This window comes from Allobosea sp. TND4EK4, assembly GCF_900156025.1.
Taxonomy (GTDB): Bacteria; Pseudomonadota; Alphaproteobacteria; order Rhizobiales; family Beijerinckiaceae; genus Allobosea.
Map to the genome: position 1 here is coordinate 1 of NZ_FTMO01000024.1, position 42,426 is coordinate 42,426.

31 protein-coding genes and 2 tRNA genes are annotated in these 42,426 nt (G+C 64.8%); 22 read left to right on the plus strand and 11 right to left on the minus strand.

Features of this window, described 5'->3' with window-relative positions:
* The 3 genes from BW981_RS20110 to BW981_RS22765 form a co-directional block, all read right to left on the minus strand.
* Positions 1-1,982, minus strand: a 1,982-nt coding sequence (locus BW981_RS20110) for an autotransporter-associated beta strand repeat-containing protein (RefSeq protein WP_244560401.1), incomplete at its 3' end; no start/stop codon positions are given.
* 384 nt (positions 1,983-2,366) lie between these two features.
* A complete protein-coding gene (locus tag BW981_RS20115; RefSeq protein ID WP_076442461.1) occupies positions 2,367-5,576 on the minus strand; it encodes a Zn-binding domain-containing protein in 3,210 nt (1,069 codons plus the stop codon).
* The gene (locus BW981_RS22765; protein ID WP_139333867.1) at positions 5,530-7,059 is read right to left on the minus strand and encodes an STY4851/ECs_5259 family protein; all 1,530 of its coding nucleotides are present in this window, start codon (positions 7,057-7,059) and stop codon (positions 5,530-5,532) included. The genes BW981_RS20115 and BW981_RS22765 overlap by 47 nt, the downstream gene beginning before the upstream one ends.
* A gap of 150 nt (positions 7,060-7,209) precedes the next feature.
* On the opposite strand from BW981_RS22765, the gene BW981_RS20120 reads away from it, so the two are divergent.
* From BW981_RS20120 to BW981_RS20150, 7 genes are all read left to right on the plus strand, one after another.
* Positions 7,210-8,034, plus strand: coding sequence for an IS5 family transposase (locus BW981_RS20120; protein ID WP_083712524.1), 825 nt, complete (start codon positions 7,210-7,212; stop codon positions 8,032-8,034).
* 199 nt (positions 8,035-8,233) lie between these two features.
* On the plus strand, positions 8,234-10,972 hold the full coding sequence (locus BW981_RS20125; protein WP_076442465.1) for a type I restriction endonuclease subunit R: 2,739 nt from the start codon (positions 8,234-8,236) through the stop codon (positions 10,970-10,972).
* 236 nt (positions 10,973-11,208) lie between these two features.
* Entirely contained in the window at positions 11,209-11,472 is a 264-nt protein-coding gene (locus tag BW981_RS20130) for an antitoxin (protein ID WP_076442467.1), read from the plus strand.
* Positions 11,469-11,876 carry a type II toxin-antitoxin system VapC family toxin gene (locus BW981_RS20135; protein WP_076442469.1) on the plus strand — a complete coding sequence of 136 codons (408 nt, stop codon included), beginning with the start codon at positions 11,469-11,471 and terminating at the stop codon, positions 11,874-11,876. The genes BW981_RS20130 and BW981_RS20135 overlap by 4 nt, the downstream gene beginning before the upstream one ends.
* A complete protein-coding gene (locus BW981_RS20140) occupies positions 11,873-13,393 on the plus strand; it encodes a restriction endonuclease subunit S (RefSeq protein ID WP_076442471.1) in 1,521 nt (506 codons plus the stop codon). The genes BW981_RS20135 and BW981_RS20140 overlap by 4 nt, the downstream gene beginning before the upstream one ends.
* Positions 13,394-13,407: 14 nt before the next feature.
* Positions 13,408-15,108 (plus strand): DUF262 domain-containing protein, encoded by a 1,701-nt coding sequence (locus BW981_RS20145; protein WP_083712525.1) that lies wholly within the window; start codon positions 13,408-13,410, stop codon positions 15,106-15,108.
* Complete coding sequence (locus BW981_RS20150; protein ID WP_076442473.1) at positions 15,105-16,550, plus strand: class I SAM-dependent DNA methyltransferase; 1,446 nt, start codon at positions 15,105-15,107, stop codon at positions 16,548-16,550. The genes BW981_RS20145 and BW981_RS20150 overlap by 4 nt, the downstream gene beginning before the upstream one ends.
* 37 nt (positions 16,551-16,587) lie before the next feature.
* Here BW981_RS20150 and BW981_RS20155 read toward each other — a convergent pair whose 3' ends face one another.
* The 4 genes from BW981_RS20155 to BW981_RS20170 form a co-directional block, all read right to left on the minus strand.
* The gene (locus BW981_RS20155; protein ID WP_076442475.1) at positions 16,588-16,884 is read right to left on the minus strand and encodes a hypothetical protein; all 297 of its coding nucleotides are present in this window, start codon (positions 16,882-16,884) and stop codon (positions 16,588-16,590) included.
* 12 nt (positions 16,885-16,896) lie between these two features.
* Complete coding sequence (locus BW981_RS20160; protein WP_139333868.1) at positions 16,897-18,303, minus strand: hypothetical protein; 1,407 nt, start codon at positions 18,301-18,303, stop codon at positions 16,897-16,899.
* A 630-nt stretch (positions 18,304-18,933) separates the two neighbouring features.
* Entirely contained in the window at positions 18,934-20,463 is a 1,530-nt protein-coding gene (locus BW981_RS20165; protein ID WP_076442479.1) for a UvrD-helicase domain-containing protein, read from the minus strand.
* Positions 20,456-22,135, minus strand: coding sequence for an ATP-dependent nuclease (locus tag BW981_RS20170; protein WP_083712526.1), 1,680 nt, complete (start codon positions 22,133-22,135; stop codon positions 20,456-20,458). Before BW981_RS20170 ends, BW981_RS20165 begins: the two co-directional genes overlap by 8 nt.
* Positions 22,136-22,459: 324 nt before the next feature.
* On the opposite strand from BW981_RS20170, the gene qatA reads away from it, so the two are divergent.
* The 11 genes from qatA to BW981_RS20225 all read left to right on the plus strand — a co-directional run bounded on the left by qatA (position 22,460) and on the right by BW981_RS20225 (position 35,110).
* Positions 22,460-24,418, plus strand: coding sequence for a Qat anti-phage system ATPase QatA (gene qatA, locus BW981_RS20175; protein WP_076442483.1), 1,959 nt, complete (start codon positions 22,460-22,462; stop codon positions 24,416-24,418).
* 271 nt (positions 24,419-24,689) lie between these two features.
* Positions 24,690-25,289, plus strand: coding sequence for a Qat anti-phage system associated protein QatB (qatB, locus tag BW981_RS20180; RefSeq protein WP_210188711.1), 600 nt, complete (start codon positions 24,690-24,692; stop codon positions 25,287-25,289).
* A complete protein-coding gene (qatC, locus tag BW981_RS20185; RefSeq protein ID WP_076442487.1) occupies positions 25,286-26,659 on the plus strand; it encodes a Qat anti-phage system QueC-like protein QatC in 1,374 nt (457 codons plus the stop codon). Before qatB ends, qatC begins: the two co-directional genes overlap by 4 nt.
* The gene (qatD, locus tag BW981_RS20190; protein WP_076442489.1) at positions 26,656-27,426 is read left to right on the plus strand and encodes a Qat anti-phage system TatD family nuclease QatD; all 771 of its coding nucleotides are present in this window, start codon (positions 26,656-26,658) and stop codon (positions 27,424-27,426) included. The genes qatC and qatD overlap by 4 nt, the downstream gene beginning before the upstream one ends.
* A 225-nt stretch (positions 27,427-27,651) precedes the next feature.
* A complete protein-coding gene (locus tag BW981_RS20195; protein WP_076442491.1) occupies positions 27,652-28,110 on the plus strand; it encodes a hypothetical protein in 459 nt (152 codons plus the stop codon).
* Between the two features lie 11 nt (positions 28,111-28,121).
* Positions 28,122-29,528 (plus strand): hypothetical protein, encoded by a 1,407-nt coding sequence (locus BW981_RS20200; protein WP_076442493.1) that lies wholly within the window; start codon positions 28,122-28,124, stop codon positions 29,526-29,528.
* Between the two features lie 120 nt (positions 29,529-29,648).
* A complete protein-coding gene (locus tag BW981_RS20205) occupies positions 29,649-30,650 on the plus strand; it encodes a hypothetical protein (RefSeq protein ID WP_076442495.1) in 1,002 nt (333 codons plus the stop codon).
* A gap of 119 nt (positions 30,651-30,769) precedes the next feature.
* The gene (locus BW981_RS20210; RefSeq protein ID WP_076442497.1) at positions 30,770-31,768 is read left to right on the plus strand and encodes a hypothetical protein; all 999 of its coding nucleotides are present in this window, start codon (positions 30,770-30,772) and stop codon (positions 31,766-31,768) included.
* Between the two features lie 129 nt (positions 31,769-31,897).
* Complete coding sequence (locus BW981_RS20215; RefSeq protein WP_076442499.1) at positions 31,898-32,842, plus strand: hypothetical protein; 945 nt, start codon at positions 31,898-31,900, stop codon at positions 32,840-32,842.
* A 119-nt stretch (positions 32,843-32,961) separates the two neighbouring features.
* Positions 32,962-34,206 carry an AAA family ATPase gene (locus tag BW981_RS22380; RefSeq protein ID WP_175624183.1) on the plus strand — a complete coding sequence of 415 codons (1,245 nt, stop codon included), beginning with the start codon at positions 32,962-32,964 and terminating at the stop codon, positions 34,204-34,206.
* A 190-nt stretch (positions 34,207-34,396) separates the two neighbouring features.
* On the plus strand, positions 34,397-35,110 hold the full coding sequence (locus tag BW981_RS20225; protein ID WP_139333869.1) for a hypothetical protein: 714 nt from the start codon (positions 34,397-34,399) through the stop codon (positions 35,108-35,110).
* A gap of 52 nt (positions 35,111-35,162) precedes the next feature.
* On the opposite strand, the gene BW981_RS20230 is transcribed toward BW981_RS20225, so the two are convergent.
* Both BW981_RS20230 and BW981_RS20235 read right to left on the minus strand, forming a co-directional pair.
* Positions 35,163-37,178: a DUF6538 domain-containing protein gene (locus tag BW981_RS20230; RefSeq protein WP_139333870.1), complete on the minus strand. Its 2,016-nt coding sequence runs from the start codon at positions 37,176-37,178 to the stop codon at positions 35,163-35,165.
* Positions 37,179-37,287: 109 nt separating this feature from the next.
* Positions 37,288-37,362: transfer RNA gene (locus tag BW981_RS20235), tRNA-Gln, on the minus strand.
* Between the two features lie 198 nt (positions 37,363-37,560).
* Between BW981_RS20235 and BW981_RS20240 the strand changes: the two genes are divergently transcribed.
* Both BW981_RS20240 and BW981_RS23650 read left to right on the plus strand, forming a co-directional pair.
* Positions 37,561-37,637: transfer RNA gene (locus BW981_RS20240), tRNA-Pro, on the plus strand.
* Between the two features lie 437 nt (positions 37,638-38,074).
* Complete coding sequence (locus BW981_RS23650; protein WP_280174210.1) at positions 38,075-38,206, plus strand: hypothetical protein; 132 nt, start codon at positions 38,075-38,077, stop codon at positions 38,204-38,206.
* 94 nt (positions 38,207-38,300) lie between these two features.
* On the opposite strand, the gene BW981_RS20245 is transcribed toward BW981_RS23650, so the two are convergent.
* A complete protein-coding gene (locus tag BW981_RS20245) occupies positions 38,301-38,924 on the minus strand; it encodes a biotin transporter BioY (protein ID WP_244560402.1) in 624 nt (207 codons plus the stop codon).
* Between the two features lie 112 nt (positions 38,925-39,036).
* Between BW981_RS20245 and BW981_RS20250 the strand changes: the two genes are divergently transcribed.
* Positions 39,037-39,951, plus strand: coding sequence for an MBL fold metallo-hydrolase (locus BW981_RS20250; RefSeq protein ID WP_076442507.1), 915 nt, complete (start codon positions 39,037-39,039; stop codon positions 39,949-39,951).
* A 62-nt stretch (positions 39,952-40,013) separates the two neighbouring features.
* On the opposite strand, the gene BW981_RS20255 is transcribed toward BW981_RS20250, so the two are convergent.
* Positions 40,014-40,790: a DUF1499 domain-containing protein gene (locus tag BW981_RS20255; RefSeq protein WP_076442509.1), complete on the minus strand. Its 777-nt coding sequence runs from the start codon at positions 40,788-40,790 to the stop codon at positions 40,014-40,016.
* Between the two features lie 176 nt (positions 40,791-40,966).
* Here BW981_RS20255 and BW981_RS20260 point away from each other — a divergent pair.
* A partial coding sequence (locus BW981_RS20260; protein WP_076442511.1) for a HAMP domain-containing protein occupies positions 40,967-42,426 on the plus strand: 1,460 nt, incomplete at its 3' end.

Sequence of the window (42,426 nt, forward strand, 5' to 3'; positions counted from 1 at the left end):
TCCAGCGCCAGGGTGAGATAGGCGTTGTTGGCGTCGTAACCGAGGCTGGACTTGAAGCCCGCAGGCAGGTTCGTGTCGGCCTTGGTGCCGAAGGTACCGTTCACCCCGCCCGTGGCGTTGAGGATGGTGTACTGCTTGGCGACATAGGTTCCCGCGGCGAAGGACGCCGCCACCGTGGCGCCGCCGAGCGTCGCCGTGCCGGTGACGTTGACGCGGTCTGAGGCCGAAGGCGAGACTTCGACCGCATAGGTAGAGCCGGCGCTGAAGGAAAGGTTGCCAGCCACCGCGAGCGTGCCGATCGAATTGCCCGGCGCCAGCGTGCCGCCGGCAATCGTCGTCGTGCCGACCGTGCCCGTGCCGCCGAGCGTGCCGCCGGTCGAGACCGTCACGCTCGAAGAAGCGATCGAGCCGTTTACAGAGAGCGTGCCGCCGTCGATCGTCGTGGCGCCAGTATAGGTGCTTGTGCCGGTCAAAGTCAGCGTACCGACGCCACCCTTGCCCACAGCACCCGTGCCGGAAATCGTACCGGCGAAGCTGGTCGCGTCGGATCGGACGAAGGCAAGCGTGCTGTTGTTCACCACATTGCCTGTGATGGAGCCGGTCGTACCACCATTGCCGATGCGGAGCACACCGCCGTTGATCGTCGTCCCGCCCGAATAGCTGTTCGTACCGGTCAGGGTCAGCGTGCCCGCGCCGTTCTTGGCGACGGCCCCGGTGCCGGAGATCCCGCCCGCGAAACTGGTGGCGTCGGAGCGGTCGAATGCGAGAGTGGCGTTGTTCACGACATCGCCTGTGATCGAGCCGCTCGTGCTGCCGCCCCCTACTCGGAGTGTGCCCGCGTTTATCGCCGTTCCGCCTGTATAAATGCTGGTTCCAAGCAGGGTCAGCGTGCCCGCGCCATTCTTGACAACGGACCCGGTGCCGGAGATCGCGCCGTCGAAGGTGATGTCGTTGGAGCGGCCGAATCCGAGAATGCTGTTGTTCACGACATTGCCGGTGATGGAGCCACTCGTGCCTTGATCGCCGATCCAGAGCGAGCCGCCATCGATCACGGTCCCGCCCGTATAGCTGTTCGCCCCGGTCAGGATCAGGCTGCCTGGGCCCGCGATGCGGACTGAGCCGGCACCGGCGATCACATTGGGCAGCGTGTAGTTGTTCGCCTGGTCGAACTGGAGCGTCGTCGTGTTGGTGTTCAGCGAGATGCCGCCTGTCAGGATCGCGCCGGTCTGCAGCGACAGGATATTGCTTCCGCCTGTGAAGACCAAGGCGCTAGCGCGATTGGTGCTGCTGGCGGTAAGGCCGCCGGCGACGTTCGCATTCGCGCCGAGCCTCAATGTCAGGCCGCCGCCGATGATGCCCGCGCCGCCCAGGCCGCTTACGATGCCGAGGCCGCCTCCGCCGCCCCTGACCGCCGCATCGATCGTTGCCGTCCCGCCATCGGCAAAGACCAGGCCCGCGCCGCCCGCGCCGCCAATGCCGAAGTAATCATCAAAGACAACGGTGCCGCTCGCCCCGCCCGCGCCGCCCGAGACGGCTGCATTGATCGCCGCCGTCCCTCCCAGGGTCACTTCCAGCCCCGCACCACCTTTGCCGCCCGTAGTACCTGGCTGGCTCATAGAATAGCCGCCCGTGCCGCCCGCGCCGCCCGTGATGGTCTGATTGACAGTTACCGTGCCGGTCTGGCCGTATTGGTAGCCTGTGGAGCCGGCGCCGCCAGGACCGCCCTGGCCGTTCGTATTGTCCGCCCCGTCCCCGCCCCTCGCGCCGGTCGTAGTCGTGCTGATGGTCACGTCCGCTGCACGCGCAGCGCCCGGCGATGAAGGATCGCCCAGCAGCAGCACTGGGAGGCAGGCGACCAGAAGAGCATGCCGGCCCGCGCTGCCCAGCATCGCGGCGCGCGAACGCGAGCATGCCTTGGGATCGCGGTGCGGCTCCGCCCGGCGGGCGTTGCCCATCTTCTCGAACCCAGCGATTGCCATCATGCCCCCCGGCACCGGAGGGCGCATCGTCAGGCCCGCCGAATCACCGGGAAGCGGTCCCGGCTCTCCCTGCGATTTGCCATCCGGTATGGTTAGCGGAGCGTAAAGAAACGCGGGGTCGTGACTTGCGGCCGCGCTACGGTCAGAGGCTCCCGCTAACGATTTTCGGGACTGGACCGGACTGGCTGGGGCGGGAGGATACTCAGCTAGTACCGCCGGGCCTGCAAGTGTCTGAAATTGCTTGACGATTGGCACATCTCGTCGTCGTCCGTGCTACACTAACTGGTCACATGGTGCAACACGCTTCAAGGCGTCAAGCGAGCCGGATGAGCTCCGGCGAACGGGCCGCCACATCTTATGCGTGCCGGAACGCACTCCGGGATATGGTCAACGACTAGAACTGCTCCCGACGACGACGATGTAGGTCGAGCCCTCCGACACGCACGAAAAGTCAAGCGCGGCAAGACGCTTGGCCTGGCTCGCGGCTTTCTCCTGAAATTCGAACCGCGGCGGTCCGACGACCTTAAGGAAGCCAAAACCCTGATCCAGGACAATCGCAGCCTGCGAGCCATCTCCATATGTCAACGTTAAGCGCCGGGAATGGCCGCATGCGCCGACTGCCAGGTCGAGGTCCAGCCCGTCACCGCAGAGCTGATGTAGCACAGCGTCCCGATCAGCTTCGCTGCGCCAATCATGCTGCAGCCGGTTCGGAAACCCGTCCTGTTGGCGCAAAGAGGCGGTCGTTAGGCGGAACTTCGGCTTGCCCCTCGCGCCTGCCAACAAACCGGCCAGCCTTCTCACAACCCGCACGACCAGAAGCGCAACTAGCGGAGAATGCACATAGCGATCAGTATAGGTGAATTCCGTCAGTTCTCCGGGCCGCCACCGGCCGATCACCTCGAGATGAGGCCGGATCAGACTCGCGAAGCGGTCGGCGAGGTTTCGGCTCGGCCCGTCTAGCAGGGAATTGACCTCGATGAAGGCCGTCTCGCTTCTGGGCAAAAGCTGATCACGGTCATACCCCTGAACAGAAGGAATCGTGGCTGAAAACGAGACAACTGGCGCATTGATGCCAACGCCCCAAGCCTCGCCCACTTGCGCGGCTGCGTCGTCTCGAGATGCCCACAGCGTGCCGCTTGAAAGCCCCGCGATCGCCCGCGCGGCATTTCTGAAACGCGGAGCAGCACCAGTGGCCAGCCGCAAGTCGTATTGGATTGCGGCATCTCTAAGGCCCAAGCGCTGCGCATCGTCCAGAACATTCAAATCGTTGCTCTCGATGCAAAGAGTCGACGTATGCCCGCCGTCGCGCATCCGATTTAGCAAGGCTTTCATGCGCGGTTGCAACAGAGCCGCTGGATCAAATGGTGCAGCCGGCCAGAGAAAGATGTCGCGCGCCCCACGATCTGTCCGCTCGACGAGCTCGTCAGCCACATCACGAGCGAGCCGAGCGCCTACTTCGGCCCTATCCGCGTCTTCGGGCTCCGAGATCGCCGCCAGTTCCGTATCGACGAACGCCAGGGCCTGGACGCGGTCGAGAACGTCGGCCTGCGCATGTAGATCCCTAGACAGAACGCAAGCGGAGCAGGCTGCAACGCATTTGGCTGGGCAATCGAGGATGTCGCGAGCGCGCCTCAGCAGATCCTCGAACATCTCGGTGAGGCGTGGGCTAAAACCGGCTCCTCCGGAGGCCCTATCGTAGAAATTGAGTGAATGCGTCGCACCGCCCACAGCCGTTGGGCGTTTCACGACGGACAACCCAATCTCGCCGCTATCGATACCCAGCCGCTGGACAAGGGCTTCGCGCAACGCCGAAGCGAGGGCCCAAGCAGCCCCTTGGGACGTCAAGGCAGCGGGCTGAATCTCAGTAACATCGGTGATGATGTCGTGACCAAGAGCGAGGTCCGTCTGAACCGCGAAACTACGACCGTTGCCAGGACACAGCCCGTCCGCGTCCGCCTTCGTATAACGAAGCGGCCTGTGCTCGTGGAGCGGGCGTTTCGCGTTCGGGTCGATAGAACCTGTCTGCGCTTCTGCGCGCCCGCATTCGAGGCACACCGAATAGCCCGCTCCGGTCTCGCCGGCAGACGCGTAAAACACCAATCCGTCGTGACTCGTTCGCAAGCGTCCCCGTGTTGGACTTAGGAAGGGTTTCCAGGAGGCGTTCCGAGCGACCACGCGCTCCGGCTCGGGCTCGACATAGGCGATCTGATCAATATCCGCGTGAGGCTGCTCGCGGCTATCGACGGTAAAACCACTTGGCTGCAGGAAGCGGCGCGTATCCCCCGGCTCCAGGTTGCTCCCACAACTAACGCAGGATGCAGGCCGCAGATGCGTCGTATCTGCCGTCCCACAACTCCGGCATGCCCAGAACCATTTCAGGCTCTGGACCTCCCCAACGGCATCGGCAGCAGCCGGTCGCTTCCAGTTTAATGTGACACCTGCCGATCGGTATACGAGTCCGTCCACGACCACCTCGGCGCCCGGAGCATAGTCTCGGATTGCAAGGTCTAGATTTCGTGTTGGATAACCGCGCCGGTGCGAACGGCTTCCATCATCGGAGACGGCGGCATGAGCATCGGGTTCGTCGGCATGGATGAACGGCACAACGCTCGTTGGGAACCCGTGCCCCGGCAACACGCCTCGGTCAGCGAGCTCGCCAAGCAGGTACTCGCCGCACATTCGCTTCAGCTGCATCCCGAGCGCCTTGCGTGCCGCATCGCGATCAAGCCCCGTGGTCTGTGCCTGGATAGCCTCCCACTCGGTGACAAATGCCGTCTCTGCCTCCTGGATTAAGTTGCCCGCCTCGATACAAGCGTCGCTCTGCCCCTCTAGCGACGAACCGCGAACTAGCGTTGCGATCGCGATCGATTGCGCCTGAGCGGTGCTGGGTCTCACGACCCAGTCGCGGAAGCGGGCAACCGGCGGGTCCTCGGCTCGGGATCCCGGAATGGCGGGCGGACAGCCAAAAAAATCTCCGGCAGTCGTCTTGAGTGCCTGACCTTGCACCTCCCTAAACCAGGCGGCGAGCAGCAAGGCATTGATATGGCGTTGGACGATACGACGTGAATCAAGCGTCACTTTAGGGGCTTCGATCCCGCGGACGAGATACTTGGCGGGATTGCGGAATGCCTCTCGGTCGAGCGCAGTGTCGCGGCAATAGGTTAAGGCGGTCGACAGGCCTTGACCCCGTCGCCCCGCGCGTCCAACGCGCTGACGATAATTGGCGATCGACGGCGGCACATTGGTCATCATCACAGTTGAGACGGAGCCGATATCGACGCCCATCTCCATTGTTGTCGAGCAGTTCAAAATATTGATCCGCCCGTCCTTGAAGGCCTCCTCATAGCGGCGCAGACGCGCCGGCGGCTGCTGCGCGGAGTGTTCCGCGGTGCGGACATAAGGGGAGCCAAGAGCGATACGGTCATGTAGGTCACCCCAATGGCGACGAGCGCGCAGGGCCGCGATCATCTCGTCACCTTCGAGCCAGGCCTCGACGACTTCCGCCCCGCCGCGCTCCGGAAGTAGGAAAGGATTGGGGTGGCGCGGCAAGTCAAAGCGTTCGCAGGGTTGGCCCGCCAGGCGGCTGGTGCCATCCATCCCATAGGGCGACATGCTCAGGAAAACGGTACCGAGCAGACGCCGGGTAGGCTCCCGACATCGTGCCAATCAGGACCAGCGTTCGACCACCTGGATCATCCTCCGGCTTGAAAACCAACACCTCCCCGCGCACCGCTTCCCCTTCGGGCCAAGGTGCTTCGGCGACCTTGGTTCCTTCGAAACGCAATTCGACGGTTATGGGAACCGAGAACGGAACAGCATTTACGCGCGTTTCGCGACGCGAGGGCAGAATGCGCCAACCCTCGTCCCCTTCGGCCGGCGGCTCGAATATCGCGAGTTCCCCCGATACATATCGTGCAAATTCACGGTTCGGATATGCGCGCAGGCGCTGTTGACGCCGCCCTAGTGCGGAAACGATGTCCCCTTTCGCTATTCCGTCTAGGCCTAGGCGCAAGGCGGCGCGCCAGACGCCCGCATCGTCGCGGCGCAGAATGCGCTGGCTGGTGACATCGCCTCCGCCGATGAGACGGACGATCTCAGCTCGCATGAGACCGTCGACGAGCTGATCTGCAGCGGCGGTCCCGGTACGAACGGGCAACTCGTGCCGCCATCCGGGTCTGGTGGCGTCAAGCCAAGCGCTGACGGGCACGCCACTCGCGCGGTCTTCGCATGCCACATCTCGCCGTAGCCTGACGATTGCCATGGAGAGGTCGGCTGCCAGAGCAAAGAAGATGTCCTGACGATACGCCCTTGGCGCATGGTGGGCCTGAGCTTCGGCTGCGGCAATTCCGGCACCGTCCTCAACGTTGTCCGAGGCCAGGAGCGTGCCGACAACGCGGCTTAGATAGATTGCCGGCCATGTATCTGCCCTATTAAGGACGCCTGCTGGGAAGCCCCCCTCGACCGCAAGCGTCCTAAGCCAGAGCTTGGCCGTGTCGCCCTCCGCTTTCACCGGAGGCCGCCGCCAAGCCTCGAGGCCTTCGCGCACAAGCTGGCGCCCTGCATGGCCATCAAAGGGTACGCCGATCGCAGCGCTGAGGTCCTCCCAGCGCCGTGTTCCGCCGACGTAGTCACGTTGAAACCAGTGTGCCGCCCAGAGCACAAAGGAGGCGGCGGCATCTCTTGCCGTCGGCCCATTCGCCCAGCCGGGGCGCGCCCGCAGGGTGCGGCGCAGATCGTCGTGCTCGTCGTCCGAGAGTCGATAGCGATGAAGCGGCCTTCCATCGGGGCGAGGGATGCCGTTTCGGCGAAGCACAAGATCCCATATGCCGCTACCTGCCGCCGAAGGCGACAACGGCTCAATGCAAGCAGTTGGCGCCGAGCGTCTAATAGGGACCGATGGACTGCTGGCGGGTGCCAGCTTTATCGCACGCTGCAACCCGGCGATCTTGATGCGGAGGCTTCGAGCTCTCGGTTCCGATCTCGCCGCAAGCTCAGCGTCAATCAAGGCAAGAGCGTCGGCGTCACGCGCGCATGCATCGATTCGCTCTGCCGTTTTGCGCAGCAGCTCTTCAGCAGACATCCCCACCCCAGCCCTATATCCCTAGTCTTGTTATTTCCATCATCAGAAGCCGGCGCTCGGCGCGCGTCAAGGTTGCAGGACCGGAATGAGCCCTGAGAGACCGTTTGAGAATGGGTTGAGGCGATTGCGGCGGCATGATTCAAGCTTGGGATGTGGACTCGAGCGAACCGTGGCCGGATGGCTGGATTTGAGAAACGCGCGAAGCGCTACCCGACTGATCTGACGGATGAGGAGTGGCTCTTCATCCGTCCGTTCCTGCCGTCGATCCCGAAGCGCGGACGCAAGCCGACGACGGACCTTCGCGAGGTGCTCGACGCGCTGCGCTATCTTGCCCGAACCGGTGGCGGCTGGCGGATGCTGCCGAACGATTTTCCACCTTGGCAGACGGTCTACTGGTGGTTCCGGCGCTTCGTTCGTCGTCTGCTGTTCAAGACGATCCATGACGTTACGCTGATGCTCGATCGCGAGCGCGAAAGTCGGGAGCCGTCACCGACCGCAGCCGTCATCGACAGCCAGTCGATCAAGGCGCCGGCAGCAGAAAAACGCGGGTTCGACGCCGGTAAGAGGGTGGTCGGCCGCAAGCGCCATATTGCCGTCGATACCGATGGCAGGCTGCTCATGGTCAACCTCACCACCGCCGATATCTCCGACAGCGCCGGCGCCCAGCACATCGTCGCCGTTATCCGCAAGCGCTGGCCCTGGCTCAAGCATCTGTTCGCCGACGGCGCCTATGATCGCACCCGCCTCCTGGACGCCGCCGCCTATCGCGACTTCGTCATCGAGATCGTCCGTCGCACCGACAAGCAGCCCGGCTTCAAGGTGCTGCCGAGGCGATGGGTCGTCGAGCGCACCTTCGGCTGGATGACCCGTTGGAAGCGCCTCGTCCGAGACTATGAACAGCGCCTCGACGTCTCCGAAGCCATGATCCACGTCGCCCTGGGAAGCCTTATGCTGCGGCGCATCGTCCATCCTTGAGCATTCTCAAACGGACTCTGAGAGGCTCCGACCTCATTCTATCCAAGCTCTTATGAGTTCCAGTTCAACGGCGCCGACCCGATGGCCTAATTGGGCACCGCCAGGGAGCCGACCACGCTCGACCTGCAACTAACATCCAGCATTGTTCATTGGCCGGGCGCTCTTCTCAAACGAGCGTTTACACGCGTAGATTGACAAGATGAACGAGTCCGCGTTTCACCCTGAGGATGTGGCGCGGTCGGCGATTGACCGGCGGCTCGTCCTGTGCGGCTGGGTGGTCCAATCCCGTGTCGACATGAACCTCGGCGCCGGTCTGGGAGTCGCAGTCCGAGAATTCCAGACGGCGTCCGGCCCCGTAGATTACGCGCTCTTCGTCGGCCGGCGCCTTTGCGGCGTGATCGAGGCGAAATCGGCAGGAGTGACCCTCTCAGGCTTCTCGGACCAAGCCGCGCGATACATCGCCGACCTCCCTCGGAACCTTGTGCTCGAGGAAGGCCAGGTCCGGTTTGAATATGTGGCGTCGGGCAGCGAAACCCTCTTCCGCGACCATGCCGATCCAAACCCGACCTCTCGCACGGTCTTCGCCTTCCACCGGCCCGAGACGCTGGAGCGCTGGCTCGGCGAGCCCGTCACCCTTCGCGGTCGCCTGGGTCAGATGCCGCCCGTCATCACCGATGGACTACGCGAATGCCAGGTCGACGCGGTTTCGGCCCTCGAGGTCTCGATGGCACAGAACCGTCCGCGCGCTCTCGTCCAACTCGCCACCGGTGCGGGAAAGACCTTCACGGCTTGCACGCTGAGCTATCGTCTCCTCGCGCATGCCGGCTTTAAGCGCATTCTCTTTCTGGCCGACCGGGCCAATCTGGTCCGTCAGACGCGTGACGAGTACCTTGCCTATCGGCCACCCGGCACGGGCCGCTCCTTCTCGGAGATCTACAACGTCCAGAAGCTCGGCTCAGCCGGCATCGACAAGGACGCGCAGATCGTCGTCGCGACGATCCAGCGGGTCTATTCGGTGCTCACGGGTAAACATCTGGACGAGGACGAGGAGGAGCAATCATCCTTCGAAATGTCGCGCGCCGAGACCGCGCGGCTCGTCTCCTACAACCCGGCGATCCCGATCGAGAGCTTTGACCTGGTGGTCACCGACGAATGCCACCGCTCGATCTATGGGACCTGGCGTCAAGTCCTCGACTATTTCGACGCCTTCGTGGTGGGGCTGACGGCGACGCCGTCGCTGCACACGCTGGGCTTCTTCGGCAAGAACCTCGTCGCCCAGTACCCCTACGAGCGATCGGTCGTTGATGGCGTCAATGTTGGGTTTGAGGTCTTCCGGATTCGCACCGAGATCGGCGAGCGGGGGTCGACCGTCATTGCGGGCTACGATCTGCCGGTGCGCGACAAGCGCACACGCGTCCAGCGCTACGAGAACCTGACCGAGGATTTCAGCTACACACCCGACCAGATCGATCGCTCGGTCCTCGTGCCCAACCAGATCAGGACGGTGCTGGAGACCTATCGGGACACGCTCTTCACCGAGCTTTTCCCAGGCCGCCGCGAGGTCCCCAAGACCCTGATCTTCGCCAAGGACGATCACCACGCTGAGGAGATCGTCGGCATGGTCCGCGAGGTGTTCGGCAAGGGCAACGACTTCGCCCGCAAGATCACCTATCGCATCGACGGGGCTGATCCCGAGGTCCTGATCCGGGCCTTCAGGAACGACTATAACCCGCGCATCGCCGTCACCGTCGACATGATCGCGACGGGGACGGACATCAAGCCGCTCGAGGTACTAATCTTCCTGCGCGACGTGAAGTCCGAGCTCTATTTCGAGCAAATGAAGGGCCGTGGCGCGCGCACGATCGCTCCCCAGAAGCTGCAGGAAGTGACGCCCGATGCAGAGGCCAAGACGCGCTTCGTCCTGATCGACGCGGTTGGGGTGACTGAGAGCCTGAAGTCGATCTCGCAGCCGCTCGACCGGGAGCGCGCCATCTCCTTCGACAAGCTCGTCGACGAGGTCGCCGCAGGTCGACGCGACGACGACGCCTTTGCGACCTTGGCCGCGCGGCTGGCTGCGCTCGACCGTCGCATCGGCGACCGAGACCGCGCGGCGATCGTCAAGGCGACAGGTGGCGTTGATCTCGCCGGCATGGCGCGCCGGTTGCTCGATGCAATCGACCCCGACGCGCTTGCCACGCGCATTCCTGCCGACGCGCCGGAGCCAGAGCAACGCAAGGCGCGTGAGGCCGTAAAGGACACCGCCGCCGCCCTCTTCGATGACCCGGCTGTGCGACGTCTGCTTAAAGACGTGAAGGCCTCGACCGATATCCGCATCGACACCGTCTCGGTCGACGCGGTCGTCTCATCAGGATGGGACGAGGGCAAGGCGACCGACACCGTCGAGCGCTTCAAGGCATTCATCGAGTCGCGCCGCGACGAACTGGTCGCGCTGCAGATCCTGTATCGCCTGCCATATGCCCAGCGCCGGCTGAGCTACGAGGCCGTGGACGATTTGCGCGAGGCGCTCCGTCGCCCGCCCTGGCTCCTAGAGCCGATCGACATCTGGCGAGCCTACAAGCGGCTCGCCAGCGACAAGGTTCGCGGCAACCCGTCGAACACGCTCGCCGACATTGTCGTACTCGTGCGCTACGCGCTCGGACAGGCCGACACCCTGGAGCCCCTGCCGTCGATCGTCGCGGGTCGGTTTAATCTCTGGCTCGGCCGCGAGGAGAAGGCAGGACGCGCCTACACGGACGACCAGCGGGCTTGGCTTATGGCTATCCGCGACCATCTCGCGGTGAACATCGAGATCCGGACCGAGGATATGATGGATGCACCGGAGTTCTCGTCTCGCGGTGGCGTCGTCCGGGCGCGGGCCTTGTTCGGGACACGCCTTCCTGTGCTGCTCGATGAGCTGACCGAGGCTCTCGTCGCCTGATGTCCACCGCTGGTGGATACCCCATAGGCGCCCCTGAATTCTCGTGGCGAGGATTCATCGGGTGAGCGCGCGGGTTCTGTTCGTAACACGCCTGTCTGCGTTGTTCGACGAGCTGACCGAGGCGCTCATCACCTGATGCCCACCGCTGGTGGATACCTCATCTATCTTCAGTTTTGGCTTCAGCTCGGCGGTGGAATTTGGTAGACACCCGTGGTGTACACCGATAGGTTGATGCGATGTCGCTGCCCCCCGAACGATCCACCGCGAAGCTGTTCATGCACAGCCGCAGCCAGGCGGTGCGCCTGCCCAAGCAGTTTCGCTTTGAGGGCACGGAGGTGCGCATCAGACGCAACGGCGACCAAGTAATCCTCGAACCGATGGAGAAGGGGCCAATCGACCTCGACCGATTCTGGGCAGAACTAGACGCCATCGGGACTGAAGACGTCCCGCCCGAAGGCTCCCCTACCGACTTCGGTCCGTCGAGGGGCACCAGCGCATGATCTGCCTGGATGCCAACGTCGTCATCGCCATCGTGACCATGCGCAACACAAAGCTGAGGAGGCGCCTCGGTGAGGCGCTTCATGCCGGCACGCCGATCGTCCTGCCGGTAGTCGCGCTGCAGGAGCTGCGCTACGGCTTCGCCAAGAGCACACAGCACGAGGTCGAAGAACAGCGCTTCGAGAAATTCCTGAGCCTGGGGATCGCCATCCTGCCCTTCGAGGCGGACGATGCCCTTCAAGCAGCGGAGATCCGCACCGCGATGGACGTGTACTATGCCCCCATGGACCCATATGACGCTCTGGTTGCCGCGCAGGCCCTCCGTCACGGTGCCACGCTTGCGACGTTGAACAAGGAGGGTTTCGAGCGCGTCCCGGGGCTGAAGGTGATGGATTGGGCGGAATGAACGTTCAGGCGGCGGTGTACACCAATGAGCGGGGGCAAGACCGTAAGCATACGCCATGGCCCTTGCCTGCTGGTTGGACTTGGGTCGCCCTCGACGACCTTGGCAATTGGACGGGGGGCGGTACTCCTTCGAAGACCGTAGCGTCATTCTGGACCGATGGCACGATCCCTTGGGTTTCCCCCAAGGATATGAAGCTCGATGTGATCGGTACGACGGAGGACCTGATCACCAAAGAGGCATTGGACCGCTCGGCCACCAAACTCGTGCCCGCCGGCTCGGTGCTGATGGTCATGCGATCGGGGATCCTGCGGCACTCGTTCCCCGTGGCCCGGACGGATCGGCCTGTGACCCTGAACCAAGACTTGCGAGCGCTGACGCCTATCAACGCGCTCGATCCCAACTATCTCGCGCGATACCTGGCCCGGTCCGCGCGAGCCGTTCTGGATGCGTGCTCCAAGGACGGCACCACGGTCAACAGCATCGATGCAAAGTCTCTCGGTCGCTTCCGGGTGCCGGTTCCGCCCCTTGCCGAGCAACATCGCATCGTCGCCCGGATCGACGCCCTGTTCGAGGAGATCGCTGAGGGTGAGCAGGCCTTGGATGCGGCGCGCAAGGGCCTTGAAACATATCGTCGCGCTCTGCTGAAGGCTGCAGTGACCGGGGAGCTGACGGCGGATTGGCGGGAGACGACCGATGTCGACGTTTCCGGGCAAGATATCGTGCGGCTCATCGAACACGATCTGAGCTTGGCGAAACGACGACCTGCACCATCAGGCGAGTCGGCAGGCCTTTTGCCGATCCCAGATACTTGGGGATGGAGTACCTTGGGCACGCTCGCCAGTTCCGTGCGAAATGGGACATCGTCCGCCCCTCGCGCAACACCTAACGACAATGAAATTCTACGGATTTCCGCGGTTCGATCGATGTACATAGATGCGTCGCAAATCCGCTACCTGAGCGAGTCTCAAGCAGCCGCATCCGCCGAGGCGACAGTCCAGTCGGGGGATCTGCTCTTCACCCGCTACAACGGGTCTGCCGATCTGGTTGGCGTTGGCGCTATCTATCGAGGGCCTCAAAGGTTCTATCCCGACAAGATCATTCGTGTCCGTCTTCATGCGGCGCTCGAGGACGGCGCAGCCTTCGTGGAACTCGCAGCGAACGCAGGCAACGGTCGCAAACACATAGCGGCGAACATCAAGACAACGGCCGGCCAGCAAGGCCTGTCCGGAGAGTCGCTGAAGCAAACGCCTATACCTGTTCCTCCGCCCAGCGAGGCGAAGGAGATCCTTCGCCGCGTAGCCGATGGCCTCGCAGCCGCGAGCGACACCCGGCACGTTCTCGACGCCGAGGCCTCCGACGTCCAGCGCCTGCGCCAGTCCATCCTCAGGGCTGCCTTCGAGGGGCGGCTCGTGCCGCAAGACCCCGGCGACGAGCCCGCCGGCGCCACCCTGGCACGGCTGAAGGCTTCCAATACAATCGCCACACCCGCCCGCCGCGGGCGGCGTGCGAAATCATAATCAGGATCAGGCGCATGCAATTCGAGCCGATGGAACTGGAACCGATCAAGGCCGGCCAGGAACGCCTCAGTCGCGTATTCAGTGACGAATTCGCCTTCGCGATCCCCACCTATCAGCGGCCCTACGCCTGGGAGAAAGAGCAGGCCGAGGCGCTGCTCGACGACATTCTGGCGGCACTGAACGAAGCGATCGAAACAAGGGAGCCCATTACCTACTTTTTAGGCAGCATCGTCCTCATCAAGCAGCCGGGCTCATCTGAAGCCAAGGTCGTGGATGGCCAGCAGCGGCTGACGACGCTCACCATCCTCTTATCGGTGCTACGTGATCTTTCGTCTCTCGAGGTGTCGATCAAGCGCCATGCCTATATCTGCGAGGAGGGAGACCCGGATAAGGGCTCGAAGAGCCGCTACCGTCTCACGCTGCGCAAGCGCGACGAGGAGTTTTTCCGTTCCGCAATCCAAAACAAGGGCGTGACCGGTACGCTGCCTGGCACCAAGGGGCTTGCCGACAGCCGATTGCGGATTGTTGAAAATGCCACGCTGTTCCATACCCGCGTAAAAGCGATGCCTGCCGAACGGCGCGACCGGCTCGTCGCATTCCTGCTGCAGCGCTGCTATCTCGTGGTCATCGCCGTGGCGAACGTCGACATGGCACATCGCGTGTTCACCGTCCTCAACGCGCGCGGCCTCGACCTTACGCCCGCCGACATCCTTAAGGCCGATCTTCTCGATCGAGTTCCGTCTTCTGAGGAGAAGGACTACTCGGACTCATGGGAGGCCATCGAGGAGCAACTCGGGCGCGAGCGCTTCTCGGAACTGTTTCAGCACATCCGGATGATCTATCAGCGTGAGAAACCGCGCGAGCGGCTGGAAATCGGTTTCAAAAGGTTCGTGACCGACTTCGCCGATCACGACAAATTCATGAAGGACGTGCTGCAGCCAATCGGCGCGACCTTCGCCAAGCTCCTGTCGCCTCCGGCCTTCGCAACGCTCTACGGCGACGAGGCCACGAAGCGGCTGCGCTATCTCAGCAAGCTCGATAACAACGACTGGCTGCCGGTCGCGCTCAAATTCTTCGCACACACGAAGCCCTCTGCCGAAGACGCGGCCCTGTTCATGCGGCGCCTGGAGACTTTGGCCTATTTCCTCTTTGTCACCCGCGCCGATATCAACGAGCGCATCAGGCGGTTTGCTGCCGTTCTAACCGACCTCGTGGGCGGTGAATGGAAGGGCAAGGCGATCGAACTGAGCAAGGACGACAAAGCGGCGTTCCGCAGGGATCTCGACGGCCGGATCTATCAGCTCACACGGGTGCGATTGCCTCTCCTCCTTCGTCTCGATGCCGAGCTGTCATCAGGCGGCGCGACTTATAGCCACGACATCGTTTCTGTTGAACACGTGCTTCCACAGACGCCGGACGCTGCAAGCCAATGGCTGAAGGACTTCCCTGACGAGGTGATGCGTGATGGTTGGACCCATAAGCTGGCCAATCTCATGCTGCTGACGCTGCGCAAAAACATACAGGCCAGCAACTGGGACTTCTCGACGAAGAAGGAGCGCTACTTCTCCGATAGCGGCGGGGTTTCCCCGTTCGTCGTGACCACGCAGGTGCTGGGCGAACAGTCATGGACGCCGGCCGTTCTCGAGGCTCGCCAGAAGTCGCTCCTCGCGCGGCTCTATGCGACTTGGGACATCGCGCCCGAGACGCAATCATGAACGCCCAAACCCTCGTCGCCAAGGTCTGGAACTTCGCCCATGTTCTGCGCGATCAGGGTGTCTCCTATCAGGCCTACATATCGCAGATCTCCTATCTGCTCTTCCTCAAGATGGACGAGGAGCGCGTCACCCAGATCGGTGAGGCCTCGCTGCTGCCGGACGGGTCACGCTGGCCCAACATCCGGGACCTGACCGGCGAGGCACTTCAGTCGAAATATGCCAAGGTGCTGGAGACCCTGTCGCGTCATGGTGGAATCATCGGGGCGATCTTCCTCAAGGCCCAGAACGAGATTCAGGACCCTGCCAAGCTGCGCCGTCTCGTCGGCCTGATCGACAGCGAGACCTGGCTGGGCCTGCCCGTCGACGTGAAGGGCGACATCTATGAGGGCCTGCTCGCCCGCAACGCCGAGGACGTCAAATCCGGAGCAGGTCAGTACTTCACGCCCCGGTCGGTCATCGAGACGATAGTCGCCGTGGTCGACCCCGAGCCGCACCAGACTGTCCACGACCCTGCCTGCGGAACGGCCGGGTTCCTGCTCGCCGCCTGGGAGTGGATGAAGGCCAAGCCATCCGCACGCGACCGACGCATCTACACCGAGTTGCGAAACAAGTTCTCCGGCGTCGACATCGTGCCCGAGGTCGTCCGCCTCGCGGCGATGAACCTCTACCTGCACGGGATCACTGGAGCGGATTCGATCGTCGAGGCCAAGGACGCGCTTCTGACGCCGAGCCCTCGCGCCTACGACATCGTGCTGACGAACCCGCCCTTCGGCCGCAAGCAGAGCTACCGCATCATCCGGGAGGACGGCGAGACCGACAGCGAGCGCGACGACTACGACCGCTCGGATTTCTTTGTCACGACCTCCAACAAGCAGCTGAACTTCCTACAGCACATCATGACGGTCCTGGCACCCAATGGCGAAGCGGCCGTGGTGTTACCCGACAATGTCCTCTTCGAGGGCGGTGCGGGGGAGGCCATCCGGCGGCGTCTCCTGCAGAACTTCGACTTCCACACCCTACTGCGACTGCCTACGGGCATCTTCTACAAGCAAGGGGTGAAGGCCAACGTGCTCTTCTTCGACAAGAAGCCGCCCTCGGAGGAGGCGTCGACCAAGGAGCTCTGGGTCTACGACCTGCGCACGAACAAGCGCTTTACCCTGAAGGAGCGGCCGATGGTCAAGGCCGACCTCGATGACTTCACGGCCTGCTACCGCTCAGGCCGGCGCTTCGAGCGCGAAGAGTCCGAGCGCTTTCGGCGATACCCGTTGGAGACCCTGCTCGCGCGCGACAAGGTCAACCTGGACGTCTTCTGGCTCAAGGACGACACCCTCGACGACCCCGACCTGCTGCCGCCGCCCGACGAGGTCGCCGCTGAGGTCGTGGAGAGCCTTGAGGCCGCGCTGGAACGCTTCCGTGGTGTGGCGGCGAGCCTAAAGGGTTAATCGCGGGCAGCCTTACGCCGCCCGGACGGCCCCAAGGTCAAAGGTCCTTTTCGGACTCGTAACCGAGCGCCGCCACCGCCCGCCCCTTTGCCCCGAAAACTATGGCATCCATCCCCTCTCGGTGTGCCAACTTTTCGGCGTCGCTAAGCACCTGATGTTCGAGGAGCGCGGCGGCTGCGCCTGCAGCAGAGCGGACCGCCCCCAGGGCGAAAGTCATCGCCTCACCATATTCGCATCCCGACACGGCCATTCGGGTCATCGCCGTCGAGTGCAGCAATGTCGTGAGCTGGGCATGTTCAAACGGCACACGCCAGTCGTCGGCTTTTTCACTCATTGATATCTCCTGTCAGATTTCAAGTTCAGTTTCGGTACGCTTTCGCCGGATACGCGAAGGGCGAGCGGCCTTAGCAGCCTCTCGAGCCCTCTCGGCGACGTGCAGCAGCGCTGGATACTGCGCCGCTAGCGTCGGCGAGCTCTGAAGCTTCCAATGAAGTTCATTGATCGCACTTTGAGCTGCCATCAGGCGCTCAGCCGCAGTGACGAGGTGCTGTTCCTCGACGTCGAGGAGCCCTTGCCGGTCCATCTGCTCGCGGCGACGCTGCTCGTCCTTCATCAAACGGAGCTCCGCAGCCCGCTTTTCCAGCGCGATGGATCGCTGAAGCTCTGATTCTCGTTCCTCAAGTTGCCGAGCGCGATGCGCAATCTCCGCATTGTCGGTCGCTCGACGCGCGTCCAAGAAGCGTTCAGCCTTAAGCAGCCGGGACTCTCGGTCACTCAACTTGGAGTGCTCAGCCTTCAAGGCGAGGAAGCGACCATCCAGACGGTGTTCGTCGTCGTTGACTTTCTTCCGCGCCGTCGTGATCTCGGCGAGGTTCGCTTGGAGGATCATCGAAGAGGCCAGCTCCGCCTCCGCAAGCCGCCGCTCGCGCTTCGTCAACTCCTCCTGCCATTTACGTGACTGGTCGTCCTTTTCCGTCAGTTCGGCCTGCCATTCCAAAACACCCCTCTGGTGACTGGCCGCCGTGAGCCTCATGCCGTCCATCTGGGCCTGCTCTTGATCAAGCTGGGCTCGAAGCTGCCGGAAGGCCGGCGTGCTCAGATGAATGGAGCCGGTTTCCCGTTGAGGAACACCTCGGCGCACTCGGGGATCGAGGTGCTTGGCGGCATGATTGGCCCACAAGGTCTGCAGCGCGGAATACGAGTGCTTCGCGTGTGCCTTTTTCGAAACCGCCTCCAGCATCTTGCGGATCGATATTTCGTCGGGAGCTTCGCCACGGCTGCCGTCTTTTCGAAGGCGCGGTGTTCGTGGAAATACCGGGGACGCCAGAATGTCGACAACGGAGGAACCTTCCTCGTCGAGATCCATGCGCGCAGCGAAAACCCCTCCGATCTCCTGCCGTGCCCAGTTGACGACCTCGGCGAAAAGCTTCTGGTTTCGTGGGTTGGCAGGATCATGAACGTCGCCTCCCTCCTCGACGTAGCTTTTGGTGACGGATACCAGCAGGTGAATGCCCAGCGCTGCGCCTTTGCGCTCACGCGCTCCTAGCGCCCCTTTGAGCGCTTGAAAGGCTGCGACGTAGTCCAACGGCCGGCCATCGAGGTTCGACCAAGACAATGCCGTGCCAGATATTGCGCCCACCCTCGTCACCGCAGTTGGAGAGGTTCGCTTGGCATGTGTCTCCTGGCTTTGGAGATAACCGATCGTCTCGATCGGGTTCGCACGAACGCACCCAAAAATAATTGAGGCGGTCATGGTCGCCTCGATCCGGACGGCAGGGTCCTCAAGGCTTCCGGCATGCCGGATTCAGACAGTGAGAAGCTCAGAGTTTGGCGAAGATAATCGCCAAACTCACTAGCGCTTATCTCACCGGCGGTGAGACCGCTCCGCTTAAGCGCTGCGTTCGCTCTCCGAGGGGGGGTGGGCTTATGGAGCCCGACGCGACCCTGGGGTGCGCGCTGACGCTGTCGGTATCCTCCACGAATAGTCTCGTACGAGGTCGAGGACCGGGGCGGCAATGCGACCTGAGCCGGCACCGGCCGATCAGGAATGAATGCGCTCCAGTATTCTTCCGTTGCCATGACAGCCTCCGCGATCAGCCACAATCGGGACGCAGCTCGCCCGATAAATGATGATGATTTGCTGGAGGGCTGGGCGGATCAAAAACCGACAACCAAAATCCTTGTGGCGCAACGCCGGCCGGCCGGTCAAGTGAAAATGTGGCACGCTTACGTATCGTTAGCCTTCCACAAGCCCTTACTACCCTTTACGGAAAAAGGGGGCGGTCCTCAGGCGGTTCGCGCCACTTGCTGACGTTGGCGCTCTGCCATGAAGCGGCCGTTCGCATCGTACAACGAACGAAGTGCGCTCGAAACCATCGAGGGCCTATGCCAAGCGAAATAGCGGGCTGGGTTTGTCGTGGGACACCACCACGGTCAGCCGCCGCTTCGCCCGGCTGAGGGCGACGTAGAGCTTGCATCGCGCGTAGTCGGTGTCGCCGAACTGATCCTGATCGCCCGCGATCAGGACGGCGTTGTCGCACTCCAATCCCTTGGCCTTGTGGATCGTGCTGAGCGAGCGGCTGGGCGGCGCCGGCAAGGCGTGAGAGCGCCGACGCGCAATCTCGGCGAAGCCCTCATCCGGACAGGTGAAGGCCTTTAGACGTATGGCGTCCCGCAGTTCACCGCGATGCACGATCTTGATGTCGCCAAAGCCGTCGGCCTTGGCTTCGATCAGATCGTGAAGCTCACCCAACGCTCCGGCGACGCCGTGATGGCTAGGCTCATCGAGGATGTGGCGCGCGATCCGCTGAATATGCGCCGGCTTTCCACGCGCCGGACGCGCGCAGCCCTCCCGGACCTCCTTTACCAAGCGATCGCCATGGCTGCTCGGCGAGAAGCCGACGCCGATGGCCCCCGCGAAAGTCAGCACGCTCTGGGCAAGCGCCACGGGCTGCCCGGACTGTTCGCGGGTGGTGCGCACAAGATCGGCGAGTGCAGATCGCGTATGTCCCTCCCAGATCGGAATGCGGCGGTCCCAGAACGCGCTCAGTCCCCTCACACGGTCGTTGCTGGCGGCTAGCACCATCACCTCTTTCGCCGCCGCCGCATCGATGGGGCGGCGATCATCGCGACAGACCTGATAGGCGGTGCGTACCTGGGCGACGTTGGTGGCGCGCAGAACGATCAAGCCGGCGGCGGCTGACTGGACCAGGGAGATAGGGCGCCTTGCCTTCAGGTCCGCACGCGCATCGAGTACCCAGCGACCGAGCTCCGGCGAGCCTTTCTCCCAGCGATGCGGATGATCGAGCACGTCAAAGGCGCTGGCGGCCTTCAACCCCTCCCAGCGGCTCAGTGCGGCCGCCATGGCTGTGTTGGATTTTGAGCCGCTTACGAAGATCGCCTGGAGCGGATCGCCGAAGATCCGTAGCCGGGCGCCGCCGGCGCGCAGGGCCATGATTACGCGATGCTGGGCTGGGCTGGCATCCTGATGCTCGTCGCAAATCACCAGCGGATATCGCCGCGCCAGCGCCTCACGAACGATCGGATGACGCTCCATGTAGCCGGCGACCTTGATCGCCATGATGTCGAAGCCCTCGCCGTCATTTTGATAGGCCCAGGTGGATAGGTTGTCCGGCAAGCCGAGCGCCCGTCGATAGACCGTTGCGACCTGGATGACCAAGGAGTCGATTGTTCGAATATCGACTCGGGACGACAGGCCGCGCGTGCGGTTGGCGAAGACCCCACAGGCACCATGAGTGTGGGTGAGGATCAGCACCCGGCCCTGCGGCAGCGCCTGCGAGGCCTCGCGCGCGTACGCCGCGCCCTGGAAGGTCTTTCCGCAGCCGGCCGGCGCCTCGATCACCACCAGCGGCTCGGCGGACCTCAGCAGGGCGGCGACCGAAGCGTCAGACATGATTGAGGTGCTCAACAGCGGGCCTGTCGACCGATGTCAGAATGGCGTTGAGGAGCGGCAGGACGCTGCCCTCAAGCTTTGGCCAAACGTCGTCCGCCAAAGCGTACCCGGCGAGCTCGTCACCGCCGGCAATCGACTTGAACCACGCTCGACCGTGCGCCTTCCAATCGTTCCGCTTGCCCTCGGGCGAACCATCGGGCTTGCCGGTGGCGGCCTCGATGATGAGGGCCCTGAGGGAGCTCTTCAGAGCCACGAGTTTCGCCTCTATGGCTGGCAGGGACTTGTCCTCAAGGCCTAAGCGATCCGCCAGGGTGCGCAGCCGCTCGCCGTTCGAGCCGCCCTCGGCGTCCTTCAAAAACTCCTGCAGCCGCTCCTCCGGCAGATGTCTGAGCACCGCCTCCTCGGTGCAGCCGCCCTCCCACCGGAGCAAGCGCGCGCCCATGGCGGCCTTCACCACGCCCCACCGACCGCCTTGTACGCCCTCATCGTCGGCGAGGGCCGCAAACTTCAGTCCCGTCATTCCAATCGCCTCCAGCAGGGCGAGCATTTGGGCGTTGCCTTGCCCGTTGCAGACGCGGACGCCGCAATCGAGCGGATCGCCCTTGAAGGCCAACCGCAGAAGCCGCCTTAGGAAGCCGATTTCTGTGGGGCCCTCGGCGATGACCGCTAGCTTGGCGAGGAAGGTTTCCGGATCGCGCTGTTGCTGCGGCGCGATTTTCTCCCGATTGAGCCCGCCAATCGCGCCGGCGGCGTCGAGATACCAGAGATCGGCGTGAGCGGAGCATTGAATGGCGATGGGGCTGTGCGTGGTGACGAACGATTGGCCGAAGGTCGACTTCAGAATGCCGATCAGCTGCCGCAGCCGGTAGGGCTCGAGGCCGCGCTCTACCTCGTCGATGACGGTGACGGAGTTGTCGGCCTGGGTGGACGCCGCGATCTCCAGCGCCGCCATCCGCCTAGTCCCGGCACCCCAACTGGTCATAGGCAGCGCCACGCCGTCGCGATCGGCCAGCAGTCCAATCAGCGCGCCTATCGAGAGGCCTTGGCTCGAGGTTAGACCCAGCTTCACGCCTGATGGCAGCGACGCTGCCTTCAGGCGCTGATCGAGCGCTTCAAGCGCCTTGACGCCGGCGTCACCGACCGCGCCGGAGAAGTCCTGTTCAGCGACCTTCTTGGCGATTCGTGCCTTAATCGCCGGATCGGCCAACAATCGGTCGAGGGCTGAGCCGAAAACCAGGCGCAGGTCGCGATCATTGCGGTCGTCGGCGCTCAGCCGGATCAGTCCGATCTTCTTGCGAAAGGCCGCCGACAGCGCGATCGTGCTCTCGTCTGGCTGGATGATCTCCCACACCAACTCTAGGTCGGCCGTGCCACGCACACGCAGGCGATAGACCGGGTGCTTGGCTTCCGGGACGTCGCCATCCTGCGGATCGCCGGGCATCACCGCATCAGCGCCGTTCCAATCCCAGGGCATCAACTGGACTGAGAAGTTGTTGGGATCGACGCTAAGGGGCAGCGAAACGATGCCTTCGATGGAGAATTCGTCGGTGTTTTCGCGCCGCCAATAATCGGCCTCTGAGATCGTCGCCGCATTTGAGGCACTCAAAAGCAGTCCCACCGCATCGAGGATGGTGGTCTTGCCGACGTCTCCGCCGCCGAGGATCAGGTTCATGGTCGCGCCGGGCCGCCAATCCAGACTTTCGATGCCTCGAAATCTTCGGATCGACAGCTTCCGGATGATCGCGTGGTTTTGCTCTTTCAGTTGTTTCGAGCCTCCCCTTGTGACGAGATGCTACCACAACCTTTACGCGCTTCGCATCTGGGTGCCACAACACCGACCGCTCAGAGCAAGTGATAACATGGCGGACGACCGTCGAGCCCTCAGGAGGCGGAATCAGGCAGTGTCATTGAGGCGCCCGTCGCGGATCGTTGAGCCGAGGCAACGTTGATGCGGCGGCAGAGTGGTGCCGTTTGAGTCGTGCATGTGGGGACGAAGATGTTTCTGAACGATCATGAGACGGCGACGGATCTCCTCTACTTTGAGGCGATCGCGAAGACGGTGGTCAGACTTATCCGCCAGACACCTGACGTGCCGATAACGATCGGCGTGCACGGCGACTGGGGTGCGGGTAAGTCCAGTGTTCTGAAAATGACCGAAACGGCCTTTGCCGACGATGACCGCATCCTCTGCCTCTGGTTCAACGGGTGGACTTTCGAGGGCTTCGAAGACGCGAAGACCATTGTCATCGAGACCATCGTTGATGAGCTACGTCGTGCCCGTCCCACCTCGGCGAAGGTCGCGGACGCGGCAAAGAAGGTCCTCGAGCGGGTCGACTGGCTCAAGATGGCCCGCAAGGCCGGCGGATTCGCGTTCACCGCGGCAACGGGCATCCCGACCGTCGATCAGATGAAGGACCTTTACAGTCTTGCCACGTCGATCCTCGCCAAACCTCAGGACCACATCTCCATCGAAGATCTGAAGGGGGTCGCCGAAAAGGCCGGTGAGTTCGTGAAGGACGCGCCCGAAGAGAGGGCCCATCTGCCCGAACATATCCACGCCTTCCGCAAGGAGTTTAAGGAGCTGCTCGACGCCGCCGATATCGACCAGCTGGTGGTCATCGTCGACGATCTCGACCGCTGTCTCCCGAAGACGGCCATCGCCACACTCGAAGCGATCCGGCTCTTTCTCTTCGTAGAGCGCACGGCCTTCGTCGTCGGCGCCGACGAGCTGATGATCGAATATGCGGTGCGGGAACACTTTCCCGACCTGCCGCGGAGCTCGGGTCCGCTCAGCTATGCGCGCAACTATCTCGAGAAGCTCATCCAGGTCCCGTTCCGCATCCCTGCGCTCGGCGTCGCCGAGACGCGGGTCTATGTCACGCTGCTCCTCGCCGAGAACGCTCTGGGCCGAACCGACGACAGGTTCAAGAAATTGCTCGCCGCGGCACGGGAGGATATGCGCCGGCCCTGGAAGAGCCGAGGGCTCGACCGAAAAACCGTCGAGACGGCGATGGGCGGGACTGTGCCGGCCGAGGTCGGCCAAGCCCTCACGCTCGCCGCTCATGTGACCAAGATCCTCAGTGAGGGCACGCGGGGCAATCCGCGGCAGATCAAGCGGTTCCTGAACTCGCTGATGCTGCGTCACGCCATCGCCGAAGAGCGCGGCTTCGGCGGCGACGTCCAGCGTCCCGTGCTCGCCAAGATCATGCTGGCGGAACGCTTCTATCCCGACTTCTACGAACAAATCGCCCGTCTCGCGGCGGCCGATCCAGACGGCAAGGTCGAAGCATTGGGGCGGTTCGAGGATCACGTCCGCGCGCCGGCGGTTTCAGACGATGACGACGATCCGAAGCCGACCGCGAGAGCAAACTCGAAGCCCGTCCCCGCCAAGCCACCCGCCCTCCCCACCGAGGCTGAAGAATGGGCGAAGAACGACTGGATCAAGGGCTGGGCCGCGATAGATCCCCTCCTGAAGGACGTCGACCTGCGCCCCTATGTCTTCGTCACCCGAGACAAGCGTGGCGCGCTCGGCGGGCTCGTGGCCGCGAGCCATCTCGAAGGTCTGGTCGAGCGGCTCATGGGCCCTCGGATGCTGGCCCGGGGCGCCGTCGGCGAGGTCGCCAAGCTAACCGGCCCGGAGCCGGAGGAGGTCTTTGACGCGATCCGCGGCCGGATTCTGCAGGAGGACAACTTCATCAAGCTGCCGGACGGCGTCCAGGGCTTAGTGGTCTTGGTCGAAGCGCATCTCGCGCTCCAGCGGCGACTGCTCGAGTTCCTGCGCGAGCTCCCGGTCGCCAAGCTCGGGGCCTGGGCGGTGTCGAGCTGGGGGACGGCCTTCACCGACGCGGCCGCCAAGGAGGAATTCGCGCAGATCACCGCCGGCTGGGCGGAGCAGTCGGACAACGCCGTCTTACAGGTCGCGTCCAAGGGCGTGGCGAAAATGAAGCGGAGCTGAGGGGATGGGAACGTCGAAGGCTTATGGCGGCGCCGGTTCGGGCCTCGTCCCCTCCTGGGTCGACGACCCATCACCCGGCGTCGCGCCCGGCCCCGCGCCTGCACCGCCGCCGGGGGGCGGCGCGCCCCATCCGGGCCCGGGTCAGGCCTCGCCCCCGCCATCCCGGACGCCGCCGCGACCGGACACCTCGGGTGCAGGTTCGTTCCAGGGCGCCCGCGGCGCGTTCTCCCGATTTGCCAAGACCGGCAGCCGCAGCGCCCTCGGCAGCGCGATGTCCAGCTATGTGCGCAGCGGGACCGGCGGCGCCCGTCGCGCCGCCCGCCGCATGGGTGCATCACGCGCGGCGGGCGCGCGCCTTCTCGGTGTGGTCCGCGACGTCCAACGCCTGGGCGCGGCCGAGACGCTGCGGCAGCTCAACCTGACCGGTCTGGCCGGTCGCCCTGCCGCCGACGTTTTCCTCGCGATACTCGAGTTCGTCTGCCCACCCGGCGGTGCGGTCGACGAAGCGATCGCGCGCCAGGCCATGCTCGAGACGATCGGCGATCTCGCCGAGGCCGGTGTCGGCGACTTCGACGCGATGACGCCCGACCAGATGCAGGAGTTCTTTCTCGACTTCGTCGCCCGCTCGATCGAGGGCCGCGTCATGGCCGATCTCGGCGCCCGGGGCGTGACGCTGCCGTCCGATGTCGCCACCGTCGAGGCAGCGCAGCAGCAGCTCCACGACTTCGTCACCGGCTGTACCCAGAGTGAACTCTCCGGTCGCTTAGACGGCATCGAACGGCTGGGCGACCGCGACGTCGAGCACGTGGTCAACGAGATCTACGAGGCCGCCTTCGAGCTTGTGGCCGCCGCCGGGGAGGCCGAACAATGAATCATCACAGCCTCGTCTGCCGCCTCGGCGCCGACGATACCTCAACCGTCAAACCGTCGCGGTCCGACAGCAAGCTCACCGAGGTGTCGTTTGTCGACGGCTACCACCGCCTCGGCTATGGTCTCGGCCAGGCGCTCGACCAGCTCCGCGAGCTCGGCCTCCGTCCCTCAGAGCGCACGGTCGACCTGGCGCTCCTCGCCGCGGCGCTGACGGCGGCGGACACTCGGATATCCCGATCGAGCGAGTCGCAGAACGCCTGGACGCGCGAGGTCGACCTCTGCATTCCCGTCGCGGAGCCAAAGCTGTGGGAGAGCCTGGCGCCGCTGATCGTCACGACCCTCAACTTCCTGACCGGGGATCGCTGGGGCGTGCGGTTCCGGGCGCGACCGAAAGGGCTCGCGGCCCTCGCGCTGGCCCCAACGAAGCTCCGGACTGCCACCGCCGACTCGGTCTGCCTCTTCTCGGGCGGCCTCGACAGCTTCATCGGCGCGATCGACCTCCTCGCAGACGGCAAGGCGCCGATGCTCGTCAGCCATTACTGGGACGGGATCACAAGCACACATCAGACCTACTGCGCGGGCGTCATCGCCAAGCGCTTCCCTAAGCAGTGCTTCCACCACCTGCGCGCCCGCGTCGGCTTCCCCAACGATCTTGTCGAGGGTTCGGCAGGCGAGAATACCCTTCGCGGCCGCTCGTTCCTGTTCTTCGCGCTCGCCACCTTGGCGGCCGATGCGCTCGGCGGCGACATGACCGTCCATGTCCCCGAGAACGGCCTGATCTCGCTGAACGTCCCGCTCGATCCGACCCGGCTCGGCGCGCTCAGCACCCGCACGACCCACCCCTTCTACATGGCCCGTTTTGACGACATCCTGGCGGGCCTCGGCCTGCCTATCCGTCTGAAGAACCGCTACCGCTTCCGGACCAAGGGCATGATGGCGAAGGATTGCGCGGACGGGACGTTGCTGAAGAAGGAGGCGCGACATACCATGTCGTGCTCCTCACCGGCCAAGGCGCGTTGGGCCAAGGACGAGGACGCCCGCCAGCCCAAGCATTGCGGCCACTGCGTGCCCTGCTTGATCCGCCGAGCCGCGATGCTGGAGGGTTTGGGCGGCGACGACACGCCCTATCAGCTCACTGATCTACGGGCGAAGATTCTCGACAGCGCCAAGGCCGAGGGCGCCCATGTTCGCGGTTTCCAAATCGCGCTGTCGCGGCTCGCCAGGAAGCCGGCTCGCGCGAAACTCGATATTCACCGGCCCGGCCCGTTGACCGATCACCCGAACGATCTCGCCGCCTACGAGAAGGCCTATGTTGACGGGCTGCATGAGGTCGGACGGCTGCTGAAGGGCGTGCGGGCCAAGCCGCGATGACGCTTAGCCAACCCGCGCGCCCGCGCCTCGTCGACTTCCACTGTCACCTCGACCTCTATCCAGACCACGCCGCGCTAATTCGCGAATGTGACAGCGAAGCCGTGGCGACGCTCGCCGTCACCACTACCCCGAAGGCGTGGCCGCGCAACCGTGATCTGGCGAGGACGTCGACTCATGTTCGGGTCGCGCTCGGCCTGCATCCGCAGCTGGTCGCCGAACGCGAGGCCGAGCTGCCGCTGTTCGAGCGGTATCTGTCCGAAGCGCGCTATGTCGGCGAGGTCGGGCTCGACGCTGGCCCCCGCTTCTATCGCAGCTTCGAAGCCCAGGAGCGCGTGTTCGCCCGCGTGCTCGCCGCCTGCGCCGAACAGGGCGATAAGATCCTGACGCTCCACAGCGTCCGGGCCGTCGGCAAGGTGCTCGGTCATCTCGAGCGCGCCCTGCCCCCCGATCGGGGACGCGTCATCCTGCACTGGTTCACGGGAACCGCCGCGGAGGCGCGCAGGGCCTCCGAACGCGGCTGCTACTTCTCGATCAATTCGGAGATGCTCCGCTCGCCCAAACACCGCCAGCTCGTCGCTGGCCTACCCCTCGATCGCCTGCTGACCGAGACCGATGGCCCCTTCGTCGAGGTAGGCGGCCGACCGGTTCGGCCATCGGCGGTGGCGCAGACCGTCGCGGACTTGGCCAAGCTTCGGGGCGAACCAGTCGACGCAATGGCCAGCCTGATCGTGGCCAACCTTCGCGTGCTCGTGGCGCCAGTGACCTAAGGGAAAATGATCATCTCCGCGTTGAGATCGGCCGTTTTGCCCAACCCTGGCGCCCCACAAGCGGACGCCCCTAATGTCGGGAATGGGCCAGAGGTTCGCATTGGCCGCCCCGCGTTGAGCGGCAAAGCACGAAAAAGAATGATCATCGGGACCCATGGTTGGGAACCCCCGCGAACTAAGGCCGACGAGCCGTTCCGGGTCCTGCGAGCCCGAACGGATACTGAAATGAAGAAGGTGAATGAAGGCGGCGACACCGCCTGGGATGCGGCGCGCCCGAGCGAGGCGCACCTCTCGCGCTACCATCGCAGCTACAAAATGACGACGGACCACCCGGAGCGGTTCTATCGGCTCTGGCAGGAGGCGATGGCGCATGCGCTGCTGCTCGAGCAGCAAGGCGATCGGACCTACCCCCTGCATGCCGGCTTGACCGCCATGCAAATGGCGGAGGGCGCTCGGTCTCACGCGCGCTTCTTCGCCTTCATGCTGGCGGAGGCTCCAGCGCAGGAGGTGGCCCATCTCGAGACCAAGATCGCAGTCCACACGGACATGGCGTCGGACCCCGATGAGATCCGCCGCTCCCGCACCGCCTGGATGGTGGAGGCCGCGCTGCAGCAGGATGCCCGTGATCTCGGGATCACCCTGACCAAGACCCCCACCGCGCCTGGCGGCGAGAGCTGGCACTGAGGGACGCCGCCATGAGCTACATCTTCATGGACTTCGAGGCCAGCGGGCTGACACCAGCCTGGAACGTCCCGCTCCAGGCCGCCTATGTGGAGACCGACGGCGATCTCCGCCCTCTGCGCGAGACCGTGCTGCGTGGGCGGCTGCCCGCCCATGTGGTGCCTGCGCCTGACGCGCTGGTCGTCACGGGCCTCGATCCAGATCGTATCGAGGCCGCTCCGCTGTCGCAACTCGAGCTGATGCAGGCGATCGCCCGTATCCTCAACGCCGCGTCGCCCACCACCATCCTGGGCTACAGCAACCTCGCGTACGACGAGGAATTGCAGCGCCACAGCTCCTTCCAGACGCTGCATCCGCCTTACGCGACCTCGATGCCGGGCTTCAAGCGGGCCGACGTGCTGATCATGCTGCGCGCGGTGGCGATGCTAGCACCCGAGGTAATCACCATCCCGGTGACGCCTGAAGGCAAGCCGACAATGCGGTTGGGGCCGGTCTGCCGTGCCAACGGCATCACCTTTGCCGAGGCGGACGCTCATGACGCGCTGAACGACGTCCACGCCACGATCGCGCTGTTCAGGCTTCTGCACGAACGCGCGCCGACCATCATCACGGCGATGATGGCCAACGCCCATAAGAGCGGCCCCGCGGGACTGCTCGCAGGCCCGGCACCGGTCGGACTCGGCCTGTTCAACCGCATGATGCCGGCCGGCGGGATCATGCCTGTGCCAGGCAATGCGTCGTCCTGGGCGGTCGCCGATCTGACGGTCGATCCAGCCTATCTTGACGCCACGCCCGAACAGCTCGGTGAGCTTCTGTTCGCCAGGGGCGAGCGCCCGCTCCGACTGGTCAAGACCAATGCCCAACCGATCCTGCTGCACTGGGGGATGGCGGCTCCCGACGCACAGGGCGAGATCCCCTCGGCCGGCCATTGCCAAGCCCGTCTGGCCCGGATCCGGGGTCATGCGCGCTTCCGCGACAACCTCGCGATCGCGCTGTCAGGTCGCTTCACCGGTAAGGAGCCGAGCCCGTGGCCGGATGCCGCCCTGTACAGCGGCGGCTTCATCAGCCGGGAGGACGCGATCACCTCGCGGCGCTGGCACGAAGTTGCGTGGGATCAGCGGGTGCGGCTCGGCCGCGAGCTTCTTGGCGACGTCAGGCTGAAAGCCTTCGCCAATCGCTGGGCGTGGCTGGAATCGCCCGAGGAGCTCTCCGTTGCCGAGCGCGAGAAGGGAGCGGCCTGGTTTGCCCACCGCCTCGACACGCTGGAGGATGTGCCCTGGCTGACGCGCCCAGCCGCCCTGCAGCGCATCGCTGCCCTGAAGGCCGTTGCCGGTCCGGCTGAGCCGGACCGGTTGCGGCAGCTCGACGCCATCCAACGCTGGATTGCCGGGCGCGGCCGGACGTTTTCGCAAGCCGCGTGAACCAGGGCACCATGGCCGACATCAGGAAGGCGCTCCGGAACAGGAGCGCCTTTGTCGATTTCCGAGAAAGCGGAGGTGAAGCGCAGCCAATGGGGCTGTGACCCATAGGAATCGACGACCATGACGAACAACAACCAGGACAGGAGCATCACGCCGATGGCGACCGGTGAAGAGGGCGGCGGTGATCACCCGCTCGGGCCTATCCGCGACCCGCTCGCCGACGCTACTGAAGGCCTCGGCAACGACCCCTCGTTGGGCGAGCTGATCGCGGTGCGCGATCACGCACCCGATCTCAAGATCGTCGCGCGCGAGGCGAAGCGCTGCAACGACGAGGCGCAGCGACTGCCTTACGGCCTCGAACAGACCAACGAAGATCGTATGGCGCAGGTCGGGCTGCAGATCGTCGGCTTGAGCTGCGCCGCCATCGTGGCGATCTGGCCGACCGACACGGTCGAGGACGCCGACGCCAAGCGGGCGCTCGCCCGGGAGACGCAGCCGCACTATGGCGAAACTGACTTCGAGGTCGCGCCGATGCTCTCAGTCGAGGATGCAATTCGCATCAGGCTGCACCGCGCTGCCTTCGACGTCGGTGCGCTCGTGGTGCCTCCGGGCCCGGCTGTGCCGGCGCACTCCGACCGGGGTCTCGCGACCTGGCCGCTGTCGCGGTTCGATCTCGTCGATGCGGTGCCGCTGACGGGGGGCCTGGCGACGCTGGATGCGCGCGGCATCGCCCGGTGGGGCGCCTTCGTCGAGGCGTATCCCGACCTGACCGCGCTGGTCCACCGCTTCAGCACCATGATCACCATCGCCGATCGCCTCACGGTGATCGCCAATCGCAACGAGCGCGACAGCGCGCCGATGCGCCGGGCCGTGGAGGGCGCGCGCATTCTCGGCTATCTCGCCGCGGCGCGGGCGGCAATCTGGCCGGCGATGCTCCACTCGGCCGATGCGCAGGCCAAGCTCAGGCTCGTCGCGCTGATCAACGATCGCGCCTGCCGGCACGATCCGCTGCATCAGCAGGCAGCGATCCGGCATCTCGTCAGCGAAGCCAACTGGATCGCCAAGCGCTTCCGGTTCGGCGGCACGCTAGAGCTCGAGCCGTCGTGGATCCCGATTGCGTAGCGGTATCGCCAGAGCGACAGGACAGGACGATGGCGCCCCTGTGGGGGCGCCATCAGCGATTTCAGGACCGGAGGGAGAGTGCGGCCGGATGGTCGCGACCCACGAGAAAAGAGTTCAACATGAGCAAGAATGACCAGGGCGGGCGCTCGCTTAGCCCACGCACCGGTGGCCCGGTGGATGAGCCCGGCGACCGGACGCTGCGCGACCCGATCGCGATGGCGGTCGAGATCATCAGTGGCGAGGATCCGAGCATCGCGGAGCTGGTGGCCTTCCGCCGCCAGCCAATCGACCTGAAGGCGGCGGCGCGCAACGCCAAGAGCCTTTCAAACGAGGAGTTCCGGTTAAGCCTCTCGAAAGAGCTCGGCGACCGCGACTACGACTTCGCCTGCGCCGGGCTTAAGATCATGAGCCTGAGCCTGGTTGCGCTGACCGCGATCTGGCCGGCCGACGACCTCGAGGGGGCCGAGGCCAAACTGGCGCTCGCCGAGCAGACCGGCGCACTGCACCATCGCCGCGACAAGACCTACGTCTCGACGATCGACGCGACGCTGGCGCGCCGCATCCGCTGGAAGCGGGCGGCCTTCGCCGTACCCGAGCTGATGCTGCCACCGGCCCCGAGCGCGCCGCAGGGCGACAGCCGGGGACTGTCGGCCTGGCCGCTTGAGCGCTGGGACCTCACGCAGGGGCTTGAACTGCGTGGAGGCCCGCCGGCCTACGCTCATACCCAGGTCACCGCCTGGGTCGCCTTCGCGAAGGCCGCGCCAGACCTCGACAATCTCCTGCAGCGCGCCCGCAAGATGTTCGAGACCTGCGACCGGCTGATCGCGCTGGCCCAGCGCGGGCCGGAGAATGCGAGCGAGCTGATGGTCGCAGCCGATGCCGCGCGCATCGCCGGCTATCTGGCGGCGGCGCAGGTCATGATCTGGCCGGTTCACGACCGCGCCGCGCTGGCGATCAAGAAAGAGATCGTCGCGTTGATCAATCTGCGCGGCGAGATCGGCGATCCCGTCCACATGCAGGCGGCGGTGCGCCACGTCACGGCCGACGCGGCATGGGTCAAATCCCTGCCTGCGGACGCTCGTGATCGGCTCAACTTCGATTGGTCCGAGCTGGTTTAGCAGCCCAGCCGCACGAGAAATGACAGCGAGGGCAGCGCCTGCAACGGCGCTGCCCTTTTTGATTGGGGAAGACGGAGGAACAGCGACTGCCAGGAGCAGATCACCCCCATGGAATTAAGGCCAAGCAACATGAACACCACCAACCGCAGCGACCTGCTCAGCAGCATCGTCCTCGACACCACGCAGCATCAGATCACCGACGACCTTCTCGCGCTCGAGGCCCGGTTCCGACAGGCGGAGACCGAGATCGAGACGCTCGCCAACTGGCGCAACGCGCTTCCGGATCTGCTTCCGATCAGGGGCTGCGCGCAGGCCAATGCCGACCAGGTTCGCCGGCTGATCAAGGGTCTCGCCCGCGAGCCCGAGCTGGTCGATGACTGGATCGACGTGGCCAATGCGCTGACGGTCCTCGTCAACGCCGCGAACCTCTCCCTCCTGCTTCTGCCGCCTCGCAGCATCGACGACGCCTGGGCCGGCAGAAACTTCGGCTTCCATCTGCTTCGCCATACCAAGCGCCATGGCGATGGCGAGGAACTCTCGCTGGCGCGCCGCGCGACCAGCGCGCTGAAGCCCGAGCCCAGCGAGCAGGACCTGCCAAGCGACGCCGCCGGCATCCGCACGATGATCGAGACGATGGCTCGCCGGGCGAGCGCGCTGCAGCCGAAGCCGCTCGCGGCCACGCCTGGTGGCACGCCGGCCGTTCATCCGCTTGAGCACGCCGCCAGCCTGAAGGCCTTCTTCGCGAAGCGGCAGGACCTCATGCGCTGGTACAAAGCTGCCTGCCAGCTGCTGCACAACACCGAAGGCTTCGCCACGAGCGGGCTGCCGGCGAGGGTCGTCGAGGATGCGACCGAAGGTGCCATCATCCTCAGCTACGCGCGCCTGCTGCGGGTCGCGCTCTGGCCCGCCCGCGATCAGCGCGATGTCGAGGCAAAGCTCGCGGCCCGCGATCTCGTGCGGGTCCGAACGACCGACCCTGAGCGGCTCGGAGCCCTCTTCGAGATCGCCCTCGAGCAGGGTGAAATGGTCGCCGGACAGTCGACGCGGTTCCTCAACATCGAACCGGCCGGCTGACGGCCTCCCACCGATCCTCAATGAATGCTGGGAAGGCGTGCCGTGCGTGGCGCGCCTTTCGTCATGATGGAACGGGGGTGAAGGGGCGGACTGGCCGACCCCGAGGAATAATTCACACCATGACCGACCTGAACGACGATCAGCGGGCAAAAACACCAGAAAATGGGGAGAAGGCCGCGCCTCGTGACCGTGCGCGCGGACGGGCGGCCCGCCAAAGTCCCTACAGCCGGGCCGATCTCGGCGACACCACTCCAATTGAGACCAGCCTGGATGTCTCTGAGCCGACAGTGGACGGCGCAAGCGCTGTACGTGAGCAAGTTGACGTCGATTCCCCAGCGATTGCGGTCTTCGATCGCGCGGCGGCCTTGCGGCAGCTAAAGCTGGCGACGGCGACCGATGATGCACTCGGTGAATACGACGTGCCGGTATCGGGGGCGGCATCGAGCGAAGAACAGACACGGATCGAGCGGCTCAGGGCCCTGGTGACGCAACATGTCCATCGGCCACTGGTCGTCGGTGACGCCGCAATGCGCAACCGTGTCAGTCAGTTGCGCTTCGAATGTCCCGCTTTCGCTGGGGTCGCGTCCATCATCGAGCGTTCCGTCACGCTCTCGATGGCAACGGCAACAGGCCTCTCGTTTCCCCCGATCGTGCTTATTGGCCCTCCCGGCGTCGGTAAGACACACTTCGAGCGCCGCCTCACGGCCGCTTTGGACTGCGAAACCTACACCTTCAGCTGCGCGACCAATTCCGATGCTCAGGCGTTGATCGCCGGCCATCCGCCAACTTGGCGCGGCGCGAGGATGGGCGTCCTCACGGAGGCAATGCTGGGTGGCGAAACCGCCAACCCGGTGATCATCCTCGATGAGGTCGACAAGTTCGTCACACATGTGAGCGAGAGGCCGTTCAATTCGCTGCTGACCCTTCTGGAGCCCGAGAACGCGTCAGGCCTCGTTGATGAATATCTGAGGGTCTCGTTCGACCTCTCGCGCTGCCTGATCATCGCGACAGCGAACGATCTCGACGCACTTCCTCGGTTCATTCAGGACCGTTTTCTCGTCATCGAGATCGCCCCTCCGGACGGTAAGATGCTGCGGGAAATCGCGCAGCGCATCGCTGCCGAGATCATCGCCAATCACCGGCAGGTCTTCGCGCCGGTGGACGACGCGGTCATCGGGCGACTGGCACAGGCCAACCCGCGGCACATTCGGCGGCTCATGGTCCTCGCGCTCGGCTTCGCCGCAGCCCAAGGGCGGCGCCACCTAGACGTGGCCGATGTCGCTGCTGCCGAGGCCTGCATGACCCCAGTCTTCGCTTCCCGGCCAATCGGCTTTCTCGGTGCACATCACCGTGTACTCGATTGAACGACCGGCATCTCTCCCAACCCGTGATCCCGAAACGACCCTCATTGCCATGACCCAAAGCGTTCGTACCCCATCCGCCCCAAACCCTCGGCGGCTCACTCCCCGGCGTCTCAAGGACCCATTCTCGCCCGCTGCCGTTCGCGAGTGGGCGCCAACTCAGTGGCCAGAAATCGGAGGGCCCTCACTCAGCTTGGAGCCTGACAAGCGCTTCAAAAGCGCGGCCTTCCGGCAGCTCTATCGTCCCGGTGAACGGATCGCCGTCTATGTTCCCGGATGTCGGGGCTTGCGCGTGGCCGTGGGGCAGGCTCTGCACATCGGCGCCTGGAAGATTTCGACGTCCCAGATCGAAGCTCGTGGTATCGAGCCTCGCTTGCAGGCGCTCGGGCGTGACCGCTACGCCGCCTGCTATCGGCGAGCTGGCCGGATTGTCGAAGATGAGGGCTTCGACGAATGGGTCCTATCGACCCTGCCGCCGGAGTTGGTCGTCTCGCCAAGCGCGCCGATCGTCCTGCATGGACGCGGTATAGAGGTCATCCTCCCCACCACACTCAGTGCGGTGACCTTCGACCGTTCACTTCGACACGCGCTCGCCGACGCCGAAATGGGAAGCTGGGCCTCTTCCCCGGCCGGTCTCGAGCATTGCGCCTGGTTCGGCCTGTCTCCTTCGCGTTTCCGGCGCCTGACCAGATACGACATGTGTGGATCGGCCCGTCTCTCGAAGGCGGAGGAGATCTACCTCTTCAAGCCGCACCTACAGGCGCAGCGCCTCGTGCGCGTCATTGAAAACGTGGTCCTCGCGCACGTCCTGCCCGGGCCCCTACCACATCGGAAGCCCCGCGCTCGACCAGCCTACTCGCCGCCGGCGACCGGATCATCAGCGGTGAAGGCGCAGCTTGTGATGTAGCAAGCCGTGCCGACGGCGGTTCGTGGGCCGGCGGTCTGCCACTCGCCGTCGGCTAAATGACTTCAGTCATCCCGCTCGACTTCTTCCGAGATTTTCGCGCCCAAGGGGCGTCTTGCCGCTCCGCGACCCAGGGGACAATCCGGATCGGCTGAGGGGCGATCATCGATGTCAGGATGGGGATCTTTTGCATGTCCTCAGCCTGCGTCTGGAGGCGGAACGCGTTGGCATAGCGCTCAGTCGTCTCCGTCTTGCCTCCGTGACCCATCATGTCCGCTCGCATTTCATCGGACACGCGTTGCTGCTTGAGTTCGTCATTGAACGCATGGCGCAACGGGTGAGCGGTCCGGCCTGGCAGCTTGGCCTTGGACCACTCGTCGTAATAGCGATCGCCCAACGGGCTTCTGCTGCTCGGAGAGCGAAGCTCCGGGAAAAGGAGATCGTAGCCGAGATCCCTGATCCGCTGACTATATTCGATCAGTCCGAGACGCTGCAGCTCGGGGTGGAGTGGCAGAAATCGCCGCGACTGCGGGTTCTTGAGCCGACGGACATCGTTATCCAGTACCCGAATGTGGGCGATGTGGTCTCCGGACTTGGTGACCGTCATGATGTCCGCGACCATCAGCCCGCAGAACTCTTCCCGTCGCATGCCCTGGTAATAGGCAAACAGGGGGCCGAAATAAGCGGCCCTGTGGTAGATGTCATTCCCCTGCTCAAACGGCGCATCCCAGCTCCGACAGCCCTGATAGACGGGCTGCTGGAATAGCGGCTCGATCATGGTCTGATCTGGAATGGGGCGTTCATCGCGCGCGCGTCCACTGCCTTTCGGCTTGAAATTAGCGAATTTGAGGTTTTCAGCGATCTTGGCTCCCTTGAGCCTAGCCTGGGCCAGAAGCTGATCGAGAAATGTGTAGTGGCGCTCGAGGGTTCCGGTCGCGAGACCGCGTAAGGCAGCCGGCAGGCCCGCTGCCTTGCGCTTCAGTTCAGCGATCGACGCTTCCAGATCCGATGGCGACTTTCCATACGACTTGCCGATGGTGTGCAACAGGAATTGATCGAAGGCATAAAGGTGCGACTGCTCGAGATGGCGCAGATCGTTAACAGAACATTCCTCTCTCACAAAGCGGTCGAACAGGCTGCAGATTGAGAGGAACTGGCTTTTCGTTTTCGCCGTCCACTCGCCCCTTTTCTCCTTGTCCCGGGCGAGCGCTTCGGCGAGGTCCATCACTGGGACGGCCTTCGTTCTGCCGGCATCCTCTGCAGCAGGAGATGAAACGATCGACGGGCCAAAGTACTCGCCGAGATGCTGGACTGCGGTCGCTCGAGAGATGGACGTTCCCCTCTGGCCGACTCCGTTTTCGGGTTTCCTCGCCGGCTCCGTGACCGACCATGCGATCGAAGGCGGAGCGGCTTGCGCTTCCTGCACAAGCGCTCCGAAGTCGAACTCGGGAGTTTCCGCGGGCAGTATCTTGAACGCGGCCTCGCTTTGGGCGCGGGCATAAAGCCGTTCAGCCCTCATAATATTGTCAGAGGTCGGCTCAGCTCCGACTTCCGCCAGGATTTTGGCGATCGCTTGCCACATATGGGACAGGCGCTCGGCGGAGCAGTGCCAGCGGACAGCATCGACAACCGTGGCGAGGTCGGCTGGAGAAACGCCGGCCGAAGCCATGGCCAAGCGGTCTTCCTCGCGGACTTCCGCGGGCGTCCCCTGTTCGGCGATGATCTTGAATGTCCAACCTTGGATGACGGAAAGCGTGCGATCGCTGTCGAGGCCGCTGGGCCCCCCACTTATGCCGGCGGCCCGCCGAATGATTTCCTCATGGGTCGCGAACGCGCGCCTGAAGAAGTCCTTCAGCTGCTCCTTGGTGACCCAGTGGACGGAGGACGAGACCAGCATCTTTTCGACAGCCGCATCGAGTTGCGCTGCCAGATAACGCGCAGGTTTTAGTTCCCGGGTCCTTAAACTGACCACGACGCAGCGCTGCTTCAGCCGCTCCGCCAGGAAATCTGGCAAACGCCGCCGCCAGTAATAGACGGCTCCGCGCCGCTCGAGATGGGTTGCAACCGCCACGCGTCAGCCTCATGTGCCAGACCTGCGTGCCACACCCTTGTGTACCAACTGGTGGAAGCCTACTCAGCTGGCCCAATAGAGCGAACAAAATCAGCGACTTGAGAGAGGCTGGCTGGGGCGGGAGGATTCGAACCTCCGCATGGCGGTACCAAAAACCGCTGCCTTACCGCTTGGCGACGCCCCACCGTGGCGCGCCTTCTAGACCGGCAGCCCGGCCTGTGCAACCGCGCCGCGGATGGCGTCCGCGATTTTGGAGGCGAGCGGCCCAAGGGCGGCCAGGCGGGATATGGGCTCGAAAATCAGATCGAGAAATCCGGGACGGAATGCAAACAGCCTGTTGCGCAGGGCGCGGCTGCTGGCTATAAGCCGGCCACCAGTTGATCGGAGTGTGGCTCAGCCTGGTAGAGCACCTCGTTCGGGACGAGGGGGTCGCAGGTTCAAATCCTGCCACTCCGACCAAAATTTCCCGAGACTGCGCTTTTGCGCCAGAAGGCCGAGACAGCCGGAGGCATGCGTTGCCCCGTGGCGCGCGCCGGGACCGGGACGCGTCAGAGCCGGCCCCGCGAACAGATCCGTGTCACCGGCCGGCGATGGCGCCGCATCGTTCAATGCGGGCCTGTTTCGCCGCCGCTATGGCCGCGGTGTTTGAGCCATGTCACACAGCCGTTGGATGGCACGGCTATTGTATGGTCTCCCAACAGGAGACCCACATGATCCGCCAATGCCCCTACGATGCGAAGCTCACCCTCGCATTGGTCGCCCTCTCGGCGGCGAGCATCCTGGGCTGGCTGGCGACGGGCGGCTTCTGAGACGGGCGGCCTCGGCCGCGGCAGTTCCAGCCGGGGCGAAAGCGGACTAGACTGCCGCTCCTTCTGCCCTTGAAAGCGGTCCCGCCGATGAAGCGCCTCACCCTCCTCGTCTCGATCCTGGCCCTGGGCATGGCCCTGTCCGGATGCGACAAATGCGGCGACTTCCCGCCGCTCTTCGGCACCACGAGCTGCGGCGGCAGCCAGCCGGCGAAGTCCTGAGCGCCCTGCGGCTCCGCCGACACCAACGTCAAGATCAAACAAAAAAGGCCGGGTCGCAGGACCCGGCCTTTCGACTGGCGGAAGGGTGCCGGTCTCAGCCGCGGCGGCCGAGCAAGGACCAGCCGGCGCCGGCGAGGCAGGCAGCGAGCGAAACCTTGAGCGCCTCGCCCAGCAGGAAGGGCTGCACGCCATAGGCGAAGGCCTTGGCGAAACCGACGCCCATCGCTCCGCCCGCCATCTGCGCGCCGAAGGCGAGCCAGAGGCAGCCGACGCTCATCAGCACGGCATCGGCCAGGATCAGGCCGCCAGCCAGCCGCAGCTTCGAGGCGCCGCGCTCGGCGGCCCAGCCGGCGATGGCCGCCGCCAGCACGAAGCCGGCGAGGAAGCCGCCGGTGGGACCGACGAGATAGAGCGGGCCGGCGGCGACCGGCGGGGTATTGGTGAACACCGGCAGGCCGGCGAGGCCATAGGCGATGTAAAGCGCGATCGTCGCCACGCCCAGGCGCGCGCCATAGGCGGCGCCGATCGCCAGCACGGCCAGCGTCTGCAGCGTCATCGGCACCGGCCAGAACGGCACCTTGATCTTGGCGGCGGCCACCATCAGCAGGCTGCCGGCGACGGCGAGCGCGACATTGCGCAGAACGGCGGAACGCGGCCGGACGGCCGGGAAGATTTCGCCGGCGAGGGTCGAAGTCTGCAAAGGAAGCATGTCGGCCATGGGCAGGTCCTGTCTTGCGAAAGGCCGCGCGAGGCGGCTCCGTCCCGTCTATAGGAAAAGCCGCGGCCGCGACAAGCGCGGCCCGGCACGTGGCGGCGCCAGAGGATCGAGGATGGACGAGGAGATCGTGTTCGAGCGGGACGCCACGACGCCGGCCGGCGAGGTCGCGCAGCTGTCGCCGCTCGTGCGCCGCGTCATCGCCGGCAATGGCGGGCCGATGACCTTCACCGGCACCTGCACCTATATCGTCGGGCGCGGCACCGTCGCGGTGATCGACCCCGGCCCCGCCGATCCTGCCCATATCGCATGCCTGCTCGCGGCCCTGCGCGGCGAAACCGTGAGCCATATCGTGGTGACGCACACGCACCGCGACCATTCGCCGGCGGTTCCGGCACTGCAGGCCGCCACCGGCGCAAGGGTCGTCGGCTGCGGGCCGCATCGCCCGTCCCGCAAGCTCGGGCCGGGCGAGGGGCGCGTGCTGGACGCTGCCGCGGATGTCGCGTTCCGGCCGGACGAGCAGATGCAAGACGGCGACACCATCGCCGGCCCCGGCTGGAGCCTCGCCGCCGTCGAGACGCCCGGCCACACCGCCAATCACCTCGCCTTTACGCTCGCGGAGGAGGAAACCCTGTTCTCCGGCGACCATGTCATGGCCTGGTCGACCTCGGTCATCGCCCCGCCGGACGGCGCGATGGCGGCCTATATGGCCTCGATCGAGAAGCTGCGCGGCATGGCGCACAACCGCTACTGGCCCGGCCATGGCGGGCCGGTGAGCGAACCGCAGCGCTTCCTGCGCGGCCTCGTCCAGCACCGCCGCCAGCGCGAGGCGGCCATCCTGAACCGCCTCGCCGCCGGAGACGACACCATCGCCGCGATGGTGCCGGCGATCTATCAGGGCCTCGCCCCGGCGCTTCATGGCGCTGCGGCGCTGTCCGTGCTGGCGCAGCTCGAAGACCTCGTCCTGCGCGGCGAGGTGCTCGCGAGCGATCCGGTGCCGGGGCTCACAAGCCGGTATCGTATCGTCTGAACCGGGCCGCATCGTCGCGGACTCTGTCTTGGCATGGAAGCGCCCCTGCCCGGTTCGCCGATCTAGCGGCTCTCCAACAGCGTCTCCACCTCCGCGGCAAAATCGGCGATCCGTGCCGCGTTGGCCCCCAGATCATGGCCGCCGAGGCGCGAGGCCGAGCGGATATCGATGCGGCTGCCTTCGGGGCGGGCCCGGATGCGGATCGTGATGTCCTCGGCAAAACGCAGAAGCCGCCCGCGCGCGACCGCCTCGATCCGCCCTGCCCCGTCTCGCCTGGCGGGCTTCGACGCCTCCAGCACCTGCCAGCCCAGCGTGCCCGCCGCCTTGCGCGCAAGGTCGAACGCGCCCTGGGCAGGAATGTCGAGAAGGATCGGGAGCGCTTTCGGATAGGACCGCCGCTGAACGCGCCGCTGCTCGGCCGGAACATCGGGCGGGAGGCGACCATCGCGGGCTGCCAGCGCCGTTGGCGACCGGCTGAATTCAGGCGGATCGGCGATATCGGTCGATAGGTCCGCCAGCGCCGGCCGCGTCGCCGCCAGGAAGCCGATATAGCCCGCCGGTGCCAGCAGAAGGAGGCAGATCAGAGTGGCCCCCGCAGCCATGCCGGCGCCCTGGTAGCCATGCCGCCAGATGCCGACGAAGGCGACGCCTGCCAGCAGGAGCGACGCCAGCACGAACACATAGGACGCGGCGATCGGCGCCAGCCCTTCAAGGCTCGGCTCGCGCAGGCGGACCAGCAACAGCGACAGCGCCAGCACCGCGACCGCGAACCAGGCGAGCCGCCGGCTCCACAGCGCGGCCCGCGAGAGGGGATCCTCGAAGACGAGACGACGATGCATGCTTTCAGGTGCGCGCGAAACCGGACGAAGCACAAGTAGTATTCGGCGGCGGAACGAAGTGAACCACCGTGGCGGCATTTGCTAAAATTTTAACGAGTAAGGCGCAAACTGCGTGACAGCGTGGCAATGTCTTGACGTCACGACCAGTCGCACCACCAGCACATTCGGGGCCGCTCGTGAAATTCTTCCCCGCCTCCATCCAGCGCTATCTGGTCGCCACCATGGCCTGCCTCTGCCTGCCGGGGCTCGGCGCACTGAGCTACATGGCCTATCAGTCGGGTTCCGATGTGACGACCTATATGCGCCTGCAGAACCTCGTCCAGGCGGACCGAGCGCTTCTGCTGGCCGGGAACGTGATCCGCAACAACCGCGGACAGGTCCAGACGATGATTCTCACGCTCGACGATCCGACGCCTGCGATCCGCAAGATCGAGGAAGCCAGCAAGACGGAAATCGCGCACGCGATGACCCGTCTTAAGGAAACGGACCTGTCGAACCGGGCGTCGCTCGTGGAGGCGGTGCGGAAGCTGGAGGAGGATACCCGGCAGAAGCTGGCCCCGATCTACGCCGAGGCGGCGAAGCCCAAGGCTCAGCGCAGCCTGGCCGTCACCATGCCCTGGTACAATGCAGTCGGCGACATCGTCGAGCAGGCCATTCTCAAGGCATCGGACGCAACCTCGACCGCCGCCCGCATGGCCGATCCGAACCTCGCCGATCTGCAGGCTTTCAAGGCGGCCGGCTGGGACGTGCGGGTCAATTACGGCTCGCAGTGCTCTGTCCTGCGGCCGGCCATCTCCTCGGGCAAGGCGCTCGATGCCCCACTGCTCAGGGCGGTGGGTGAATTGCGCGGGGTCTCGAATGCGGGGCTGAAGGAACTCGCCCAGCTCGGGGCTCGGCCAGGTGTCGGGAGCGAGCTCGTCCGCAAGATCGGCGTCATGACATCCGAAGTCGTCGCCGCCAACGCGCAGCTCGACGGGCTGATCGACAAGCTCGGGGGCGGAACGGGTGCAGTGATTCCCCCGGCCGAGTTCACCAAGCTCTGCAACGGGCCGTTCCAGTCGATCATTGCCGCAGTCACGCAGTCGCTCGACGACATGGTCGCGGTCACCGAGGAGAAGCTCTCCAGCGCCTGGCTGCGCCTTGGCGTGATCGCTGCCCTTCTCCTCGCTCTGCTCGCGGTTTCCGTGGCGAGCTGGCGCGGTGTCCAGCGCCGCGTGGCGCGCCCGCTGATCGGGCTCAAGACCGCGCTCGACGGCATGCAGCAGGGCGACTTCGCCCAGGCCATTCCCGCCGCGCCGTCGCCGGACGAGATCGGCGCGCTGAGCGGCGCGCTGGAGATTTATCGCGAGAATGCGCTGGCGCTCGAAAACAACCGCCGCGACCGCGAGCTGGCGATGTTGGCCGACGCCGAGCAGGCGCAGAAGGTGCAGGGACTCCTCAGCGAGGTTTCCACCATCGTGGCCTCGGCCCGGAACGGCGACTTCTCCGGCCATGCCCGCACCGGCGACATGCAGGGCCCGCTCAAGGAACTGGTCGAGGGCATCAACGAGATCAACGCGGTTGTGGATTCGGCGACGACGGAGTTTGCCGGGGCGCTTCAGGCGATTGCGGGCGGGGACCTGACGAGCCGGGTTGA

Bases quoted from the DNA above. Each gene is read 5' to 3' on its own strand.
- BW981_RS20115 (WP_076442461.1), bottom strand. From the start codon at position 5,576: ATGGATGGCACCAGCCGCCTGGCGGGCCAACCCTGCGAACGCTTTGAC.
- BW981_RS22765 (WP_139333867.1), bottom strand. From the start codon at position 7,059: ATGTCTGCTGAAGAGCTGCTGCGCAAAACGGCAGAGCGAATCGATGCA.
- BW981_RS20120 (WP_083712524.1), top strand. From the start codon at position 7,210: ATGTGGACTCGAGCGAACCGTGGCCGGATGGCTGGATTTGAGAAACGC.
- BW981_RS20125 (WP_076442465.1), top strand. From the start codon at position 8,234: ATGAACGAGTCCGCGTTTCACCCTGAGGATGTGGCGCGGTCGGCGATT.
- BW981_RS20130 (WP_076442467.1), top strand. From the start codon at position 11,209: ATGTCGCTGCCCCCCGAACGATCCACCGCGAAGCTGTTCATGCACAGC.
- BW981_RS20135 (WP_076442469.1), top strand. From the start codon at position 11,469: ATGATCTGCCTGGATGCCAACGTCGTCATCGCCATCGTGACCATGCGC.
- BW981_RS20140 (WP_076442471.1), top strand. From the start codon at position 11,873: ATGAACGTTCAGGCGGCGGTGTACACCAATGAGCGGGGGCAAGACCGT.
- BW981_RS20145 (WP_083712525.1), top strand. From the start codon at position 13,408: ATGCAATTCGAGCCGATGGAACTGGAACCGATCAAGGCCGGCCAGGAA.
- BW981_RS20150 (WP_076442473.1), top strand. From the start codon at position 15,105: ATGAACGCCCAAACCCTCGTCGCCAAGGTCTGGAACTTCGCCCATGTT.
- BW981_RS20155 (WP_076442475.1), bottom strand. From the start codon at position 16,884: ATGAGTGAAAAAGCCGACGACTGGCGTGTGCCGTTTGAACATGCCCAG.
- BW981_RS20160 (WP_139333868.1), bottom strand. From the start codon at position 18,303: ATGACCGCCTCAATTATTTTTGGGTGCGTTCGTGCGAACCCGATCGAG.
- BW981_RS20165 (WP_076442479.1), bottom strand. From the start codon at position 20,463: ATGTCTGACGCTTCGGTCGCCGCCCTGCTGAGGTCCGCCGAGCCGCTG.
- BW981_RS20170 (WP_083712526.1), bottom strand. From the start codon at position 22,135: ATGAACCTGATCCTCGGCGGCGGAGACGTCGGCAAGACCACCATCCTC.
- qatA (WP_076442483.1), top strand. From the start codon at position 22,460: ATGTTTCTGAACGATCATGAGACGGCGACGGATCTCCTCTACTTTGAG.
- qatB (WP_210188711.1), top strand. From the start codon at position 24,690: ATGTCCAGCTATGTGCGCAGCGGGACCGGCGGCGCCCGTCGCGCCGCC.
- qatC (WP_076442487.1), top strand. From the start codon at position 25,286: ATGAATCATCACAGCCTCGTCTGCCGCCTCGGCGCCGACGATACCTCA.
- qatD (WP_076442489.1), top strand. From the start codon at position 26,656: ATGACGCTTAGCCAACCCGCGCGCCCGCGCCTCGTCGACTTCCACTGT.
- BW981_RS20195 (WP_076442491.1), top strand. From the start codon at position 27,652: ATGAAGAAGGTGAATGAAGGCGGCGACACCGCCTGGGATGCGGCGCGC.
- BW981_RS20200 (WP_076442493.1), top strand. From the start codon at position 28,122: ATGAGCTACATCTTCATGGACTTCGAGGCCAGCGGGCTGACACCAGCC.
- BW981_RS20205 (WP_076442495.1), top strand. From the start codon at position 29,649: ATGACGAACAACAACCAGGACAGGAGCATCACGCCGATGGCGACCGGT.
- BW981_RS20210 (WP_076442497.1), top strand. From the start codon at position 30,770: ATGAGCAAGAATGACCAGGGCGGGCGCTCGCTTAGCCCACGCACCGGT.
- BW981_RS20215 (WP_076442499.1), top strand. From the start codon at position 31,898: ATGAACACCACCAACCGCAGCGACCTGCTCAGCAGCATCGTCCTCGAC.
- BW981_RS22380 (WP_175624183.1), top strand. From the start codon at position 32,962: ATGACCGACCTGAACGACGATCAGCGGGCAAAAACACCAGAAAATGGG.
- BW981_RS23650 (WP_280174210.1), top strand. From the start codon at position 38,075: ATGAAGCGCCTCACCCTCCTCGTCTCGATCCTGGCCCTGGGCATGGCC.
- BW981_RS20245 (WP_244560402.1), bottom strand. From the start codon at position 38,924: ATGGCCGACATGCTTCCTTTGCAGACTTCGACCCTCGCCGGCGAAATC.
- BW981_RS20250 (WP_076442507.1), top strand. From the start codon at position 39,037: ATGGACGAGGAGATCGTGTTCGAGCGGGACGCCACGACGCCGGCCGGC.
- BW981_RS20255 (WP_076442509.1), bottom strand. From the start codon at position 40,790: ATGCATCGTCGTCTCGTCTTCGAGGATCCCCTCTCGCGGGCCGCGCTG.